The sequence below is a fragment of the Caulobacter sp. 17J80-11 genome, assembly GCF_014349105.1.
In the GTDB taxonomy this organism is placed as follows: domain Bacteria; phylum Pseudomonadota; class Alphaproteobacteria; order Caulobacterales; family Caulobacteraceae; genus 17J80-11.
This window is the reverse complement of record NZ_JACSJI010000019.1, coordinates 1-56319: the sequence shown is the minus strand read 5'-3', so window position 1 is coordinate 56319 and position 56319 is coordinate 1. Positions and strand designations below refer to the sequence as shown.

Sequence of the window (56319 nt, the reverse complement as noted above, 5' to 3'; positions counted from 1 at the left end):
GGACCGTGGCCCGCCCCGCGTCGGGCCGCGCCAGGCCGAGCAGGCTGCGGATCAGCGTGCTCTTGCCGGCCCCGTTCGGACCGGCCAGCACGTAGACCGCGCCTTCCGGGATCTGCAGATCGACGCCGTTCAGCGCCGGCTCGCGGGCGTAGCGCTTAGTCAGGCCTTGGGTGGCGACCGCGAAGGGACCCTCGCCCAGCGAGGTGGGGAGCATGCTCTGTCTCCGAGAAAGAATGGGGGCGACGATCATCAGGCGTCCGCCGTCGAGGGCTGGGCCTGGCCGGCCGCGAGCGTGCGCACCGCCTCGACCAGGTCCTCGGCGCTGAGGCCGTGCCGGTGGGCGTCGAGCAGGGCGCGCTCGGCCACGGCGCGGGCCAGACGCTGACGCTCGGCCCCCGCCGCGCCGCGCTCGCCCACGAAGGTGCCCTGGCCCCGGCGGACGTAGACCACGCCTTCACGTTCGAGCTCGCGATACGCTTGGGCGACGGTGTTGGGATTGAGCCGCAGGTCCGAAGCGAGCTGGCGCACGGACGGCAGCGGGTCCTCGGGCCGCAGCGCGCCCACCACCAGGGCGCGTCGCACCTCGTCCATGATCTGGACATAGATCGGCCGGGCGTCGGCCGGGTTGATGGAGATCCGCAAAGGTCGGGTCCGAGCTAGTGAACTAGTTGACTAGTACACCGATGCGGCATGTGGACGCGCCTGTCAAGCCGCGTCCCCTGGGGGCTAGATCTCCACCGTCTCCACGAACACGATCCGCTCGGCGATCTCCGAGGATTTCGGCGCCGAGATCGTCGGCGGGTCGTCCGGCGTGGTGCGATAGACCTCGGACTCGGTGATCAGGAGCCGCCGGCGCACGCCCGGCTGGGGCAAGGGCGCGGCGACCGTCACCTCCTCGATCAGCGGCGGGATCAGGGCGGCGATCAGCGCCGGGTTGCCGACGATGTCGTCGAACCGGCCTTGGGCCGCCAGCTTGTCGGCCTGAGCGCGGGCCGACTGGGCCGCGGCGCCGGAGACCAGCGCGCCCAGCACGGCGGCGCCGTCCAGCTTCACGCCGTCGGAACCGCCGCTGAGTGGCAGGCCGACCCCGCCGGGGATGGAGGGGGCCAGCGACTTGGAGCCCTCCGGCATCACCCAGTCGACCCAGTCCAGGTCCGGGCAGCCGTCCGGCGGCAGCACCTGCACGCGCACGTCGATCTTGCCGGCCTCCTGCCAGGCGGAGTGCTCCTTCGGCTTGGGCAGCACGCCATAGACCTGCACCTTGAAGGCCTGGGTCGGCGGCACGGTCTTGGGCGCGCCCAGCGCCTCGGTGACCACCGCCAGCCGGTCGGGGGTGAGCTGCTGGAACTCGGCCAGCATGATGTCGGACAGGTGCGCCCCGTCGACCGACACCGGATGATACCGGCCCAGCGCCAGGCGGATGAACGGCAGATAGGCCGTGGACGGCAGGTTCACGACGATGTCGGCGTACCAGAGCTTGCGCTCGTCGTCCCAGCCGACCGCGTGCGGGGCCACGTCCAGCTTCAGCGACGAGCCCTCCAGCGCCCGGTGCGACAGCCCCTGCCGGAACGGCCCCGGCGGCAGGGCCGAGCCCTCCTCGGCCGGCAGCTCGGGCAGGCCGTCGAAGGCGATCGGGGCCTGGTAGCGGGCCAGCGGGAAGGCCGACTTCGCCGGTGCGAACTGGGTCAGCGGCGCCTGCGGCCACAGCGGGTCGCGGCCCCACTGGGTCACCAGCGACTTCAGCCGTCCGTTCAGCTCGCCGGACGGCGTGCCCTCGGTCGCCAGCACCACCCCCAGCATCTCGCCGTAGCCGGAGCTGAACCACGGCCGGTCCAGATAGACCCGCAGGCCGCCGCCGAAACGCATCGACCGCTTTTCGCCGCCCGACTGGGTGCGGCTCCAGCCGAAGGTCGGCACGACGTACAGCACCGAGGGCGGCGCCGGCGGCGCGGCGTTGGGCACCCAGACCTGCTTCGGTTCGGAGCTGACCTTCAGCTCGTCCGGCTTGTCGCGCAGGCCGGCGGGCATGAACTCGCGGTGACGGGTGGTGGCGTCCAGCCGGTAGCTCACCCGGCGATAGCGGGTGTCGGCGAACTTGTGCTCCGGCGGGGCCTTGCGCGCCTCGGCCCGGAAGGTCTGCGGGGTTTCCTTGCGGGTGATGGTGCGGCCCCAGGCGTCGGCGGTCGCCCGCTTGCCCTTGGGACGGGGCTCGCCGGGCGTGTCCTCGACCTCGTTCCACTCGCCGTAGAGGTCCAGCCGGCCGGTGCTCTCGGCGTCCAGCGGCGTGTCGAAGAACAGCCGCGCGTCCAGCTCGCCGAAGCCGCGCTGGGCGGTGTCGAGGTTCTGGATGACCGGCTTGACCAGCGGCCGCTGCACGGCGTGCACCAGCTCGACCGTTCGCCAGGGCGTCAACATCCAGTGGCCGCCGCCCTCCACCAGGGCGTCCAGGGCGTGCTGCTGGGCGGCGGGGAGGCCGGCCGAGGCCACCCGGGCGCGCCACTTCATCATCGACTTGGCGCTGGCCGGCAGCACGCAGGAGACGCGCAGGCGCGCGCGCTGGGCCTTGATCAGGCGCACGCGGAACACCCGCCGGCCAGTCCCCTCGATGGTGAAACCGGCGCCCGGCCCGCCGTCGACCAGCTCGATCTCGAACGGTTTGGCCTTAGGCCAGTCCTTGGCCGCCGCGGCGGTGACCGGCACGGTGTCGCCGTACAGCGGCACGTGGTGGACGACCTTCGGGTCGATCCCGTCGACGCCCAGCACGCGGACGGCCACCGCCACCGCCATCGGATCGGGCAGGAAGGGCAGGACGAACCGCTCGCGCGCGCAGGGCCAGCGCTGGCCGTCGACCTCCAGGTCGATCAGCGGCGAGTCCTGGTTGATCAATGTCGACCACTTGCCGGCGTCGATGCGCCCGTCCGGGCCGTCCAGCACGCCGTGCTGCTCGGCGAAGCGGGCCCCGACGCGCGGCGGCACGACATGGCGGCGGGCGCGCTTGGGCTCGGCCAGGCCTGCGTCCATCGTGCGGATCGCCAGGCGGCCCATGGACTCGCCGTCGCCGGGGACCTGCAGTTCGGAGGTCTTCTCTCCGATGAGGGCCAGGCTCGGCGGCTCGACCGGCTCGTAGCGCAGGTAGGTCTGCGGGTCCGACACCGCCCCGGCCGGCGCGGCCGCGTCGGCGGCCAGCGAGTTGCCGGCCAGGTCGACCAGGCGCACGCGCACCCGGTAGCTGCGCCCGAACCGCAGCGAGGGCAGGGTGCCCGGCTGGGCGGCGAAGGCGACGTCCAGCGGCAGGCCCGAGGGCAGCGGGTCGGCGGCGCCCGAGAAGCTGTTGTCCGACTTCACCCACTTGCCGGGCTCGGGCGCGCACAGGCTCCAGCCGCGCCAGCTGAACAGGCCCTCGTGCACCTTCACCAGGTTGGGATTGGAGCCGTCGGTGGACGAGCCGGCCGCCGCGCGCACCATGCCCTCGTCGGACGGCTTGCCCGGCGCCGGCGCGTCAGGAGAACCGAACGGGATGGGGTCGTGACCGCCCTTGGTGAAGGTGTAGGCGCCGTGGCGGGCGCACAGGCTGCGCCACTGGCCCTTGGTCTCGTCCAGCACGTCGATCCGGTAGCCGCGCACGGCGTCGCCGGCGAAGACGGTCGCCGGCGGCTTGGACGGATCGGACGGCGCCGCGGCGTGGGCCAGGGCGGCCACGTTCAGGGTCTTGGCCTGCACGAAGGCGGCCTGCAGCGACAGGTCCCGCCGGCGATGCGCCAGGGTCAGGCCGCCGGTGCGGATCGACGGCGCGCCCGCCTGCGGCTCGGCCTGCGGATCGCCGGGCAGGATGTCGTCGTCGAAGTCGGCCGGCACGTCGCGCAGCATCGATTCCGCGAACTGGCTGAACTTCAGCCCCGCGCCGTCGACGTCCATCTGCACCAGCCGGTAGGGGCCGGACGCGTCCAGCCGCAGCCAGCGGTCGACGAAGGGCGAGACCTGGCCGGCCGGCAAGGGCGCGCCCTGCAGGAAGAAGCCGGTGTCGGTGTTGCGGGTCATGGACACCGGGCTGATCGGCGCCGGCGGCGCGAAGCCGTCCAGCACCACCTCGGCCACGCTCAGCTTCAGGTTCGCGCCGGCGGCGGCCAAGGCGGCGGGGTCGATCTCGACGTCGATGACGAAGCCGCAGGCCCGCGCCAGATCCGGATACTGGATCAGGGCGGCGGCGATCTGGTGGAAGTCGACCTTGCGGGCCAGGTCCGCCTTGCTCGGCAGGGGCGGGCGCGAGCCCTTGCGATAGCGGGCCGGCTCGTGGACCTCGTCGCCCGGCGGCGGCGTCCAGACCGCCAGCTCCTGCTTGTTCAGCGGCCGGTGGTAGGTGGCCAGCAGGTCCAGCGCCTGGGCCAGCTGGGCGGTCGAGGCGCCCTGTCCGTTCTGGCCGAGCGTGCGGCCGAAGCCCTGGCCCTCGGCCACCATGCGCAGCACGTCCTCGGGCCGGGTACGGCGCTTGGGATTGAAGTCCCGGCTGAACTGGGCGCCGAAGTCGCCGCGCTTGGGCAGCTCGCCCGCGTTGAGCGCCCAGCCGCCGTAGGTCTCGTCCAGCGCCGTGGCCAGATCGGCCAGCGGATAGCTCAGCACCTTCTTCTTCGACCAGTCGGAGAAGACGAAGGGGTTCACCGGCGTCGTATCGCCGAACAGCGCCTCGAACACCGCCTTGTCGGTCTTGGAGACGACCGTGGCCTTCACCGGCGCCGACAGGCCCTCGGCCTTCAGCAGGAAGCCGGCCCCGCCCATGGCGGTCGCCCAGTTTCGCCAGACCTTCCAGCCGTCGTGGCCGCCCAGCGACGGGTCGCTCGCGTCCGACCACAGGCGGGGCGACACCAGGATCGAGGCCTTCAGCTGCTTCGCCTCGCCCAGCCCGTTCGGCAGGACCGTCCAGACCGCTTCGGAGGAGTAGGTGACCATCGTCTAGGCTCCTTACGCGAAGGCGGCGCAATAGCGGGCGTAGTCGTCCGCGGTGGTCAGGTCGGTGATCAGCGGGTCCTTGGAGCCGGCGAACTGCTTCTCGACCGTCACGTCGACGGAGATGGAGAAGAACAGGATCTCGATCTCGACCGTCAGGGTGGCCTGGCCGAACAGCCGCGCCTCGTCGCCGGCCTTCTCGTAGCAAAGGCCCAGGTGGAAGGTCAGCGACACGGTGATCAGGCCCAGCACCGACAGGTGCCCGCCCATCTCGACATAGGCCTCGAGCTCGACCCGCTCCTTGCCGCTCTCGTCCACCCAGTGGAAGTAGAAGCCGCCCTTGACGTAGACCCCGCCCGAGGCGACGCCCAGGTCGACCGAGATCTGCGCCCCGAACTCCAGCGCCGCCTCGACCTCGCGCACGCCGCCGGTGTCCACCCCCAGCGCCACGAAGCCGCCGCCGCCGAACAGCGAGACGGTCAGGTTGAACGGGCTCTCCCGCTCGGCGAAGTTGAAGCGGGCGTTGGGCTTGCCGCCCATGAACGGCAGGTTGAAGGCCGCCCCGATCATCACGTTCTGCAGGGTCAGAACGCCGATGGCGATCGGCGGCAGGGTCAGGCTGTAGCCGGCGTTGATGCCGGCCGGGGTCACCGACAGGCCGACCGGATCGGCGAAGCCGTCCGAGGGGATCATCTCGCGCAGCTTGTTGACGAAGCTGAGCGGCCCGCCGAACTCGACGCCGTGATCCGGGTCGAGGTCCACGTCGACCCTGGGCTTGCGGCCCGGCTCGGCCGAGAAGGCCAGGTTGACGAAGTGGACGATCAGGCAGCCGAACAGGTTGATCCGGAAGTGGGTCAGCGCCCCGTCGACCCGCGTCTCGGCCGGCTTGCCGTTCAGCCAGATCTTGGAGCTGGAGCTCAGGCTGAAGACGTTCTTGCCCTTGATCGGCTTGAAGATCTCGTCGATCGGCGCGGGCGGGTCGAGGTCCTTCTGCTCGAACTCGAACTTGGCTTCGATTCGGTCGGGGAACTGCACCTGCGACAGGCGCGGGATCTCCGTGCCGGTCACCTCCGCCGCCAGGGCCACCAGCTTCAGCACCTTGCTGAGCGGGAAGGCGCCCAGCAGCATGACGTCGTCGGGGATGAAGTCGGCCGGGTTGAACTCGCCCTTCAGGAACTGGGCGGCCGAGCCGACCGCGTCGGCGCCGCCGCTACCGGGATCGCTCTTGCCGCCGACCGCGCCGTATTTCCGCGACAGGGCGCTGGGCGCGAAGTTGGGCGAGATCAGACCGCCCAGCTGCTCGCTGGAGCCCGCGCCCGCCTTGGCCACCAGGTCCAGGAACACCTGGCCGGCGTTCGACCCGCCGAACTGTTCGCGCAGATAGGTCGGGTTGAAGCTGACCGCGCGCGCCCCGACCGCGCCGGTCATGGCCTCGACCGCCCGCAGCTTCACCTCGGCCCCTTCCAGGCCCGGATAGAACAGCGGCGCGGTCGCCGACATGCCCTCGGTGGAGGTCGCCCCCGCGCCGCGGAAGGTGACGCTGGAGGCCGGCATGTGCACGTCCTCGGCCCCGGCCTCGCCCGGCGCCATCTGCACGGTCTGGCCGCCCAGGGTGCGCTTGCGGCGGGTCAGCTGGTTTCCCGCGTTGTAGAAGCCGGCGATCGCCGCGACCTTGGCCGCCTCGGCGTTCAGCTGGTCGGAGACGAACATCATCGGCAGGTCGAAGCCGATCCGCCGCCCGGCCGCGTCCACCGCCGAGATCTTGAAGGCCATGTCGCCGTCGGCCGTGGTCGGCCAGAAGGCCTGACGCACCAGGTCGGGGCTGCCGTAGAAGCTGACGTCCAGCGCGTTGGGCGAGGCGCCCGTCGGCTTGCCCGGCTGGTTCAGGTCGGGGGTGACCTCGGTCAGCACGTCGATCTGCTTGAACGGCAGGTCGTAGCCGCCGAACGCCTGGTTGGCCCCCGGATAGGTGCGGGTCTTCTCGCGCACGATGATGAAGCTGCGCTGGCGCAGCATCGCCACCCGCCCGCCGTCGCTCTGGGTCTCGAAGACCCGCTCGGTCTCCTTGACCAGGGAGGCGGCGTGGCCGGTCGGGAACAGGAAGCCGGCGTAGACCACCCGCACGTAGTAGTCGCGCGCCTGGGCGGTCTTGTGCTTCCAGGCCTCGATGTCGCTGCCCTTGGGCCGGACCTGCCAGGCGCCCTCCGCGTCCAGCCAGCCGCCCAGCGCCGACAGCATCAGCCGCTTGGCGCGCGACGGGCGGGGGGTGAACTTCTTCCCGTCCAGCGTCTTGGCCGTGTAGTCGGCCATGTTGAGGACCAGCATCCGGCGGTCCTGGCCGGTCAGGGCCCAGACCGAATTGATGTCGTCCAGCGGCTTGTCGTAGTCGGGCGACCACAGGGCGCGCACCGGCTGGGCCGCCCGGTCGTCGACGACATGCTGGCCGGGCAGGGGGCTGTCGCGCCGCGCGCCCAGGCGCGAGTGCCACAGCTCGATGCGCCCGCCCCTGTTCACCGGCAGGGTCTGGTGGTCGAAGCCCGCGCCCGGCAGGGGCGACTGCACCAGCCGCCAGGGCAGCTCGATCTGGGTGGTCTTCTCGGCCGGCTTGTGCGGCTTCTGGTCGATGAAGGCGAAGGCCTGGTCGCCGACCGTGGTCATGGCCGAGGCCTCGACCAGCCCGCGTACCGAGGCGGTCTGCTCCGGCGTCAGCTTTGCCCGCACGCCGGTCCCGCCGGAGGTCTTGGTGGCGGCGTCGACCTCGCGCGCGATCAGGGCGTCGATCGCCGCGTCGTCCAGCGGCTTGCCGCCGCGCGCGCCCGCCAGAATGCCCGCGGCCACTTTGGTGCTGGCGGTCTCCAGCGCGGGCTTGAGCTTGTCGCGCGCCCCCACCGGCAGCGAGCCCGCCAGCACGGCGGTGGCCGCGTCCAGCGGCACGGTGAAGCGGCCGGCGCGCACCGCCTCCGGCGGGGCCGGGCGGGCGGCCGGATCCAGCACCAGCGGCCAGGTCCGGCAGGCCTCCAGTATCCCCTCCAGCGTGCAGGGCAGGTCGATCTGCCCCGTCGGCATGCGCACCACCACGCGCGAGCGCCCGGCCAGGCGCGAGGGGGCGGGCGTGGTCGGGAGCGGGGTCTCGTCGCCGGGGGAGGCGTAGGGCGCGCCGGTCTTGTCGACCGCGGTGTTGGAGGCCTGGCCGGAGGTCTTCCAGTAGGCCTGCTCGGCTATGGCCTGGGCCGGGTGGTCGACGATCAGCAGCGCGTCGCCGCCGGAGCGCACCAGCCGCCCGGCCGAGCGCTTCAGGCCGACCGGCTCCACCTCCAGCACGACCATGTCGTCGGGGCGGACCACGAACATCCGGTCGGGCAGCTTGGGCCTGTCGTCGCGCCGGCGGCCGAGATTGCTGAGGTCGATGGTGACCTGCGGCCCGCGCCCGCCGGGAATGGGAGACGGCCGCCGCCCGCCGCCGCCCGGGGGCGTGCGCGAGGGCGTGCGGTTCTGCGCCGCCGCCGAGGTCGCCGCGCCGGCGGCCAGGATGGTCAGCACACGCCTGCGGTTCAGCCGCAACAGGCGCAGGGCTTCGGAGACCGAAGTCGGTTCTCGGGCGTCGTGTTCGTCGGCCATGCTCCCCCCCGGACGCAGACGCGAACGCGGGAGCCGACCGCCGGGCCACTACCGGCGACGAACACCAGCCGGCTCGACGAGCCGCACCGGCGAGCCCCCTACGCCGGCGACTAGAGGAGAACGCCGTTAGGCGGGGGTGTCAATTGGGGGTCTTGGTGCGCGCTGTAACAGATGACGGGTGACATCGCCTGGTTGTACGGTCTGCCTCCACAGCTTGGGGCGACGTGCATGGATACCCTCAACGATGAGGACAACGGTCCCGTTGCGGGCGGCGGCTCACTTGTGGGCCGCGTACTTGCCGATTTTATCGATACGCTCGCTCAGGAAGCAGACCTTGCTGAGGTTGCGGCCCGCTTGCGCGATGCGCTGATCGATAATGAGGAACGATCAGAAGCGGCTATCCGGTCGGCGCTGTTTGAAAGCGATACCCCGTGATCCACATTCAGCGTTTGACAATTCATGAGTTCCGAGGCGTCCGGCGCCTTCAGCTGGATCTGAAGGGTAAGAATTTCGCCGTCTGTGGTCCCAACGGGACCGGCAAAAGTGGAATCGTCGACGCCCTAGAGTTTGTTCTGACCGGGACAATCTCGCGCCTGACCGGTCAAGGACGAGGCGACTTGTCAATAAAGGACCATGCGCCTCACGTAGACAGCCGGTTCTCGCCGGACAAAGCGTACGTCGAAGCGGTGGTGTCGACACCTGCGAACAAGAAGACATTTACAATTCGTAGGACTGTTAAGAGCCCGAAAACATTAAGTGTCATCCCTGATACAAAGGAAGCGAGAGCGCTCTTCAAGAGCGTCGAAGAGCATCCCGAAATTGCACTCTCTCGTCGCGAGATTATCCGCTACGTGCTCGCGGAGCCTGGGAAGCGATCGAAGGACGTCCAAGCCTTATTAAAGCTGGATCAGCTTGAAGACCTGCGGACGAAGTTCCAGCGTATTGCGAATGCGGAACAAACTTCGTCGGCAAACGCAGATCGCGTGAAAGAAGCCTCGAAGAACGCCCTTCTTCGCGCGCTCGGACTAGCGACACTGTCTTCGACGGAAGTTCTTACGGTAGTGAACCACTTTCGAGCGGTCCTCGGCCTTGAACCGCTTACCGTGCTGAGCGCTGAAGTCTCTCTGAAAGATGGACTGGCTAGCGCTCCTGAAGGCGAAGCGGGCCACAGGCTCGTGAAGGCGGCTGCAAAAGCTGACGTCGAGGCTGCTAGGTCTGTAGCAAAACGGCTAGGGGCCGAGGAATTTGTCGCCAAGGTAGCAGCGGCCAGTCAAGCGGTGACGGGACTCCAAGCTGACGCCAGCCTGCTCGACGCGGTTGTGCGCGACGATTTTTTGCGAACCGCGCTTGACTTGTATGATGGCGAAGCTTGTCCGGCTTGCGAGACCCCGAAAGCTCCAGAGGTCTTTGCCGCTATTATTGAGGCTAAACGAGCCAAGCTAGCTGAGGTCCACCGTCTCAGAACGGCTGCAGAGACCCTGATTGCTCCGCTAATTGAGGCCCTGGAAGCGGAGACACAGGCTTTACGAACGGTATTTCCCCTTACCAAGCGCCTGTTGGACGACGCAGCGCTGAAGGCGCTCACCAATCGCGGCGCTGGCCTTAAGGCCCTGAGCGACCAGCTCGCAGCGTTCGTTCCGCTCGACGCGACGCTTGCTGCACTGGAGGCCATTCTTCGAGACGACGGCCTCAACGAGGTATTTGACCGACTGGACCACGCAATCGCCGTCTTACCCGAGCCCTCAGAACAGGAGGCCGCCCGCGACTTCCTAACAGTTGCGGACCTGCGCTTCGAAGCGTTGCGGTCCGACAACGCCGCTGCGCGATCGGCTGCTGCGCGCGCGCAGCGGGCGCGAAAGGTGCTCGATGTATACGCAGAAGCGTCGAGGCTCGCTCTTGAGAAGGTCTACCAAGACGTAGAGGGACATTTTGCCGAACTGTATCGGCACATAAACGCTGACGACGAAAGCACATTTGAAGCCAAGCTTATGCCCTCGATGGGGAAACTTGGCTTCAATGTCGACTTTTACACGCGAGGTTTCTTTCCGCCGGGTGCTTATCACAGCGAAGGCCACCAGGACAGCATGGGGCTATGTCTCTACCTAGCCCTCATGCGGCATTTACTCGGCGATGCCTTCACGTTCGCGGTCCTGGACGACGTGCTCATGTCTGTCGACGCCGGACATCGCCGGGAAGTTTCCAGAATGCTGAAAGCGGAGTTTCCGAACACACAGTTCGTACTGACGACGCACGATAAGACGTGGCTGAAGCATATGGGGACGGCCGGACTCGTTGAACCGAAGCAGGCGGTCCATTTCCGGAAATGGACGGTCGACGAGGGCCCTTCTGCATGGACAGGGGGAGACATCTGGGCCGAAATCCGTGAGTACGCGACGTTGGACGATGTCCGCGGCGCTGCGGCCTTGTTGCGCCACTACCTTGAGCATCTAGCGGGTGAGTACTGCCAGTCGCTACGGGTGCGCGTCGAATACCGCGCGGACGGACGCCACGACCTAGGCGACCTTTTGGCACCGGCTATTGGGCAAATGAAAAAGCTGCTTCTGGAGTCGCTAGCAGCTGCAGAGAGCTGGGGGGATACGGTACGTGCGGATGCTATTCGCCAACGCACAGCTGCACTTACAGAAGCTGCGGCGGCTACTTCGATCGAACAGTGGCAGGTAAACCCAGCTATTCACTTTAACGCGTGGTCCAATTTCCACAAAAACGACTTCCTCCCTCTCGTCGATTCCTTCGAAGCGCTTGTTCGGGAGTTCACCTGCCAGCTCTGCGGCGACCTACTCGAAGTGAGCCCCCACCGAGGCAGCAAGGAGCACATGCTCTGCCTGTGCGGTGGCAGCACATTCTCCTTCAAGAAAAAGACCAAAGAAAAAACAGCGGGATAGCGGGCCCTCGGGCCCCCTCACGGCCCCCCGGCCACCGCGCCGACCACGGCCATGGCGAGCTCCTCCAGGTCGACGTCGCCGCTGATCACGAGGTGGCCTTCGGGGCGTTTTTCGACCTTCAGGCGGGCGTCGGGCAGTTCGGCCTGGCGGGTGAGGTCGTAGAGGATCGCGTCGCGAACCTTGTCTTCCATGTCCATGGGCCGCTCCTCTGGCGCGGGACGCGCGTCAGAAGAAACGGCGCAGGGGCGGGGAGGTTCGCGGGCGCGGCCTCAGCCGAACACCATCCAGGCGACGGCGGCCAGCATGAGCAGGCCCAGCGCCACGATCACCCAGATCATCATGGGCGGCGGGAGCGGCCGGGGCTGGCCGGACTTGTCGACCGGGCCGGCGCGCTTGATGGCGTCGCGTTCGGGCTTCACCAGACGGGTCTCCGACGGCTTTCGCCGTCAGGAAAACGGGCCGCGGGCCGGGAGGTTCTTTACGCGCCGCCGCCGCGCATCAGCCGGCGGCACAGGTCGTCCAGCTGCTCCAGCGTGGTGTAGCGGATCTTCAGCTCGCCCTTGCCGTTGCGGTCGTCCAGCACGACGTCGAGGCCCAGCGCGTCGGCCAGGTCGCTCTCGAGGGCTGCGGTGTCGGCGCTCTTGGCGGCCGGGTTGGAGCCCGGGCGGGGTTCGCGGCGGGGGCGCTCGGCGGCTTCGCGCGACAGGGCCTCGGCCTGGCGGACGGAGAGGCCGTCCTGGATGACGCGTTCGGCCAGCGCGGCCGGGTCCGGGGCGGTGGCGATGGCGCGGGCGTGGCCAGCCGAGAGCCGGCCGGCCAGCACGTGGTCGCGCACGGCCTCGGGCAGGGCCAGCAGGCGCATGGTGTTGGCGACGTGGCTGCGGCTCTTGCCGACCACCTGGGCGACGGCGTCCTGGGTGCGGCCGAACCGCTCCATCAGGGCCTTGTAGGACAGCGCCTCTTCCATCGGGTTGAGGTCGGCGCGCTGGACGTTCTCGACGATGCCGATCTCCAGCACCTCGAGGTCGTCGAGGTCGCGCACGATGACCGGCACGGTCTTCAGCCCGGCTTTGTAAGAGGCGCGCCAGCGCCGCTCGCCGGCGACGATCTGGTATTCGCCGGGCGTGGCCGGGGAGGGGCGCACCAGGATCGGCTGCAGCACGCCCTTTTCGCGGATCGAGGCGCCCAGCTCTTCCAGCTCGGCCTCGGTGAAGATCTTGCGCGGCTGGTCCGGATTGGGGTGCAGCAGCTCGATCGGGAACTCGCTGGTCGAGCCCGGGCGGGCCGGAGCGGCGGCCTGGGCGGCCTCGTCGGCGGTCATGACGGCTTCGGCGGCCTGCTCGCCCAGCAGGGCCGACAGGCCGCGGCCCAGGCCTCGTTGACGTTCCGACATGGCGTACTCCGGTGGTCTTCTTGGTCTCAGAGCGCGGCTGGCGCTCAAACGTAATCAGGCGGCGGCCAACTCAGGCGGCCGATTGGGCGGCGGCGGCGCGGCGCTTGCGCTCGCGCGTGACCACCTCCTTGGCCAGCTTCAGGTAGGCCTGCGAGCCGGCGCACTTCAGGTCGTAGATCAGGGCCGGCTTGCCGAAGGACGGCGCCTCCGAGACCCGCACGTTCCGCGGTATGACCGAGTCATACACCTTGTCCCCGAAGTGGGCCCGGACGTCGGCTGCGACCTGGGCGGACAGGGAGTTGCGGCGGTCATACATGGTCAGCACCACGCCCTGGATCTCCAGGCGCGGATTGAGGCTGCCGCGGACCAGTTCGACCGTGCGCATCAGCTGGGAGAGGCCTTCCAGGGCGAAAAACTCGCACTGCAGCGGCACCAGCACCGCGTCGGCGGCGGTCATGGCGTTGACAGTCAACAGGTTGAGCGACGGCGGGCAATCAATCAACACATAGGTAAAACCCGGGTGTGACCGGTCTTCCCGGACCTGCTCCAGGGCGTCGCGCAGGCGGAAGCTGCGGCGGTCGGCCTGGCTGAGCTCGATCTCGATGCCCGACAGGTCGGCGTCCGACGGGATGATCGACAGGCCCGGCACCGAGGTCTCGATCGCGGTCTCGGCGATCGGGGCGCCGTCGACCACCACGTCGTAGATGGTGGTGCGCCGGGCGGTCTTGGGCACGCCCAGGCCCGTCGAGGCGTTGCCCTGCGGGTCCATGTCGACGATGAGCACGCGCTCGCCGACCGCGGCCAGGGCGGTGCCGAGGTTGATGGCGGTCGTGGTCTTGCCGACGCCGCCCTTCTGGTTGGAGACGGACAGGACGCGCGGCGCGGCGCGGGTCTCATTTCGCACGGGACAGTCTCCGGATGCGGACCACGCGGCCGCGTGGATCGCTGAGGGAGGAAAGGAGCTCGTCGTCGAAGCTCCACGATTTCCTGGCTTCGTTCAATTCGGCGGCCACGTTTTCCCCCTTCAAAAACAGGCCCTGGGCGCCGTTTCGGAAGTAGGGAAGGGCGAAGCCGAGCAGCTTGGCCATCGGGGCCATGGCCCGGGCGGTGACCACGTCGGCCTTGAGATTCAAGGCTTCGGCGCGGGCGCAGTGCACCGTGGCCGGAAGGCCCAGGGCCTCCACCACCTCGTCGAGGAAGCGGCAGCGCTTGGCCAAACTGTCCACAAGATGCACGCGCGCGCCGGGCTCGCCCTTGAGCAGGATGGCCAGCACCACGCCGGGGAAGCCCGCGCCGGCCCCGAGATCGGCCCACACGCGCGCGTCGGGGGCCAGGGCCAGCAGCTGAGCGGAGTCCAGCGCGTGGCGGGACCAGAAGTGCGCGACGGTGGCCGGGCCGACCAGGTTCATCACCTCGTTCTTCTCGGTCACCATCATGCGAAAGCGGTCGAGATCGGCCAGGCGCGCGGGCGTCGCACGTGGCCCCACGGCCCGCGCGAAGTCTTCCAGGGTGAGGGGCGCCGGCTCAGGCCGCGGCGTCGCCGGACTTGCGGTCATGCTTGCGGACGTGAGCGAGAAGGGCGGTCAGGGCGCCGGGCGTGACGCCCTCGATGCGCGCGGCCTGGCCGAGGGTGAGGGGACGCACGGCGTGGAGCTTCTCGCGGCACTCGTGCGAGAGGCCGCCGACGGCGCGGTAGTCGAGGTCGGCCGGCAGGCGCAGCTCTTCTTCCTTGCGGAAGGCTTCGGCGTCGGCGGCCTGGCGGTCGAGATAGCCGGCGTAGGCGGCGTCGATCTCCACCTGCTCGGCCACCTCGCGCGACCAGCCCGAAATCTCCGGCCAGACGGCCGCGAAGCGCTCAAGCGAGGCGCCGGGATAGGCGAGCAGCTGAAGCAAGCTGCGACGCTGGCCGTCGGCGTTGACGTTGAGGCCGACGCCGGCGGCTTCCTTGGGCGTCAACATCCAGGTCCGGGCCTGCTGGCGGGCCTCGATCAGCGCTTTCGCCTTCTGGGCATAGGCTTGCGCGCGCGCCGACTTGACCACGCCGAGCTCGACGCCGCGGGCGGTCAACCGTTGATCAGCGTTGTCGGCGCGCAGGCTCAGCCGGAACTCGGCCCGGCTGGTGAACATGCGGTATGGCTCGGTCACACCACGTGTGACCAGGTCGTCGATCATCACCCCGAGATAGGCCTCGTCGCGGGCGAAGGTGGCGGGCTCGGAGCCGGCGGCGGCGAGGGCCGCGTTCATGCCGGCGACCAGGCCTTGCGCCCCGGCCTCCTCGTAGCCGGTCGTGCCATTGATCTGGCCGGCCAGGTACAGGCCCGGCAGGCGCTTGACCTGCAGGGTCGGGTCCAGTTCGCGCGGGTCGACGTAGTCGTATTCGATGGCGTAGCCGTAGCGGCGCACCTGGACCTGTTCGAGGCCCGGGATGGTGCGCAGGAAGGCGTCCTGGGTCTCGGCCGAGACCGAGGTGGAGATGCCGTTCGGATAGACGGTGTCGTCGTCCAGGCCCTCGGGCTCCAGGAAGATCTGGTGCGAGGTCTTGTCGGCGAAGCGCACCACCTTGTCCTCGATCGAGGGGCAGTAGCGCGGGCCGCGGCCCGACAGCTTGCCGCCGTAGACGGCGCTCTCGCCCAGGCGCTCGGCGATGATCCGGTGCGTCTCTTCGGTGGTGTAGGTGATGCCGCAGGCGATCTGCGGCACGCGGATGGCGTCGGTCAGGAAGGAGAAGGGCACCGGCTCGGCGTCGGCGTCCTGCATCTCCAGCCGGTCCCAGGCGATGGTCGAGCCGATCAGGCGCGCCGGCGTGCCGGTCTTGAGCCGGCCCATCTGCAGGCCCAGGGCATAGAGCCGGTCGGACAGGCCGATCGACGGCTGGTCGCCCACGCGGCCGGCCGCGATGCGCTCTTCGCCGCGGTGGATGACGCCCTTCAGGAAGGTGCCCGTGGTCAGCACGACCCGAGGGGCGCGGTAGACGTCGCCCGCGGCGCCCACGGCGCCGGCCACCACGCCGCCCTCGACCAGCAGGTCCTCCACCGCCTCGGCGCGGACCTCCAGGCCGGGATAGTCGAGGATCTCGGCCTGCATGGCCTCGCGATAGAGCCGGCGGTCGATCTGGGCGCGCGGGCCGCGCACGGCCGGGCCCTTGGAACGGTTCAGCAGGCGGAACTGGATGCCGGAGACGTCGGCCAGCCGGCCCATCAGGCCGTCCAGGGCGTCGATCTCGCGCACCAGGTGGCCCTTGCCGAGGCCCCCGATGGCCGGGTTGCACGACATCTCGCCCAGGGTCTCGATCTTGTGGGTCAGCAGCAGGGTGCGCGCGCCCGTGCGCGCCGCCGCCGCGGCCGCCTCGCAGCCGGCGTGGCCGCCGCCGATCACGATCACATCCCAGGACGACGCCAACTCACGCTCCGGACGAAAACGCCCCCGACGGGCGGGGGCGGGCTTCAGGCTCTCTTGGGTCTCTATATAGCAAGGCGGCGCGGGTCCGGCCACCCGCGGGGGTGGTTAAGAGGGACGCAGCGGGGCTGTTTCACGTGAAACACGGCCGTGAGAGAGGCGAAATCCTCGCCCTTCGACAGGCTCAGGGTGAGGATTTCGGGTGAGCCGCGCAGTAGCCCTCATCCTGAGCCTGTCGAAGGACGAGGGCGGCTCTCTCCTCCCTGTGAAGCGCAGCTGAACGGGGGAGGGGCCTCACTTGCCGATGCAGAAGCTGGCGAACACCACGTCGAGCACGTCTTCCGCGTCGACCCGGCCGGCGACGCGGGCGAGCGCTCGGGCGGCGAGGCGCACGTCCTCAGCGGCCAGCTCCGGCCCGAGGCCCAGCGCCAGGCGCGCGCGGTCCAGATGGGTGCGTGCCTCGGTCAGGCGCGCGCGGTGGCGTTCACGGGTGACGGCCGGGAAATCGGCCCCCGACAAGGCGTCGGCGACGCGGGCGGCCAGCGCGGCCTCGAGCGCGTCCAGGCCCTCGCCGGTGTCGGCGCTCACGTGCAACAGCTCCGCCCCGCGCTCGGCGATCGCCGCGAGCACGCCCGGATCCGGCACGCCGCCGAGGTCGGCCTTGGACAGCAGGGCCAGGTCGCCGTCGCGGATCAGCTCGGCGCCCTCGCGCCACAGCTCGCCCGGGGCGGCCGGGTCGATCACCCACAAACGAAGCGCCGCGGTATCGGCCCAGGCCCGGGCCCGGCGTACACCCTCGAACTCGACCAGGTCCTCGGTCGCGCGCACGCCGGCGGTGTCGGCGAGCAGGGTCTTGAAGCCGGCCAGGTCGAAGCCGGCCTCCAGCACGTCGCGCGTGGTGCCGGCGATGGGGGTGACGATGGCCGCTTCGCGCCGGACCAACCGATTGAAAAGGCTGGATTTACCGGCATTCGGCGCGCCGATCAGGGCGATGCGGTAGCCGTCGCGCACGCGCTCGCCGCGGGCGGCGTCGGCCAGGGCGGCGTCGAGCTCGCGGATCAGAGCGTCGATGCGGGGGACGGTGCGCGAGGCGAGGCCGCCGGGCAGGTCCTCGTCCGGGAAGTCGATCTCGGCCTCGAGCAGGGCCAGGGTTTCCACGATGGACAGCCGCCACGCCTCGTAGCGCCGGCCCAAGGCCCCGTCGAGCTGGTCGAGCGCCTGGCGGCGCTGGGCCTCGGTCTCGGCGTCGACCAGGTCGGCGACGGCCTCGGCCTGGGTCAGGTCCAGCTTGCCGTTCTGGAAGGCGCGCCGGGTGAACTCGCCAGCCTCGGCCGGACGCACGCCCAGCGTCCCCAGCACGTGCGACACCGCCTCGACCACGGCGCGCCCACCGTGCAGGTGCAGCTCGGCGGAATCTTCCCCGGTGTAGCTGCCCGGCCCCGGGAACCAGAGCACCAGGGCGTCGTCGAGGCGCGCGCCGTCGGGGCCTCGAAGCGTGCGCAGCGAAGCGCGGCGCGGGGCGGGCAGGGCGCCGGCCAGCACCTTCAGGGCGCGATCGGTGGCCGGGCCGGACAGGCGCACGACGGCGACCGCCGCCCGACCCGGGGCGGTGGCGAGGGCGAAAACGGTGTCGGTCACTGGTGGTCGGTCACAGCTTGTCGGTGGAGCCCGTGGCGGCGGCGGTCATCATCCTGCGGAACTGCTCCTGCGCCTGCAGGCCGTAGCTGGTCCAGGTCTTCATCAGCTCCTCGGGCTGCAGCCGGTGCATGTTCTCGTCCATGCGGCGCTGCATCTCGGCCACCAGGTACTCGTTTAGCGGAGCCACGTCCGGCAGGCCCAGGAAGGCCCGGGCCTCCTCGGGCGAGCAGTCGATCTCGATCTTGACTTTCATCCGTCCCGCCTCGTCCATTACCGACCCGTGTTCGGGCGCTCTCCCGCCCGACGCCGATCCTCCCCAGCATACGCCGAAAGGACGACGCATGGCCGCCGACCGCATGACCCTGACCACGCCCGACGGATCCTTCTCCGCCTACGTGGCCCGCCCGGACGGGCAGGGGCCCTGGCCCGCCGTGGTGGTGATCCAGGAAATCTTCGGCGTCAACGCCGTCATGCGCGGGGTGTGCGAGCGCCTCGCCTCGCAGGGCTATCTGGCCGTCTGTCCGGACCTGTTCTGGCGGATCGAGCCCGGGATCGACATCACCGACCACTCCGAAGCGGAGTGGAAGAAGGCCTTCGCCCTCTACAACGCCTTCGACGTCGACAAGGGCGTGGAGGACATCGCCGCGACCATCGCCCAGGTTCGCGCCCTGCCGGACTGCAACGGGAAGGTGGGCGCGGTCGGCTACTGCCTGGGCGGCCTGCTCGCCTTCCTGACCGCGGCGCGCACCGACAGCGACGCCACGGTCGCCTACTACGGCGTGGGGATCGAGAACCACCTGGGGGAGGCCGAGAAGCTGGCCCATCCGCTGCTGATGCACATCGCTGAGGAAGACGGCTTCGTCCCCAAGGACGCCCAGGCGCGGATCATCGGCGCGCTCAAGAACCATCCCTGCGTGACCATCTTCAGCTATCCCGGCCGCGACCACGCCTTCACCCGCACCGGCGGCCAGAACTTCCACGCCGAGGACGCGGCGGTCGCCAACGGCCGGACCGCGGACTTCTTGGCCAAGCACCTGAAGTGAGTAGCGCCCGGTCCGACCGTCGGTGTTTCACGTGAAACAGTGACGCTGCGATCGATCCACCGAATTGTCCCCAGTCTGTTGAAAACTCGGGCTTTGCGGCGGGATTTGGGTGGGTAGGGCCGGTATGACTGGACGGAGCGGCCCCGCCCTCGTCCTTCGACAGGCTCAGGATGAGGGCTAGTGCGGACCGAATAGACCGCCTCACCCTGGGCTCGTTGCAGGGCGAGGCGTTCGGCCCGGCAAACGAAAAAAGGCGGTCCCCGCGAAGGAGCCGCCTTTTCTGTTTCCGCCTGGCCCGTCGGTCAGGTGTTCATCGACTGGAAGAACTCGCCGTTGTTCTTCGTCTGCCGCAGCTTGTCGAGCAAGAACTCGATGGCGTCCTGCGGACCCATCGGGTTGAGGATCCGGCGCAGGACGTAGGTCTTCTGCAGCTGGTCGCGCGGGGTGATGAGCTCTTCCTTGCGGGTGCCGGACTTGAGCACGTCGATCGCCGGGAAGATGCGCTTGTCGGCGACCTTGCGGTCCAGGACGATTTCCGAGTTACCGGTGCCCTTGAACTCTTCGAAGATCACTTCGTCCATGCGCGAGCCGGTGTCGATCAGCGCGGTGGCGATGATGGTCAGCGAGCCGCCTTGTTCGACGTTGCGCGCGGCGCCGAAGAAGCGCTTCGGGCGCTGCAGGGCGTTGGCGTCGACGCCGCCGGTCAGCACCTTGCCGGAGGAGGGGACGGTCGTGTTGTAGGCGCGGCCCAGGCGCGTGACCGAGTCCAGCAGGATGATCACGTCGCGCTTGTGCTCGACCAGGCGCTTGGCCTTCTCGATGACCATCTCGGCCACCTGCACGTGACGGGTCGCCGGCTCGTCGAAGGTCGAGGAGATCACCTCGCCCTTCACCGTGCGCTGCATGTCGGTGACTTCTTCCGGGCGCTCGTCGATCAGCAGGACGATCAGATAGGCCTCGGGGTGGTTGGTCTCGATCGACTTGGCGATGTTCTGCAGCATCACCGTCTTGCCGACCCGCGGCGGCGCCACGATGAGGCAGCGCTGGCCCTTGCCCAGCGGCGAGACGATGTCGATCACCCGGCCCGACCGGTCTTTCAGGGTCGGGTCCTGGATTTCCATGTTCAGCCGCTCGTCCGGATAGAGCGGGGTCAGGTTGTCGAAGTGGACCTTGTGGCGGACGTGCTCGGGGTCCTCGAAGTTGATCGCGTCGACCTTGACCAGGGCGAAGTAGCGTTCGCCCTCGCGCGGGCTGCGGACCACGCCGTCGACCGTGTCGCCGGTGCGCAGGCCGAAGCGGCGGATCTGCGAGGGGCTGACATAGATGTCGTCCGGGCCCGGCAGGTAGTTGGCTTCCGGGCTGCGCAGGAAGCCGAAGCCGTCCTGCAGCACTTCCAGAACGCCCGAGCCCGAGATCTCCGCGCCTTCGTCGGCGAGGGTCTTCAGGATCGAGAACATCATGTCCTGCTTGCGCATGGAGCTGGCGTTCTCGATGTCGAGCGCTTCAGCGAAGGCGAGCAGGTCGGTGGGGGATTTCTCCTTCAGCTCCTGCAGCGACATGCGCTGCGGCGTCTGGAGGGCGGCGGACTCCACCTCGGAGTCGAGGACGGATTCGTCGGTCATGGGGTCACTCGGGCCTTGGGTAGCCGGGCGCCGGGCCCAGCCGGTAGAACGAACGCCTTGCGGCGCGGGAGGGGAGAGGTCGACCTGGTCGAACGCGCGACACGGGTCTGAAGAGGAGGGCAGCGCAGGACGGGCCTACGCCTCAGCATCAGCGAAACCACGCAGCGCGGTCTGCGTCAAGCGGGCCTTTGGGCGGGGCCGAAATCCTCGTCCTTCGACACGCTCAGGATGAGGATTTCTACCGGACCCGCATTAGCCCTCACCCTGAGCCTGTCGAAGGGCGAGGGCGTGTCTGCCGTCAGCGCCCGAACTCGAGCGTCACGGCCAGCACCATCACGATCGCCGCCAGGAACGGCAGCTCGTTGACCATGCGCCAGTACTTTTCCGACTTGGTGTTCTCGCCGGCGGCGAAGCGCTTGCGGGCCTTGGCCAGATAGTGGTGCCAGCCGGTCAGGAACAGCACGCCGGCGAACTTGGTGATCAGCCAGGGCGCGTGCCAGAGCGACGGATCGCCGCTGATGCGGATCCAGGCCAGCGACAGGCCGAAGATCCAGGCCGCGATCATGGCCGGGTTCATGATGATCTTGAGAAGCTTGGCTTCCATGGTCTGGAAGGTCAGATCCATCTCCGAGCCGGGCGTGGCGCGGGTGTGATAGGCGAACAGCCGCGGCAGGTAGAGCAGGCCGGCCATCCAGGCGATCACAGCCAGGATGTGCAGGGCTCTGAGCAGATCGTACCAATTCATGCGGCCTTCTCCCCCGCCGGACATTTGCACAATTGCGACCCGCACCAGCGTCCGCCGGCCGCGGTCTGCGCGCCCTCGCTCAGGCAGAGCGCCGACAGCGTCACGTGCGACAGCGCCTCGATGAAGGGCGCCGCGACGCCCAGCGCTGGCGCGCGCAGATAGACGTCGACGCCAGCCGTGCGGGCCAGCTCGGCGTATTCATGGTCAAGCTCGACCAGGGTCTCGACGTGTTCGGAAACGAAGGCGATGGGGCTGATCAGCACGCCGACGCCGTCGCGCGCGGCCTGGCCGATGGCTTCGACCGTGGACGGCCCGATCCACTTCAGCGGCCCGACTCGGCTCTGGTAGCAGACCTGCCAGTCCCACGATCCGCCCAGCCGCTCGGCCACGGCCGCGGCCGTTCGCTCGACCTGGGCCTGGTAGGGATCGCCGGCGGCGATGACCTTCTCCGGCAGGCCGTGGGCCGAGAACAGCAGGCGCACCGGTTCAGGCCGGCCGGCCGTCTCCCAGGTCGCCTGGATCAGCTCGGCGTGGGCCTCGACCAGGCCGGCGGCGTCGGGATAGCAGCAGACCGTCCGCACCCGGCCGGCCCCGCGATAGGCGGCGGTCCAGGCCTTCAGCGACGAAGCTGTCGTGGTCGTGGAGAACTGCGGATAGAGCGGCAGCAGCACCACCTCGTCCGGATCGAAGGCCTCGACCGCGCGGGCGGCCTCTTCGGTGAACGGCTTCCAGTAGCGCATGGCGATGAAGGCGCGGACCTCGTCGCGGGGGAGGGCGGCCCCGAGCGACGCTTCTAGTGCACGGGCCTGAGCCTCGGTCTCGGGAAGCAGAGGCGAGCGCCCGCCCATGATGGCGTAGTTGGCCTGGGCCGCCTGCTCGCGCCGGCTGGCGATCAACCTGGCCAGCGGCGTGCGGACGAAGCCGGGCAGGGCGATGATCGCCGGGTCGTTGAACAGATTGAACAGGAACGGTCGGACGGCCTCGGGCCCGTCAGGGCCGCCGAGGTTGAACAGGACGACGGCGATGCGTCGCCCGCCGCTCATCGCGAGCCCGCTCCGGTGATCCGCTTCAGTACCTGTTCCACGTGGGGGATCGGGGTGTCGGGCAGGATGCCGTGGCCGAGGTTGAAGACGTAGGGGCCCTTACCCCAGGCTTCGATCAGCTCTTCGACCCGGGCGTCCAGCTCAGGACCGCCGGCGCGCAGCAGCAGGGGATCCAGCGCGCCCTGGATGGCGACCTTGGCCTGCACGCGCTTGCCGACCTCGAGCGGGCAGGCGGTATCCAGAGCGACGGCCTGAACCGGCACGGCGGCGGCGTACTTTTCGGCCGAGGCGGCCGCGCCCCGCGGGAAGCCGATCAGCGGCGTCTCCACGCCCAGTTCGCGCAGCCGGGCGACCAGCTTGGCGTGCGGCCTGATCACCAGCCGCTCGAAAAGCTGATCCGGCAGACCTTCCGCCCAGCTCTCGAAGATCTTCAGCGCCTGGGCGCCGGAGCGGGCCTGCATGGCCAGGTAGTGGGCGCTGGCCTCGACCAGCACGTCGAGCAAGGCGTCGACCTGCTCCGGGCGCTCATAGGCGAACCGGCGGGCCGAGGCGCGGTCCTCGCGGCCTTCGCCGTCCAGCATGTAGGTCGCCACGGTCCAGGGAGCCCCGCAGAAGCCGATCAGGGCCCGTTCCGGCTCCAGGGCCTCGCGCACCCGCGCAAGCGTCTCTCCGACCACCGCAAGCGCCGCGCCGGCGTCGGCCGTACGTTCCCGCATGCTCTCGATCGAGGGCAGGGCGCCCAGGCGCGGACCCTCGCCGGTTTCGAAGCGCACGTCCTGGCCGAGGGCCTTCGGGATCAGCAGGATGTCGGCGAACACGATGGAGGCGTCGAACGGATAGCGACGCATCGGCTGCAGCGTGGCTTCCGCGGCCATCTCCGGGTTCAGGCAGAACGACACGAAGTCCGGGGCCTTCGCCCGCAGAGCCCGATATTCGGGCAGGTGGCGGCCGGCCTGGCGCATGAACCAGACGGGCGGACGTTGGGTCGTCTCGCCGGAGAGAACCCGAAGGAGGAGGGGGGCTTGGCTCATCGCAGGCCCTTAAACCCCCGAAGGCTTCACGGCTCAAGCCTCCCTCTCTTCTCCTTCATAAGAAAAGAATCTTGAAGATTGAAAGAAGAGGTTGGGCGGGGGGTCGTGGGGAAAACCTCGGCTGTCCCGAAGCCTTCCGACCATCGAACGGGAGTCATTCACGGCGCGCGCATGTCACCGCGGCGCCCTGTGGACTCTGGGGACAATTAACGTTTCGTTAGGAATTGGAAGGGGTCGGGCCCTTGTCGACCCTTGGCACGGCCTGGGGGTCGTTTACGAAGACTTAACCATGTCCACAGGCTGGCCGTGGATGATCGGCGGTCGCTAAGAAGGGGTGGAGGATTCCGTCCCCTGGCGCCCGCTTTCCACCACGGCGCCTTGGCGCCCGCCTCGCGGTCGGGTTTTCTCCACAGCGCTCCACAGACGAAGGCCGAAAGGTCCTCAGCACTTGCCCACAGTTTCAGCGCAGAAATTCGCGACCTACTTCCACGTCCATCTCGTCTCGGACTCCACGGGCGAGACGCTGAACGCGATGGCGAAGGCGGTGATCGCCCGGTTCGACGGGGTGATCCCGATTGAGCACATCTACGCCCTGGTGCGGTCGCGCAAGCAGCTGGACCGCGTCCTGCAGGAGATCGAGGCCGCCCCCGGCGTGGTGCTGCACACCATCGTCGACAAGGAACTGCGCATGGCGCTGGAGCACGGCTGCCGCGAGATGGAGATGCCGACCATCGCGGCGCTGGATCCGCTGGTGGCCGCCCTGTCGCGCTATCTGGGGGCGTCGCTGTCCAGCCGGGTCGGGGCCCAGCACGCGCTGGACCACGAGTACTTCAACCGCATGAAGGCGCTGGACTACGCCATCAGCCACGACGACGGTCAGTCGGCCGCCGAGCTGGAGGAGGCCGACGTGGTCCTGGTCGGCGTCAGCCGCACCTCCAAGACGCCGACCAGCATCTACCTGGCCCATCGCGGCATCCGCGCCGCCAACGTGCCGCTGGTCCCCGGGGCTGAGCCGCCGGCGGTGCTGTTCCAGCTGAAGCGGCCGCTGATCGTCGGCCTGACCGTCTCGCCCGACCGGCTGGTGCAGATCCGCAAGAACCGCCTGCTCAGCCTGAACGAGGGCCGCGAGAGCGCCTATGTCGACATGGAGGCGGTGCGCGAGGAGACCGTGCGCGCCCGGCGCATGTTCGAACGCTATGGCTGGCCGGTGATCGACGTCAGCCGTCGCTCGGTGGAAGAAACCGCCGCGGCGGTGCTGAACCTGCTGACCGCCCAGCGCACCGGCAAGGTGGGGCTGCTGGCGTGACCGAGTTGATCCTGGCGTCGAAGAGCGCCGCCCGCATCGCCCTCCTCACGGGCGCGGGCCTGAGTTTCGAGACCACCGGCGCCGGCGTCGACGAGGACGCCTTTAAAGTCGAAGCCCTGGCGAGAGGGGAGGGGCCCAAGGAGGTCGCCGTCGGCCTGTCGGCGCTGAAGGCGCTGGCGGTGTCGGAGCGGCGGTCCGGTCTCGTGATCGGCGCCGACCAGACGCTCGACCTCGGCGGCGTCACCGTCGACAAGGCCGAAAGCGTCGAGGAGGCCCGTGCTCGCCTGAAGGACATGCGCGGTCGGGTCCATCACCTGCACTCCGGCGTCGCCGTGGCGGAGGAGGGGAGGGTGGTCTGGTCGACGGTGGAGACCGCGACCCTGTCCGTGCGCGACTTCTCCGACGCTTGGCTGGACGGTTACCTGGCCCGCCAGGGCCAGACCATCCTGTCCTCGGTCGGCTGCTACCAGCTGGAAGGGGAGGGCGTGCAACTGTTCGACCGGATCGAGGGCGACTACTTCACCATCCTGGGCCTGCCGATGGTTGCGTTGCTGGGCTTCCTGCGCGAACGCGGACTGGTGCAGGCATGAGCGTGCGTGCGACGGGGGCGGCCCGGGTCGCCGGCGTGGTCGGGCGGCCGATCGCCCACTCTTTGAGCCCGGTGATCCACGGCGCCTGGATCGAGGCCGCGGGCCTGGACGCGCTGTATGCGCCCTTCTCGCCCCAGGACGAGCCGGCCTTCGAACGGCTGGTGCGGGGCTTCCGTGGCGGCGTGGTCGCGGGGCTCAACGTCACCGCCCCGTTCAAGGAGCGGGCCCTGGCCCTGTCCGACGAAGCGGACCCGGTCGCCATCCGGGCCGGCTCGGCCAATCTGCTGCTGTTCCATGAGGACGGCCACGTCGAGGCGCGCAGCACCGACGGCTTCGGCATGATCGCCGCCTTCGCCGAACAGGCGCCCGAGGTCGACCTGACGGCCCGGCCGGCCGTGGTGCTGGGGGCCGGCGGCGCGGCCAAGGCGGCGGTCGCGGCCCTGCTCGACGCCGGCAGCCCGGAAGTGCGGGTGGTCAACCGCACCATCGCTCGGGCCGAGGAACTGGTATTCGCCTTCGGGGAGCGCACACGCGCCTTCGCCCTGGCCGACGCCGAACGGGCGCTGGACTATGCTGGCGTGCTGGTCAACGCCGCGGCGGCCGGACCGGTGCTGGCCCTGGACCACCTGCCCGAGGGCGCGGCGGTGATGGACATGACCTACCGGCCGCTGAAGACCGCCCTGCTCCAGGCCGCGGAAGCCCGCGGCCTGCCCACGGTCGACGGCCTGTCGATGTTGATCAACCAGGCGAAGCCGTCGTTCGAAGCCTTGTTCGGCCAGGCCCCGCCGGACATCGACGTGCGCGCCGTGGCGCTGGAGGCGCTCAAGTGATCGTGCTGGGCCTGACCGGCTCGATCGGCATGGGCAAGTCGACGACCGCGGCCATGTTCCGCGACGCCGGCGCGCCGGTATGGGACGCCGACGCCACGGTCCACAGGCTCTACGCCCCCGGCGGCGCCGCGGTCGCGCCGGTCGAGGCGGCCTTCCCGGGCGTGGTGAAGGACGGCGGAGTGGACCGCCCCGCCCTCTCCGCCCGTCTGCGCGCGGAGCCCGAGGGCTTTCGCCGGCTGGAGGCGATCGTCCACCCGCTGGTTCAGGCCGACCGCCACGCGTTTCTCACGCAGGCTGAGGCTGCGGAAGAGCCGGTCGTGGTGCTCGATATTCCCCTGCTGTTCGAAACCGGCGCCGCCGACCTGGTCGACGCCGTGGTGGTTGTCACCGCTCCGGACTACGTCCAGCGTCGGCGCGTGCTGGCCCGGCCGGACATGGACGAAGCCAAATTCGCCGCCCTGCTCGAGCGCCAGACCCCTGACGCGCACAAGGTGGCCCGCGCGGATTTCGTGATCGACACGTCATTCGGGCTAGATCACGCCCGCCACGCGGTCGACGAGGTCCTGGACACCGTGGGCGCGCCAGGATGGACCCCGCGGCGACGCGGCGCTCTTCACGGCAAGGGCGAAGCGCTTCAGTAAGAGGCCATGGCCCGCGAGATCGTCCTCGACACCGAAACCACCGGCATCGACCCGAAGGCGGGCCACCGTCTGCTGGAAATCGCCTGCGTCGAGATCGTCGACCTGCTGCCGACCGGCAAGTCGCTGCACCGCTACTGCAACCCGGAGCGCGAGATCGAGGCCGAGGCCGAGCGGGTCCACGGCATCTCCAACGCCTTCGTGGCCGACAAGCCGAAGTTCATCGAGATCTGCGACGAGTTCCTGGAATTCGTCGGCGACTCCCCGATCGTCGCTCACAATGCGGGCTTCGACCGCGGCTTCGTGAACATGGAGCTGGAGCGCATCGGCCGCCGTGTGATCCCGGCGCCGGGCTGGATCGACACCCTGCAGCTCGCCCAGAAGCGATTTCCGGGCATGCCCAACTCGCTCGACGCGCTGTGCCGTCGCTTCAAGATCTCGCTGGCCGAGCGTGAGAAGCACGGCGCCTTGATCGACGCCCAACTGCTGGCGGCGGTCTATCTGGAGCTGAAGGGCGGCAAGGAGCGCGGCCTGGACCTGACCCCGGTCGGCGTGGCGGCGGCGATCACCACGGTGAAGTCCGGCGGCTACGGCCCCCGCCCCCGCCCGCTGACCTCGCGCGTCACTGACGACGAACGGGCGGCCCATGCGGCTTTCGTCAGCGCCGTGCTGAAGGACAAGGCGATCTGGGCCCAGTTCGCCAAGAGCGACGAGAGCGAGCCGGCGTAAGCCGCCGGCCCTGCGCCCCTTACCGCCCCGGGATCGGCAGGACCGGCATCACCTCGACCCCGTCGCCGGGGAAGATGGTGAAATGGGGATGGCCCTCGAACAGGCGCGCCGCCGCCTCGTGGTCGTCGGCCTCAAGCACGACAAAGCCCGTCAGGTTGTTCTGGATGTCGGCGATCCCGGCCGAGGAGACCTTCTTGGTCTTGCCCAGCGGCCCGCCGGTTTCGACGATGCGGTCGGCGTTCTGGGCCATCCACGCGCCCCAGGCCTGGATGCCTTTGGCGATGGTGGAGTCGTCGAGATCGGGGCGACCCGCGCCCGGCTTGCCGGTGAAGACCGCCATAAACTTCGCCATCGTGTCCCTCTCCTCTGGTTGCGCGCCGGCGTCCCCGGCGACCTGGCGTAGGACGATCCAACCGCCCGCGTGCCGACAAGGGCCCCGGCGGAAATAAAAACAGCCCCGGCCGTGACGACCGGGGCTGCTGAAATCTCAGGTTTCGGGCCGGACCCGAGGCGGACGCGTGGATTACGCGTTGCCGGCGGCGCCGACGCCGCCTTCCTGGGCCTTGCGCGCGGCGTAGACCGCGGCGAAGTCCAGCGGCTCCAGCAGGAACGGCGGATAGAAGCCGCCGTCGGCGGTGCAGGCGGCGATGATCTGGCGCGCGAACGGGAACAGGTAGCGCGGGCACTCGATCAGCAGCAGCGGCTCGAGGGTCTCGTCGGTGACGTTGGCCACCTGGAACACGCCGCCGTAGACCAGCTCGACCTGGAACAGGGCGCCGTCGTTGGACGAGGCCTTCACCGACAGGCGCAGGTCGACTTCGAACAGGCCGTCGGCCCGGCCGCGGGCGTTCATCTCGACGCCCATGTCGATTTCCGGCTTGCCCTCCATGCGGAGCGATTCCGGCGCGCGGGGGTTTTCGAACGACAGGTCGCGGACGAACTGGGTCAGGACCCGCATCTGCGGGCCGGTCTGCAGTTCGCTCCCGGCGTTCGGCGCGGTCACGTCGGTCATGGACGTTCTCTCCCCCGAAGGCCTCGAGCGGCCTTCCTACAAGCAAGCCGCGCTGCTAACACGCGGGACGATATGGCGCAACGCGAGCCGTAAGGCCCGGGGTCGGGCCTGCCGCCTGCGTCCAGGCCGCCTATATGGGTGGCTGGCCCGACGTGACCAAACGGAGGGGCGAGTGCCCGGACAAATCGTACAGATCGTAATCTTCGCCGTGATCGCCGCGGTGGTGTTGTTCCAGCTTTACAACGTGCTGGGCCGCCGCGTGGGCCGTCAGCCGGAAGAGGCGGTCGCCGAACCCGGACGCTCGGCGCGCAAGCCCGCGCCGGAACGGATCGAACCCTCGCCGACCGACGCCACGGTGCCCGGCCTCCCGGCCCTGAAGGCCCGCGACGGCGGCTTCGACACCGGCAAATTCCTGGACGGCGCGCGCATCGCCTACGAGCGGATCGTGCGCGCCTTCGCCGCTGGCGACCGCGAGGCGCTGCGTCCGCTGCTGACGCCGGCGGTCTACGCCAGCTTCGACGCGGCCATCGCCGCCCGCGAGGCCGAAGGCCGCTCCGAACAGACCGAGTTCCTGCACGCCCCCCGCGCCGACCTGGACCAGGCCGAGCTGGACGGCGACACCGCCCGCGTGCGGGTGCGCTTCCTGGCCGAACTGCGGACCCGTTCGAAGGGCCCGGAGGGCGAGGCGGTGGATGACCGGCGTACGGCGGAGCTGTGGAGCTTCGAGCGCCTGGTCGGCGGGTCGGATCCGAACTGGACCCTGGCCCGGGTAGAGGCGGCCCAGGCGTGAGTTTCGCGGGAAGGCTGGGGGCGTTCGCAGGGCTTTCGCTGCTGGCGGCCTGCGCCACCGCGCCGACCGGCGGACCCGTTCCCAACTATCCGCCGGCCCAGGCCACGCGTCCCATGGGGCTGGCCGGCTGGGCCCAGGAAGACCATCTCGCGGCGCTGAAGGCCTACCAGGCCGGCTGCGGCGCCGACCGGACCGAGCCCGGCAAGCGGACCTGCGCCGCCGCCCGCGCCATGCGCGCCGCCGATCCCCAGACCGCGCGACATTTCTTCGAGACCCGGTTCGTCGCCTCGCCGGTCGAGGGCACGGGCCTGCTGACCGCCTATTTCGCGCCGGAGTATCCGGCGAAGGCCCAGCCCGACGCGGAATTCTCGGCCCCCGTGCGCGGCCGCCCGGCCGACCTGGTCAAGGGCCAGGCCTATCTGGAGCGGTCCGCCATCGAAGCCAGCCCGCCGAACGGAGCGCTCGCCTGGATGCGCCCGGAGGACCTGTTCTTCCTGCAGATCCAGGGCTCGGGCTATCTGACCTTCCCGGACGGCCGCCGCCAGCGGGCCGGCTACGCCGCCGACAACGGCCGCCAGTTCGTCGGCGTGGCCAGGGTCATGGTCGAGCGCGGCCTGCTGGCTCCCAACCAGACCTCCGGCGACGTCATCCGCGACTGGCTGGCCGCCAACCGCGGCCCTAGCGCCCAGGGCGTGATGAACGCCAACCCGCGCTATGTCTTCTTCAACCTGCTGCCCGACGACCACGGCGATCCGCCGGGCGCGGCGGGCGTGCCCCTGCCGGCCGGCCGGTCGATCGCGGTGGACCCCGGCAAGCACAGCTATGGCGAGCTGTTCTGGATCGACGCCGACAACCCGACCCTGCAGGGCGCGGCGCGCGACTATCGCCGCCTGGTGGTGGCGCTGGACACCGGCGGGGCGATCCGGGGCCCGGTCCGCGCCGACCTCTACATGGGCCGCGGCGCCGCCGCCGGGGCCGAGGCCGGCCGGGTGAAGCACCCTCTGCGCATGTGGCGGCTGACTCCGGTCGGTTGATTTCGTCCGCAGACCCCTGTTCTTTGAAGCGCCGCCGTTGAGGGCGCCGAGGGGACGGGACCATGACCGACGAGGAAGAGTTCTCGCTGCGCCGACGGGCGGAGCGGCGCGCCGACGCGAAGATCGCCTTCCGCACGCACCTGCTGACCTATGTGATGGTCAACGCCGGCCTGGCTGCGATCAACTACCTGACCTCGCCGGGCGAATGGTGGGTGGTCTGGCCGATGCTCGGCTGGGGCATCGGCCTGTTCGCCCATGGCTTCGCCACCTTCGTCGAGACCGGCGACATGCGCGAACGCCAGATCGAGAAGGAGCTGAAGCGGCTCCGGGCGCGGCGGGGCTAGCTCTACCGCCGCAACGACCCCAGAACGCCGCGGATGAGCTCGCGGCCGATCTGGCTCCCCAGGCTGCGCAGCATCGACTTGGCGAAGGCCTCGGTCGGGGTCTGGCGCGCGCGGGCCGGGGCGCGGGGCGCGGCTTTTGGCCTCGGTTCGGCGGCGCGCGGGGTTTCGGTCCGGGCGGCCAGCACCTCCTGGGCGGACGTGCGGTCCAGCGGGGTGTCGTAGGTCCCGGCCACCGGGTCGGCGGCCAGGAGCGCGCTCCGTTCGGCCGGCTGGACCGGACCCAGGCGCGAGGCTGGCGGGCGGATGCGGGTGCGCTCGACCACCGTGGGCGCCCCGTGCTCGTCCAGCACCGAGACGAGGGCCTCGCCGACGCCCAGCTGCTGGATCGCCTCGGCGGTGTCGAAGGCCGGGTTGAGCCGGAACGACTGGGCCGCGGCGCGCAGGCCCTTCTGGTCGGCCGGAGTATAGGCGCGAAGCGCGTGCTGGATGCGATTGCCGAGCTGGCCAAGCACCACGTCGGGCACATCGGCCGGGTTCTGGGTGACGAACCAGACCCCCACCCCCTTGGAGCGGATCAGGCGCACCACCTGCTCGACCTTCTCCAGCAGGGCCTTGGGCGCGTCGCGGAACAGCAGGTGGGCCTCGTCGAAGAAGAACACCAGGCGCGGCTTTTCCGGATCGCCGACCTCGGGCAGCTCCTCGAACAGCTCGGCCATCAGCCACAGCAGGAAGGTGGCGTAGAGCCGGGGCGTCTGCATCAGCCGGTCGGCGGCCAGCACGCTGACATAGCCGCGCCCCTGCGCGTCGGTGCGCATCAGGTCGGAAAGCTTCAGCGCCGGCTCGCCGAAGAACCTGTCGCCGCCCTGGCTCTCCAGGGTCAGCAGCTTGCGCTGGATCGCCGCGACCGTGGCCGGCGCGACCGCCCCGTAGGTGCGGCCGATCTCCGCCGCGTTCTCGGCCAGGTGGGCCAGAACGGCGCGCAGGTCGTCGAGGTCGAGCAGCAGCAGGCCTTCGGCGTCGGCCACCTTGAAGGCGATGGTCAGCACGCCCTCCTGTACGTCGTTCAGCTCGAACAGCCGCGCCAGCAGCACCGGACCCATCTCCGACACGGTGGCGCGGATCGGATGGCCCTTCTCGCCGAACAGGTCCCAGAAGATCGTCGGCGCGCCTTCCGGCGTCAGCGTCAGGCCCATGTCGCGCGCGCGCGCTTGCATCTTGTCGTCAGGCCTGCCCGGCTCGGCGACGCCGGACAGGTCGCCCTTCACGTCGGCGGCGAACACCGGCACGCCGGCGTCGGAGAAGGCCTGGGCCAGCACTTGCAGGGTGACGGTCTTGCCCGTGCCGGTGGCCCCCGCGACGATCCCGTGCCGGTTGACCCGGTCCAGCCGCAAGCTCACCGGCCGGTCCGACAGGCCGAGCAGCACCTCACCCCGGGGCGCGTCCATGCGGGTTCTCCTTTGCGACGAAGGACCATAGCCGAGGGTCAGGCAGAGGTCGCGTTGGATTGACGCGGACGCGCGCGGCGAAAGACAGTCCTGAGTCGAACCCGGGGACCGGCCATGACCTCTTCCACCTCGCGCAACGCGCTCGTGCTGATCGCTGTCGTGATCGGCGGCGCGGCGGTCTACTGGCTGAGCGAAATTCTCACCCCTCTGGCCCTGGCCATCTTCCTGCTATTGATGACCGACGGCCTCGCCCGCGGCCTCGTCCGGCACGCCCGGGTTTCGGAGAAGGTCGCCCTGCCGGCCGCCATCCTTTTGATCACCCTGGCCTTCATCGGCTCGGTGTGGGTGATCATCGACGGCGCCGCCGGCTTCTTCACCAAGGCCAACAACCTGAGCGCCCGGCTCGACATGGTGATCGCCGACGTCGCCGGCATGCTGCACCTGAGCGTCGCGCCCACCGCCCACGAGCTGGTGCAGCGCTTTGAGTTCGAACGCTATGTCGGCGTCGCCGCCAAGGGCCTGCAGGGCTTCGCCTCGGACGCCTTCTTCGTGCTGGTCTATCTCGGCTTCCTGATCGCCTCGCGCACCGGCTTCAAGCAGAAGGCCGACAGCCTGTTCCCCCGCGACGAGGACCGGGCCGAGGCGGCCGCGGTGTTCGAGCGCATCCGCGGCGGGGTCGAGGGCTATCTGTGGGTGCAGACCGTCACGGGGGTGATGATCGCGGTGTCCGCCTGGGTGCTGATGATGGTGGTCGGCCTCGAAAACCCCGGCTTCTGGGCCTTCGTCGTCTTCCTGGTCTGCTACATCCCGGTGATCGGCGGCGCGGTGGCGGGCCTGGCGCCGCCGCTGTTCGCCCTGGTCCAGTTCGAGACCTACACCCCCGCCCTGGTGCTGCTGATCGGCCTGCAGGTCATCCTGTTCGTGATCGGCAACTTCATCTACCCGCGCATGCAGGGCGAGAACCAGAACATCGACCCGGTGGTGATCCTGCTGTCGCTGGCCTTCTGGGGCGCGCTCTGGGGCGTGACCGGCATGTTCCTGTCGACCCCGCTGACGGTGATGGCCATCGCGATCCTGGCGGAGTTCGACGGCACCCGCTGGATCGCCGTCCTGCTGTCGGGCGACGGCGAACCCTATCCGCGTACGGAGGAAGAGCGAGCGCGAAAGGCGGAGACGGCTTAACCTTAGGTTTTGCCTTGGGAATTGTTCACAGGGGCGTGATCGGGCGCCACTACAAATCCCCCAGCGCATTCCTATCTCTGTCCTGTCCGGACATCCTCCCCTCGATACCCGGACAGGCGGCGCCGCCCTCCCCGTCCCCCTAGAAACGGCGTCGCCGAACGAAAACGTCCCTTCGTTCTCCCCCCCTCGGAGGGACGCAGCCGTCGGATGCGAAAGCATCCGGCGGCTTTTCGTTTGCGGGCCCCGGCGCCGGCGAACGCGGGTCTTCGAATGTTGCGGCGGGAAAGCGTCTTTCATTCGCCAAAATCGCGGCGAACGCGAAAACGTCCCGCGACCTTTCTCTTTCAGGGCATTCTTTTTCGGCTCCCGTTCTGGGTCCGGCTTTCGTTTTCGCGCCGTATGGCCTAGCACAGGGCTCGTTAGTTGATCGGCGACGGGAGCGGGTTAGGCTCCGGCCGAAGCTGCGAGGATCCCCCATGGACGGCGCCGGCGTGCCCACCCTCACCATCGACGCTTTGAAGAAGGCGTTTGCGAAGGCCTTGGGCCGCCCTGGTGCGACGGAGCTCGACCGCCTGGAGCACTCCTTCCTGGAGCAGGCGCTGGAGGACTACGTCGCCGACGAGACTCCGCAGCTGAGCCCCGAGGACTTCGCGGCCGTGCTGGCCGACTTCTGGAAGTTCGGCGAAGTCCGCGAAGGCGGCGCCGGTCCGATGATCCGCCTGCGCCGCGCCACCGGCGCCGAAGGCCGGCCGATGGCCTACGACGTGCTGGAGATCGTCCAGGACGACGCGCCCTTCCTGGTCGACAGCGTGATGGGCGAGCTGGCCGACCACGGCGTGTCGGTGCGCGCCATGTTCCACCCGGTGCTGACCCTGGAGCGCTTCGGCCAGGGCCTGCGCCGCGCCCACGGCGACACCCAGCGCGAGTCCACCATCCTGGTGGTGATCGATCCGGTCGCGGAAGACCGCCGCGCGGGCCTGATCGAAGGCCTGCAGGTGGCCCTGGCCGACGTGCGCGCCGCCGTGGCCGACTTCACCCCGATGCAGGAGCTGCTGGGCCGCACCGTGGCCGAGCTGGAGAAGGGCGTCGCGGGCGTCGACCCGGCCCTGGTGGCCGAGCAGGCCGCCTTCCTGAAGTGGTTGAACGCCGACCACTTCGTCTTCCTCGGCGCGCGCGTCTACGACTATCCGCGCACCGCCGACGGCGGCTATGAGGCGGAAGCGCCGCTCAGCCAGCCGCAGCAGGGCCTGGGCCTGTTGCGCGATCCGAACCGTCCGGTCCTGCGCCGCGCCAACGAGCCGGCGGTGCTGACCCGGCAGATGAAGCAGCAGCTGAACCTCGGCGAGCCGGTGACGGTGGCCAAGGCCAACCTGCGCTCGCGCGTGCACCGCCGCGGCTACATGGATTTCATCGGCATCAAGCGCTTCGGCCCGGACGGCAAGCCGACCGGCGAGGTCCGCTTCGTCGGCCTGTTCACGGCCGAGGCCTACGACCTGACCGCCAGCCAGGTGCCGCTGATCCGTCGCAAGGTCGCCAACGTCATGGCGCGCGCCGCCAAGGCGCCGGGCAGCCACAACGAAAAGCGGCTCCGCAACATCGTCGAGAACTACCCGCGCGACGAACTCTTCCAGATGACCGAGGACGACCTGCTGCGCATCGCGCTGGGCGTCCTGCACCTGTTCGACCGCCCGCGCATCCGTCTGTTCACCCGCCGCGATCCGCTGGACCGCTTCGTCTCGGTGCTGATGTACGTCCCGCGCGAGCGTTATGATCCGGGCGTGCGCGAGCGCGCCGGCGAGGTCATGGCGAAGGCCTGGGGCGGCCGGGTGTCGGCCTGGTACCCGCAGCTGTCCGACGCGCCGCTGGTGCGCATCCACTACATCATCGGCGTGCAGCCGGGCGCGCACCCCGAGCCGGATCCGGCCGAAGTCGAGGCCCGCGTGGTCGAGGTCAGCCGCGCCTGGCCGGACCGCTTCGAGCAGGCCGTGCGCGAGTCCGGCATCGCCGACGCCGAGGTCGGCGCGGTCACCAGCCGCTGGGCCGAAGGCTTCCCGGTCGCCTACCGCGACCGCTATGACGTGGCCGAGGCCCTGGTCGACATGGCCGAGGTCGATCGGCTGGGCGACGGCGAGATCGCCGTGCGCGCCTTCCGCGCGCCCACCGACTCCTCCCTGCAGTTCCGCTTCAAGCTCTACCGCCACGGCGAAGCCGTGCCGCTGGCCGACGTGTTGCCGATCCTCGAGGACATGGGCCTGAAGGCGCTCGAGGAGTACGGCAACCCGGTGCGTCCGGCTGGCGCGACCGAGCCGGTCTGGGTCCACGAGTTCCTGCTGGAAGATCCGCGCGGCGCCGACCTGGTGTTCCGCGACATCAAGAAGCCGTTCGAGGAGGCCTTTGCGGCCGTCTGGACCGGCCGGACCGAGAGCGACGGCTTCAACCGCCTGGTGCTGGAGCTCAGCATCTCCTGGCGTGAAGCGGCGCTGATCCGCGCGCTGGCCCGCTATCGACAGCAGTCGGGCCTCGACCCGAGCCAGGCCACCCAGGAAGCCGCGCTGATCGAGAACCCGGCTGTCGGCCGGCTGATCCTGAAGCTGTTCGCCGCCAAGTTCGATCCGGCCCATGCCGGCGACGCGGCCGCGCGCGCCCAGGCGGTCGAAGCCCTGACCAGCGAAATCCTGACCGCCCTGCAGGCGGTGGCCAGCCTCGACCACGACCGCGCCCTGCGCCGCATCGCCCTGCTGGTCGGCGCGGTGAAGCGGACCAACTACTACCAGGTCGGTCCGGACGGCGGCCCGAAGCCGTACATCTCGTTCAAGATCGCGTCGCGCGAGCTGGCCGACCTGCCGCTGCCCAAGCCCTATCGCGAGATCTTCGTGTGGTCGCCGCACGTCGAGGGCGTGCACCTGCGCTTCGGCCCGGTCGCCCGCGGCGGCCTGCGCTGGTCCGATCGTCGCGACGACTTCCGCACCGAAGTGCTGGGCCTGGTGAAGGCGCAGCAGGTGAAGAACGCCGTGATCGTGCCGGTCGGCTCGAAGGGCGGCTTCTATCCCAAGCAGCTGCCCCGCGGCGGCGCGCCGGACGCGATCCGCGCCGAGGGCGTGCGGGCCTACAAGACCTTCCTGTCGGGCCTGCTGGACATCACCGACAACATCGACGCGAAGAACGCGGTGATCCGTCCGGCCAACGTCATCGCCTGGGAAGGCGACGACCCGTACCTGGTGGTCGCCGCCGACAAGGGCACGGCCACCTTCTCCGACATCGCCAACGGCGTCTCGGCCGACTACGGCTTCTGGCTGGGCGACGCTTTCGCCTCGGGCGGTTCGGTCGGCTACGACCACAAGGCCATGGGCATCACCGCCCGCGGCGCCTGGGAGGCGGTGAAGCGGCACTTCCGCGAGATGGGCAAGGACATCCAGACCCAGCCCTTCACCGTGGTGGGCGTGGGCGACATGTCCGGCGACGTGTTCGGCAACGGCATGCTGCTGTCCAAGGCGATCAAGCTGGTCGCCGCCTTCGATCACCGCGACATTTTCCTCGATCCGAACCCGGATCCGGCGGTGTCGTGGAACGAGCGCAAGCGCCTGTTCGACCTGCCGCGCTCGTCCTGGCAGGACTACGACAAGAGCCTGATCTCGGCCGGCGGCGGCGTGTTCTCGCGCTCGCTGAAATCGATCCCGCTGACGCCTGAGGTGAAGGCGGTGCTGGGCGTGTCGGAAGACAGCCTGTCGCCGACCGACCTGATGCGCGCCATCCTGAAGGCCGAGGCCGAGCTGCTCTACTTCGGCGGCATCGGCACCTACGTGAAGGCGCCGAGCGAGTCCGACCTGCAGGTCGGCGACAAGGCCAACGACGCGATCCGGGTCGACGGCAACGAGCTGCGCGTCGACGTGGTCGGCGAAGGCGCCAACCTGGGCGTCACCCAGGCGGGCCGCATCGCCTTCGCTCAGAACGGCGGGCGCATCAACACCGACGCCATCGACAACTCCGCCGGCGTCGACACCTCGGACCACGAGGTCAACATCAAGATCCTGACCGGCGGCCTGGAGCGTAAGGGCGAGCTGGAGCGGGAGGCCCGCAACGCGCTGCTGGCGAGCATGACCGACGAGGTCGCCCAGCACGTGCTGCAGCACAACTACGACCAGACCCTGGCCCTGACCCTGCAGGAGGCCTCGGCCGCGGCCGACGCCGGCGCGCACGAGCGCTTCATGCGCCGCCTTGAACAAGCTGGAAAGTTGGACCGCAAGGTCGAGGGCTTGCCCTCCACCGCCGCCATGGTCGAGCTGCAGAACACCCGCCGCGGCCTGACCCGGCCGGAGCTGGCCGTGCTGACCGCCTACGCCAAGATCGAGCTGTTCGACGAGGTCGTCGCTTCGGCCGCGCCGGACGACGCCTTCTTCGAGACCACGCTGAAGGATTACTTCCCGACGCCGCTGCGCCGGTATCAGGACGAGATGGACCAGCACCGTCTGCGGCGCGAGATCATCGCCACGGTGATCTCGAACGAGATGGTCAACATGACCGGGGCGACCTTCCCCTCGCGGGTGCGGGCCACCGCCGGCTGCGACGCCCGCGAGCTGGTGGTCGCCTTCGAGGCCGCCCGCCAGGCCCTGCGCCTGGACGAGGCCTGGTCGGTGATCTCCAGCCTGGATCTGAAGATTCCGGCCGAAGCCCAGACCGCGCTCTACCGTGAGGCCGCCGGCGCCCTGCGCCGCCTGGCCTTCTGGCTGGCCCGCCGGGCCGCCCGCGGCGGCGCGACGGTGCAACAGTTGATCGACGTCTACCGCCCGGCCGTCGACGCCGTGCGGGCCGAGGGCGCGAGCTTGCTGTCCGACTTCGACCAGGCGGCCATGCGCCACCGGGTCGAAAGCCTGGTCGCGGCCGGCGCGCCCGCCGACCTCGCCGCCTCGATCGCGGTGCTGCGTCCGCTGACCGCCACGAGCGACATGGCCGAGCTGGCCGGCCGCATGCACTGGCCGGTGGCCGCCACCGCGCGGCTCTACCACCAGGTCGGCGCGGCCTTCGCCTTCGATCGGCTGCGCTCGGCGGCCGGTTCGCTGGCCCCGGCCGACCATTTCGAGCGGCTGGCCGTGCGCCGGCTGATCGAGGACCTGCTGTCCGAGCAGGCGGCCCTGACCCTGGCGATCGGCAAGGCGGCCAGCCCGGCCTCGGTCGGCAACGGCGAGGCGGCCCGCCAGGCCATCCAGGAGTGGGTGCGCGCCCGGTCCGCGACGGTGGACCACGCCCGCAAGACGATCGAGGAGATCGAACAGGCCGGCGCGGGGTGGAGCTTCGCCAAGCTCACCATCGCCAACGCCGCCATCCGGGAGCTGGCGTCGGCGGCCTGAGGCCGTCGACGCGCGCGGCCGCCGCGATGACCCGCAAGTTCCTCGTGGTGGTCGACGACAGCCTCGAGTTCGGAGCGGCGTTGCACTACGCGTGCCGCCGCGCCTGGACCACCGGCGGACGCGTGACCATGTTGCGCGTTCTGCCGCCGCCGGCCTTCGAGCACTGGGCCGGCGTGCGTGAGGAGATCGAGCGCGAGCAGCGGGCCGAGGCCGAGGCCCTGCTGCAGCGCCTGGCGGTCGGGGTCGCCGAACGCTCCGGCGTGGCCCCCGAATTCCTGATCAAGGAAGGCGACACCAAGGCCGCCATCCGCCAGGCCCTGCTCGACGACGAGGAGATCAAGATCCTGGTTCTGGCCGCCGCCGTCGGCGGCCGCGGCCCGGGCCCGCTGGTCTCCTCCATCGCCAAGGAGGGCGCCGGCTTTGGCGGCCGCCGCAAGATCCCGGTCACTGTCGTGCCTGGCGACCTGACCGACGACGAGATCGCCGAGCTGGCGTGAGCCGCCGCGGTCAGGGCTTGCCCGTCCCGCCGTTCGAGGCCATCTGAGCCGCATGTTCATCCAGACCGAACCGACCCCCAACCCGAACACCCTGAAGTTCCTGCCGGGCCGCGCCCTGGCCGAAGATGGGGCGCACGAGTTCGCCTCCATCGAAGAGGCGCAGGCCTCGCCCCTGGCAGAGGCCCTGTTCCAGGTGGAGGGCGTCGAGCGGGTCTATTTCGGGCCCGACTTCGTCAGCGTGTCGAAAGCCGACGGCGGCCTGAGCTGGTCGCAGATGAAGGCGCCGATCCTGGCGGCGGTGATGGATCACTTCACCTCCGGCCAGCCGCTGTTCCGCGACGGCGCGGCGGGCGTCAGCCACGGCGCCGACGTCTACGAGGGCGAAGCCGCCCAGATCGTGGCCGAGATCAAGGACCTGCTGGACACCCGCATCCGTCCGGCGGTGGCCCAGGACGGCGGCGACATCCTGTTCGACCGCTACGAGCCCGACACCGGCGTGGTCTATCTGCGCATGCGCGGGGCCTGCTCGGGCTGCCCGTCGTCTTCGGCCACCCTGCGGGCCGGGGTGGAGAACACGCTGCGCCACTACGTTCCCGAGGTCACCCGGGTCGAACAGACCCTCTGAGGCAGCCCTCGGCCGAGCTCCGCGTTTTCGTCGGAACCCAGACCTTTTCGAGGACCGCATGATCCGCGCCGCCCTTCCCCTGTTCGCGACCGCCGCCCTGCTGGCCGCCTGCCAGCGCTCGACCGAAACCCCCGCCGCCCCGGCCGAACCGACGGCGACGCCTGCCGCTGCGTCGGCGGCCACGGCCGGCAAGGCCGACCCCAAGGCGGTGTGGTCGCGCGGCGTCGGGGCCCTGGGCGCCCACACCCCCTTCACCGTCGAGGCGGTTCAGGCGGCCTTCCCGGACGCCAAGATCGAGAAGGCCTTCCTGCACGCGGGCGGCGCGCCCGTGCCGATCATCACCGCCTTCATGGACGGGACCACGGCGCTGGAGCTGCAGGGCGGGCCTGACGGCAAGGTCTCGCGCATCCTGGTTCAGGGCGGCGGCTTCCACGGCCCGCAAGGCGAGACCCTGCTGCAGAAATGGCCGGACGCGAAGTTCACCCCCGCCGACTGCCGCATGGGCGAAGGCCGCCAGGTCAACGCCGTGGTCTGCAAGCGCGCGCCGACCGATCCGATCGAGTACGTGTTCGGCGTGCCGGGCTGGACCTCCGTCGACATGCCGCCGGCGGACGTGTTGGCCGCCAAGGCGCAGCTGAACGAATTCGTCTGGACCCGCCCGTGATCGTTCTGGCGCTGGACACCTCGCTGGAAGCCTGCTCGGCCGCGGTGGTCGAGGACGGACGCGTGCGCGCCGCCCGCTCCGAGCCGATGGCCCGCGGCCACCAGGAGCGCCTGGCGCCTCTGGTCGAGCGCCTGATGGCCGAGGCCGGACTGGCCTTCGCCGACCTGGACCGGATCGGCGTCACCGCCGGTCCGGGCTCCTTCACCGGCCTGCGCGTCGGCCTGGCCTTCGCCAAGGGTCTGGGCCTGACCCTCGACAAGCCGGTGGTCGCGGTCGGCACGCTGGAGGCCATGGCCGCCGACCGGACCGACGGCTTCACCGCCTGCGTGATCGACGCCCGGCGCGAGCAGGTCTACGTCCAGGGCTTCCGCGACGGCGCCGCCGCGACAGTGCCCAGCGCCCTGACCGTGGCCGACGCCGTCCAGTTGTTGATCGACGTTGATCCCGAGGGACCGACCCGCCTGGTCGGCTCCGGCGCGAAGCTTCTGGCCGAGGCCTTCCCGAACGCCGTGGCGGACGATCGCGCCGGCGCGGATCCGGTCGCCCTCGCCGGCCTCGTCGCGGCCGCGGCCGAGCCGCTCGAGCCGCCGCGCCCGATCTATCTGCGCGCGCCCGACGCCAAGCTGCCGGCGTGAACCTGCGCCCCGCCACTCCCTTCGACCTCGACGCCCTGGCGCGGGTGCACGCCGAGGCCGGTTTCGCCCCGGCCTGGCCGGCGCCCGAGCTGGAAAAGCTGCTGCTGGGACCGGGCGCCTTCGGCCTGCTGGTCGAGCTCGACGGGGCTGTCGCGGGCTTCATCCTGTGCCGCAGCGTCGCCGGCGAAGCGGAGATTCTCACCGTCGCGACCACGCCTTCCGCCCGTCGGAAGGGGGTAGGCCTCGCCCTGGTCGAGGCGGCCCAGAAGCTCGCACGGGTCACCGGGGCCGAGGCCATGTTCCTGGAGGTCGCGGTCGACAACGCCCCGGCCATTGAATTGTATCGGAAAACCGGTTTCACCGAGGCCGGGCGGCGGCGGGGTTACTATCGCCGCCGCGAAGGCGCGCCGGTCGATGCGCTGGTGTTGCGACGCGAGCTTAACACCGGCTGATCTCCCGCCTATCTTCCGCGCCATGGATCGCATCGAACAGCTCTGCGTCGAAAAAGGCATGCGCATGACGGACCAGCGCCGCGTGGTCGCGCGCGTGCTGGCCCAGTCCCACGACCATCCGGACGTCGAGGAGCTGTACCGCCGCGCCTCGGCGGTGGACCCGCACATCTCGATCGCCACGGTCTATCGCACCGTGCGCCTGTTCGAAGAGGCCGGCGTCGTTGAGAAGCACGACTTCGGCGACGGCCGCTCCCGCTACGAGGAAGCGACCGAGGACCACCACGACCACCTGATCGACACCCGCACGGGCAAGGTCATCGAGTTCTTCGACGAAGAGATTGAGAAGCTGAAGGAAGCCATCGCCGAGCGGCTGGGCTACCGGCTGATCGGCCACAAGCTCGAGCTCTACGGCGTGCCGCTGGAAGAGAAGAAGTGAGGGGAAAGCTGCGGCGCCCGCGAACTTGCGCCGCTCCTGCCCTTTCCCGCATAACGGTTCCATGAGCGAGCCCGCGTCCAAGCGCCTCTACATCAAGACCTACGGCTGTCAGATGAACGTCTACGACAGCGAGCGCATGGCCGACGTCTTGCGCCCGCTGGGCTACGCCGTCTCCGACCAGCCCGAGGGCGCGGACCTGGTGGTGCTGAACACCTGCCACATCCGCGAGGCCGCGGCGGAGAAGGTCTACACCGAGCTGGGCCGCATCCGAGTGATGCGCGAGGAGAAGCAGGCGGCCGGCGACGGGCGCATGGGCGTGGTCGTGGCCGGCTGCGTGGCCCAGGCCGAGGGCGACGAGATCATCAAGCGCGCCCCGGTGGTCGACCTGGTGGTCGGGCCCCAGGCCTACCACCAGCTGCCCGAACTGATCGCCAAGGTGACCCGCGCCCGCGGCGAGCGCCTGGCCGCCGACTTCGCGCCGGACGAAAAGTTCGACGCCCTGCCGGTCGAGCGCCACGTCTCGGGTCCAACCGCCTTCCTGACCGTGCAGGAGGGCTGCGACAAGTTCTGCACCTTCTGCGTGGTGCCCTACACCCGCGGCGCCGAGTTCTCGCGCCCGGTCGAGAGCGTGCTGGCCGAGGCCCGCGGCCTCGCCGCTAAGGGCGTGCGCGAGGTCACCCTGCTGGGGCAGAACGTCAACGCCTACGACGGGGCGGAAGCTTCCGGCGACCGGGGCTCGCTGGCCAAGCTGGTGCGCGCCCTAGCGAAGATCGACGGCCTGGACCGCATCCGCTTCACCACCAGCCACCCCAACGACATGGGCGAGGACCTGATCGCGGCCTTCGGCGAGCTGAACGCCCTGATGCCCTACCTGCACCTGCCGGTGCAGGCCGGCTCAAACAAGATCCTGCGAGCCATGAACCGCAAGCACACCGCCGAGAGCTATCTGGCGGTGATCGAGAAGATCCGCGCCGCGCGGCCCGACATCGCCATCGCCGGCGACATGATCGTGGGCTTCCCCGGCGAGACCGAAAAGGACTTCGAGGACACCCTCGAGCTGGTCCGCGCGGTCGACTACGCCTCGTGCTTCTCGTTCAAGTACTCGCGCCGTCCGGGCACCCCGGCCGCGGCCATGCCGAACCAGGTGCCCGACGAGGTCGCGGTCGAGCGGCTGGCCCGCCTGAACGCCCTGCTGGACCAGCAGCGTGAAGCCTTCAACGCCTCGATGGTCGGCCGCACCCTGCCGGTGCTGTTCGAACGTCCGGGGCGTCATCCCGGCCAGGCCGTGGGCCGCTCCCCCTATCTGCAGGGCGTGCACGTGGACGCCGCGGAACAGCTGATCGGCCAGATCGTTCCGGTTCGCATCGAGGTCGCCGGCAAGAACAGCCTGACCGGCGCCCTGGCCGCCCGCGAGGCCGCGTGAGTTCACGCTCTGAAGATTTCGTGCCGCTGTCCGACGTCGCGGTCCGCGCCGTGTCCGGGCCCAACAGCCGTCACGCTGCCCTGCTGGAAGACGCCTTCCACGTGCTGATCGAAACCCCCGGCGGCGGCGTCACCATCAAGGGCGACGCGCGGGCCCGCGCCGGCGTGAAGCGGGCGATCGAGACCTTGGCCCAGCGGGCCGAGGCCGGCGCCGAGGTGACCGAGGCCGACGTGCGCGCCTCCGCCGCCGCAGCCCGGGCCGGCGAAAGCGTCGCCCACGGCGTGCTGCCGGTCGGCCGCCGCGGCCCGATCGTGCCCAAGACCTCGGCCCAGGCTCGCTATCTGGAGATGCTGGAGCAGCACGAGCTGACCTTCGGCATCGGTCCGGCCGGCACCGGCAAGACCTTCCTGGCCGCCGCCTACGGCGCGACCCTGCTGCTCAAGGGCGCGGTCGACCGGCTGGTCATCACCCGCCCGGCGGTCGAGGCCGGCGAGCGGCTGGGCTTCCTGCCCGGCGACCTGACCGAGAAGGTCGATCCCTACCTGATCCCGATCTGGGCGGCGCTGGACGAGATCCTGGGCGCCGAGGCGGTCCGCCGCCGGCGCGACAAGGGCGAGATCGAGGTGGCCCCGGTCGCCTTCATGCGCGGCCGCACGCTGAGCCACTCCTTCGTCATCGTCGACGAGGCGCAGAACCTGTCGCGTCTGCAGATGAAGATGGTGCTGACCCGTCTTGGCGAAGGCGCGCGCATGGTGGTGACCGGCGACCCCAGCCAGGTCGACCTGGTCAATCCGCGCGACAGCGGCCTGTCGCACGCGGTCGGCATACTGACGAACGTGAAGGGCGTGGCCGTGGCGCGCTTCGAGGCCGCCGACGTGGTCCGCCACAAGCTGGTGGAGCGGATCGTGCGGGCCTACGACGCCGACCTGGCCGCGAAAGCGAAACCGGAATGATCACCGTCGAAACCGAAGTCGAGGACGAGGCCTGGCTGCGCGCCGTGCCGGACGCGGAGGCCCGCGCGCGCCTCGCCGCCGAGGCCGCCCTGGAGGCCGGGGGCCACGAAGGCGAGGCCGAGGTGACCCTGCTGTTCACCGACGACGCCGAGCAGCGGGCGCTGAACGCCGAGCACCGCGGCAAGGACAAGTCGACCAACGTCCTGTCCTTCCCCTCGCCGGAATTCGCCCTCCCGCACCTGGGCGACATCTCCCTGGCCTACGGCGTCTGCGCGGCCGAAGCGCAGGCCCAGGGCAAGCCTTTGGCGAACCACCTCAGCCATCTCGTCGTGCACGGGGTCCTGCATCTGCTAGGATGGGACCATCAAAACGACACCGAGGCCGAGGAGATGGAAGCCCTGGAACGCGCTGTTCTTGCCAAGCTCGGCGTTCCGGATCCCTACGCGGCGCAAAACGAGACAGATGTCTAACCCCGACGGCCCGAGTAGTCCGAACTCTCCGCTCAAGCCCTTGCTGGGCATTTTCTCCCGGCTCGGACGCAGCGAACCGCGCGTCGAAGCGCCGACGCCGGACGGCGGCGTCGACCTCGTCGACCAGGCCGAGGCCTTCCAGAGCCTGCGCGTCGCCGACGTCATGACGCCCCGCGCCGACATCGTCGCGGTGGAGATCTCCACGACCCTGGCCGAGGTGGTGAAGGCCTTCGTCGAGGCCGAGCACTCGCGCATGCCGATCTTCCGCGAGACGCTCGACGATCCCGTCGGCGTCGTGCACATCAAGGACGTGGTCAAGCTGCTGGCCCCGGCGGAGGGCAAGGCGGGGCCAAACTGGAACGAGCCGGTCCTGCACCGCCTGAAGCGCGAGGTGCTTTACGTGCCCGCCTCCATGCGCGCCCAGGACCTGATGCTGAAAATGCAGACCGCCCGCGCCCACATGGCGCTGGTGATCGACGAGTTCGGCGGCACCGACGGCCTGCTGACCCTGGAAGACCTGGTCGAGGCGGTGGTCGGCGAGATCGAGGACGAGCACGACGTCGAGGCGGCCGCCTCCGTGGTGCAGCGTCCGGGCGGCGTGATCGAGGCCGACGCCCGCGCCCCGCTCGAGGAGCTGGAATCCATGCTGGGGGGCGAACTGACGCCGCCGGACCAGGAAGAAGAGGTCGACACCCTGGGCGGGCTGGTCACCGTGCTGGCGGGGCGCGTGCCCCAGCGCGGCGAGGTGATCCCGCACCCGGCCGGGTTCGATTTCGAGGTGATCGACGCCGATCCGCGCCGCGTGAAGCGGCTGCGCGTGCGGCGGGTGGAACGCGCCGAACCGGCGCCGGCGACGGAGGGGGCGTGAACGCACGGGGGGCGAAGGCCGCGGTGATCCTGGCTGCGCTGGGTGCCGGCTTGGCCGCAGGGTTCGCGCATCCGCCGTTCGGCTTCTGGCCGGGCCTGGCGGGCTACGCGCTCTTGATGTGGCTGGTCGACCGCACCGACGACGAGCGGAGCGGCTGGAAGGCCTTCGGCCTGGGCTGGCTGGCCGGCTTCGGCTACTTCTTCGTCGGCTGCTGGTGGGTGGCTGAAGCCTTCCTGGTCGACGCTCGCCAGGCCTGGATGGCTCCGTTCGCCGCCGCCCTGCTGCCGGCCGGCATGGGCCTGTTCTGGGGCGGGGCCTGCGCCCTCTACCGCAAGATCGCCCGCCCGGACCTGACCCGGGTCATCGCCTTCGCCGGCGTGTTCGCCCTGTTCGAATGGATCCGCGGCCACGTCCTGACCGGCTTCCCCTGGAACCTGGCCGGCGAGACCTGGACCGCGGGCTCGCCGCCGTCGCAGGTGGCCGCTTGGATCGGCGCCTACGGCCTGACCTTCCTGACCGTTCTGGCGGTGGTCTGCTTCGAGCCCCTGTTCCACCCGGGCCCCATGCGCCGGCGCGTGGGCGTGGCCCTGACCGGCGTCGCCGTCCTGGCCGGCCTGTGGATCGCCGGGTCGGTGCGGCTGGCCGGGGCGGGCCGGGTCCAGGCCACTCACGAAATCGTGCGCGTGGTCCAGGCCGACGTGCCGCAGGAAGCCAAGTGGAGCCCTGAGCAGCAGCGCAACATCGTCCAGCGCTACCTCAACCTGACGTCCCGCCCGGGCAAGCGCACGCCCGACTACGTGGTGTGGCCCGAAGGCGCCCTGCCGGCCTCAGCCAACGAACTCCTGGCTCCCGGCTCGGAAGCGGCCGAGGGCATCCAGCGCGCCCTGCAGCCCGGCCAGACCCTGCTGATGGGCACCTACCGCGGCGAGCCCGCCCCCGACGGCGGGGCGAACTGGTACAACAGCCTGATCGCCCTGCGCGACACCGGCGACGCCCTGCAGGTGACCGGGATTTACGACAAGCACCGCCTGGTGCCGTTCGGCGAATTCCTGCCGCTGGAGCCGCTGGCCGAAAAGATCGGCCTGAAGGAGCTGGTCCATGTCGGCGACGGCTTCTCGCCGGGTCCGCGTCCGGCCCCGATCCGATTGAACGGGACCAGCGTGCAGCCGCTGATCTGCTATGAGAGCCTGTTCCCGAGCCTGCCGACACAGAAGCACGGCCGCGCGTCCTGGATCGTCAACGTCTCCAACGACGCCTGGTTCGGCCAGACTTCCGGCCCGAAGCAGCACCTCAACCTGGCCAGCTATCGGGCCATCGAGCAGGGTCTGCCGATCATCCGCGCCACCCCGACCGGCGTGTCGGCCGTGATCGGCCCTTACGGGCGGGTTGTGGACGGGGCGCGGCTGGACTCCGGCGAGAGCGGCGTGATCGACGCGCCCCTGCCGGCGGCGCTCGAACCGACCTTGTATTCGCGTTTCGGCGACCTGCCGTTTTGGGTTTTAACCCTGTCTGCGCTAATTTTCGCGTTCTGGTCGCGCTTTAACGGCCTTAAATTGAGTGACAGAACGCCCATTTGAATTAAATGGGTCCCCCGTTGCGGCGTAGTTTCACCCTTTTGGGGACGACAGCGTAAATGGACGACAAAGGCGACTTCGAGCGCGGCCCCAATCCCATCGACCTTCACGTCGGTGCGCGGGTGCGGATGCGACGTAAGTTCTTGGGTGTCAGCCAGGAAAAGCTGGCCGACGCGCTAGGTCTGACTTTTCAGCAAGTTCAGAAATACGAGCGCGGCGCCAACCGCATCAGTGCATCCAAACTGTTTGAGATCGCACGTTACCTGCAGGCGCCGGTGGCCTACTTCTTTGAAGGCCTCTCGGAACAGACCGCGATGGAGGGCTTCTCGGAAAGCCAACCTGAGCAGTTCGTTCACGGTTTTCTGATGACCCCCGAAGGTATCGAGCTGGCCTCCCTGTTCCCGAAACTGCCGCCCCGTTATCGGCGCCGGGTTTTGGAGTTGGTTCGGACCATGGCCGAGGGCGACGACGCGGAGAGCTGAGCGTCGCGACCCGGTCAGGGTCACTTGCGGATATAAACATATCTTTATATGTTCGCGGGCCTCAGCTCAGCGGGGCGACAAACCGTGATCCGACCCTCCTACATCTTCACCAGCGAAAGCGTTTCCGAAGGCCATCCGGACAAGGTGGCTGACAGGATCTCCGACACTGTGGTTGACGCCTATCTGGCGGCGGAACCCGAGGCCCGCGTGGCCTGCGAGACGCTGGTGACCACCAATCGCATCGTCCTGGCCGGCGAGGTCCGCGGACCCCGCTCGGTGATCGACGGCCTCGAGGACAAGGTCCGGGCCGCGGTCAGGGACATCGGCTACGCCCAGGAAGGCTTCCACTGGGCCAAAGCCGACTACGCCTGCCACCTGCACGAACAGTCCGCCCACATCGCCCAGGGCGTCGACGCCGCCGAGGGCAAGGACGAGGGCGCCGGCGACCAGGGCATCATGTTCGGCTACGCGGTCGACGAGACCCCGGAGTTGATGCCCGCGACGCTGCAGTACTCCCACAACATCCTCAAGCGCCTGTCCGAGGTGCGCCACTCTGGCGAGCGTCCGGAGCTGGAGCCCGACGCCAAGAGCCAGGTGACCCTCCTCTACGAGAACGGCCGCCCGACCCGTGCGCTGAAGATCGTGGTCTCGACCCAGCACAAGGAGGGCCTGTCCTCCCGCGACGTCGAGGCGCTGATCCGGCCCTACGTGCTGTCGGTCTTCCCCGAAGGCCTGATCACGCCGGAGACCGAGTGGATGGTCAATCCGACCGGCGCCTTCGTGATCGGCGGCCCGGACGGCGACGCCGGCATCACCGGCCGCAAGATCATCGTCGACACCTACGGCGGCGCCGCCCCGCACGGCGGCGGCGCGTTCTCCGGCAAGGATCCGACCAAGGTCGACCGTTCGGCGGCCTATGCCTGCCGGTACCTGGCCAAGAACGTCGTGGCCGCCGGCCTGGCGTCGAAGTGCACCCTGCAGGTCAGCTACGCCATCGGCGTGTCGAAGCCGCTCAGCTTCTACGTCGACCTGCACGGCACCGGCCAGGTCGACGAGGCCCGGCTGGAGAAGGTCCTGCCCGACCTGATCGGCGGCCTGACCCCGCGCGGCATCCGCGAGCACCTGAAGCTGAACCGGCCGATCTACGCCCGCACCGCGGCCTACGGCCACTTCGGCCGCACGCCCGACAAGGAGGGCGGCTTCTCCTGGGAGAAGACCGACCTGGTCGAGGAGTTGCGCAGCCTCTTCGGCGCCAAGGTCCTGGCCCCGGCGGAGTGATCTGAGCCTCGGGCGCGCCGGCGCCGGACGAATGCAAGCGGCGCCGCGCTCGCAAGAGCCGGCGCCGCTGTCGTTTCCGGGCCTCGGCTTTCGACACGGTTTCCGCCGCGGGCGTGAGCGTCTATAGCCCCCGCCCATGTCCACGCCTCCCACCTGGGGTCCGCTGCGTTCGTTCGGGCGGATCAAGTCGCGCACGCTGAAGCCCCGTCAGGCCGCCCTGATGGAGACCCTCCTGCCGCAGATCGCCGTGCCCGATCCGGCCGCAGGCCCGATCGACCCGCGCGCGCTCATGCCCGACGCGAAGGCGGTCTGGTTCGAGGTCGGGTTCGGCGGCGGCGAGCACATGGCCGAGCAGGCCGCGCGCCACCCCGACGTGCTGATCGTCGGCTGCGAGCCGTTCCAGAACGGGGTGGGCAGCGCGCTGCGCCACGTCGAGGAGCGCGAGCTGACCAACGTGCGCCTGCACATGGGCGACGCCCGCGACGTGTTGGCGGCTTTCCCGGACGCCTCGCTGGAGCGGGTGTTCGTGCTGTTCCCCGATCCGTGGCCGAAAGCGCGCCACCACAAGCGCCGCGTCATCCAACAGGAGACCCTGACGGAACTGGCCCGCGTGCTGAAGCCGGGCGGCCGCTTCCGCTTCGTCACCGACTGGAAGGACTACGCCGCCTGGACGCTGGAGCGCGCCCTGAAGGAGCCCGCCTTCCGCTGGCCGGCTGAAAAGGCCGACCACTGGAAGGTGGCCCCGGCCGACCACGTGACCACGCGCTATCAGGAGAAGCTGCTGGGCGACACCCAGCCGATCTACCTGGAGTTCGAGCGGGTCTGAGCCGCGTCCCGCCGGGTCTTCGTCGCTGTCGGAGGCGGGTTCGTCCCAAACCGCGCGCGACGGAACGCGGACAGCCCCATGAAGGGCTGGGTCACAGGGGAGCTTCGACACCGATGAGCGACGGCCACGAGACGAGCGGTCCCCCGAACGGCGCGCCGAGGTATCGGCTGCTGACCGGCCCGGACGACGCGCAGTTTTGTCGGCGGGTGAGCGACATGCTGGCGATCGGCTATCGCCTGCACGGCTCGCCGGCGGCGGCGTTCGACGGACAGAAGGTCGTCGTCGCGCAAGCCGTCGTCTGGCCGGCCGGCTGAAGGAGCCGTCGCTCCGGGCGGCGCCCGGAGCGACGCCCTTACTCAGAACATCCAGTCGTCGCCCACGTGAACGGTCGCGGACGGCTCGTGAAGAGCTGCCGACTGGTCGTGGTCGGTCAGGCTGGTGGTCGTATAGACGATGATCCGCCGGTCGGCGGCGGCTTCGACCGGCTCCGGAACGCCGGCCAGGCTGGTGGTCGAGTACACGATGATCCGCCGATCGGCTGAGGCGCCGGGCAGGTACGGGTCGTCGATCTGCATGTCAGGACTCCGTTTCAGCGCCCGCCGCGGCGGGCCCGCCGAGCCTCGCCCAGCCGACCCGCAGCGCTGACGATCCCTGTCGCATCCGCGTCGGCCTTGATCGCAAGGGCCGTACCAGGCCCGCGTTCAGCGTCCGCCGCCTGTGCCGCGCGGGAACAGGTCGTGTGCCCGACGCCCGGCTAACGGCCGGATTCCGACAATCTATCTAGGGGCTCGAACTTTCCCGCCCGATCCCGGTTCGTCGCCGCGACGCGGCTCTCGGGCGGCGCAACCCTGGAGATCCACCTATGAAGATCGTCGTCGTCGGCGCCACCGGCCTGATCGGCTCGAAAGTCGTGACCATCCTGCGCCAGAGGGGCCACGAGGTGATCGCCGCCTCGCCCGCCTCCGGCGTCGACACCCTGACCGGCGCCGGGCTGGCCGAGGCGCTGGCCGGGGCCGAGGTGGTCGTCGAGCTGGTCAACTCGCCCTCCTTCGAAGACGAGGCGGTGATGAGATTCTTCAAGACCTCGACCGGCAACCTGCTGGAGGCCGAGAAGGCGGCCGGCGTGCGCCACCACGTGGCCTTGTCGATCGTCGGCCTGGAGCGGCTGCCGACCAACGGCTACTTCCGCGCCAAGCTGGCCCAGGAAGGCTTGATCAAGGCCTCGGGCGTGCCCTGGACCATCGTCCGCTCGACCCAGTTCTTCCAGTTCGCGCGCGGCATCATCGACGACGCGACCAAGGGCGGCGAGATCCGCCTGTCGACCGGCATGATGCAGCCGATCGCCGCCGACGACGTGGCCGCCGCGGTGGCCGACGCCGCCCTGGCTCCGCCCGCCCTGGGCACGATGGAGATCGCCGGGCCCGAGCCCATCCGCATGGACGCCTTCGCCCGCGCCTATCTGGACGCCCACGGCGACAAGCGGACCGTCACCCCCGACCCGGAGGCCAAGTACTTCGGCGCCAAGCTGGACGACACGGCCCTGCGGCCGGAGACCGACCATCCGCGGCTGGGCAAGGTCACCTACGCCGAGTGGCTGCGCCAGGACGTCGCCCACCCGCGCTGATCAGGGCTCCAGCGTCAGCGGCCGCATCCGCTCGGCCACGAAGTCCAGCAACAGGCGCACGCGCAGGGGCTGAAAGCGGCCGAAGGCGTGCAGCGCCTGCAGCGGCACGCCCCTGAGCGGCCGCTCCGGCAGGACGATCTCCAGGCGCCCGGACTGGAGGTCGTCCTCGACCCACATCTTCAGCAGGCAGGCGATCCCCAGGCCGTTCAGGGCCGCATGGCGCAGGGCCAGGCCGGAATCCGCGTCGAGCACGCCCTCGGGCGAAAACGCCTCGCCGTCGGCGAAATCGATCCCGATCGGGCGGCCGCCCAGCAGGTAGCGCAGGTGCGCGGCCGCCGGCAGGTCCTCCGCCGTCCGCGGCCGCCCGGCGCGCGCCAGGTAGGCGGGCGAGGCGGCCAGCACCATGGGCAACCGGCCCAGCGGACGCGCCACCAGCTCGGTGTCGCCGACCGGTCCGGCGCGGAGGCTCACGTCGTAGCCTTCGCGGATGACGTCGACGTGCCGGTCGGTGACGCTGAGCTCCAGCTTGATCTGCGGGTGACGGGCCAGGAACTCGCCGGTCAGGGCGTCGAGCAGGCCCGGGGCCAGCACGTTGGGCAGGCTGACCCGCAGCCGCCCGCGCCCGCCTGTGTCGGCGTGCAGGGCGTCCTCGGCGTCCTCCAGCGCGCGCAGCAACGGCCCGACCCGCTCGAAATAGGCCGCGCCGTCGTCGGTCAGGGTCAGGGTGCGGGTGGAGCGCAGGAACAGCTTGGCGCCCAGCCGCCGCTCCAGCCGGTCGATGCTCTTGGACACCGCCGAGGGCGTGGTCCCGATCAGCCGCGCGGCGGCGCTGAACGAGCCGGTCTCAACCGCCCGGACGAACTGAACCAACCCCGCGGTCTTGTCCACGCCGACCCGATCTTTGACAAAACGGCACAGCTGTCGTGCCGTACACGCACCTTCTCCGAAATTCTGACGCTGTTACCCTGCCCGGGCAACCAGGATGTGGCCTCGCGGGCGCGGGGCGCCGACGCAAAAGGCGTCCTTCACCCTCAAATCGCAGCGAGGCCTCGCATGGACTTTCCCAAGCTCCACAACAACGGCGTGCCGCCGGCCTTTCGCGGCTCGGCGCTGGACCAGACCGCGTCGGCTTCGCGCGCAGGCTCGACCGAGACATCGGGCGTGCGCGCCGAGTTCGACAAGATCGCCCCCGGAGGAGCGCGAGGCGATCGAGCAGCCGCTGCAGCAGCTGATCCAGGAGGAGGCGAAGACCTCCGCCGCTGACGGCGGTCGGCCGGGCCGGGTGAAGGACTTGACGGCCTGAGCTCCCACAGCCGTCGCCCGCGGGACGAGCCCGAGGGCGACGAAGCTATTGGGACGCGCTCGGCCGCGCTGACCGAGGGGCTGGCGCGCGGTGCGCGCCCGCGCTATATCCACCTGACATCGCTATCGCAGCGTCTTCCGACGCTTCGAGCGGCGGCCGGAAGGCCCGCCGCTTTTTTGTTGACCAGAGGACCGCCGAGTTGCGCGCCAAGACCGCCGAGGACCGCGCCATCCTGGAGCTGCTGGACCCCGTGGCCGAGAGCCAGGGGCTGGAGATCGTCCGGGTCCGCCTGATGGGCGGCACCCAGCGCCGCCGGCTGCAGATCATGGCCGAGCGTCCGGCCGACAATGAGATCAGCATCGACGAGTGCACGCGCCTGTCGCGGGCCGTCTCCGAGGTGCTGGACGCCGCCGACCCGATCGCCGGCGAATACATGCTGGAGGTCTCCTCGCCGGGCATCGACCGGCCGCTGACCCGGCTGAAGGATTTCGAGATCTGGGAAGGCTACGAGGCGCGTATCGAGCTCGACCGCCTGGTCGAGAACCGCAAGCGCTTCAAGGGAACCCTGGCCGGGGTCGAGGGCGAAAACGTCGCCGTCGACCTGGAGGGCGAGGACGAGACGGCGATGGTGCCGTTCGCCTGGATCTCCGAGGCCAAGCTCGTGCTGAACGACGAGCTGATGAAAAAAGGCGCCGCGGAACGCGCGGCGCGTTTGACCAGTCAAACCGACGAAGAAGAGGACGAAGCCTGATGGCCGTCACCGGAATCAGCGCCAACCGGCTGGAGCTCCTGCAGATCGCCGACGCGGTGGCCCGCGAGAAGCTGATCGAAAAAGAGATCGTGATCAGCGCGATCGAGGAAGCGATCCAGAAGGCGGCCCGCGCCCGCTACGGCGCCGAGCACGACATCCGCGCCGCGATCGACCACAAGACCGGCGAACTGGCCCTGACCCGCGTGGTCACCGTGGTCGAGGACGAGCTGGACATTGAGAACGACTACGCCTTCCTGCGCCTCAAGGACGCGCTGAAGCGCGACAAGGAAGCCTTCGTCGGCAAGGAGTACGTCGAAACCCTGCCGCCGTTCGAGTTCGGCCGGGTGCAGACCCAGATGGCCCGCCAGGTCGTGACCCATAAGGTCCGCGAGGCCGAGCGCGAGAAGCAGTACGAAGAGTACAAGGACCGCGCCGGCGAGATCGTCAACGGCACCGTCAAGCGCGTCGAATACGGCAACGTGATCGTCGACCTGGGCCGCGGCGAAGGCGTGATGCGCCGCGACCAGTCGATCCCGCGCGAGATGTTCAACATCGGCGACCGGATCCGCGCCTACATCTACGACGTCCGGCGCGAGACCAAGGGCCCGCAGATCATGCTGAGCCGCGCCCACCCGGGCTTCATGGCCAAGCTGTTCGCCCAGGAAGTGCCGGAAGTGTACGACGGCGTCATCGAGATCCGCGCGGTGGCCCGCGACCCGGGCTCGCGCGCCAAGATGGCGGTGCTGTCCAACGACGGCTCGATCGATCCGGTCGGCGCGTGCGTGGGCATGCGCGGCTCGCGCGTGCAGGCGGTCGTGGCCGAGCTGCAGGGCGAGAAGATCGACATCATCCAGTGGTCGCCGGACGAGCCGACCTTCATCGTCAACGGCCTGGCTCCGGCCGAAGTGTCGAAGGTGGTGCTGGACGAAGAGGACGAGCGCGTCGAGGTGGTGGTGCCGGACGAGCAGCTGTCGCTGGCGATCGGCCGGCGCGGCCAGAACGTCCGCCTGGCCTCGCAGCTGACCGGCTGGCAGATCGACATCATCACCGAGAGCCAGGACAGCGAGCGCCGTCAGCGCGAGTTCACCGAGCGCACCCAGTTGTTCCAGGAAGCCCTGGACGTCGACGAGGTCATCGCCCAGCTGCTGGCCACCGAAGGCTTCTCCTCGCTCGACGAGATCGCCTTCGTCGACGAGCACGAGATCGCCACGATCGAGGGCTTCGACGAGGACACCGCCCAGGAGCTGCAGACCCGCGCCCGCGAATTCCTCGAGCGAGAAGCCGCGGCCCTGGACGCCAAGCGCAAGGAGCTGGGCGTCGAGGACGGCGTGCTCGGCGTCGAGGGCGTCACCCTGCCGATGGCCGTGGCCCTGGGCGAAGGCGGCGTGAAGACGGTCGAGGACCTGGCCGACCTGGCCACCGACGAAATCCGCGGCGGCTACGAGATCCGCGCCGGCGAGCGCACCCGGGTTCCGGGCGTGCTGGAGAGCTTCAACCTGACCGTCGAGCAGGCCGAAAGCCTGATCCTGCGCGCCCGCGTGGCGGCCGGCTGGATCGACGCCTCGGAGCTGGAAGTTCCCGCGGAAGCGGAAGAAGCCGAGGGCGAGTTCGCCGAAGGCGAGTCTGAAGAGGCGTAACCAGGCTTGGCCGATCGAGACGACCCGTCTCCGGAAAACGAACAGGGGATGAGGGCCGAGCCCTCATCCCCTTCCGTTTCTGCAAACGACCGGGACCGCAAGGACCTGGCGAGCGGCGAGGTCATGCCCGAGGAGCGGCTGATCCGCTTCGTGGCCGGGCCTGACGGCGCGGTCGTCCCGGACCTGGCGCGCAAGCTGCCGGGCCGCGGCATGTGGGTTGAAGCCAGCCGCGAGGCGGTCGAGACCGCCGCGAAGAAGAACCTGTTCTCCCGCTCGGCGAAGGCGAAACTGACCGCCCAGCCGGACCTCGCCGACCTGGTCCAGCGACTGCTTGCGAAGCGCGTTCTGGAGCAACTGGGCCTCGCCCGTCGCGAGGGGGTCCTTGTCAACGGCTTCGAGAAGGCCCACATGGCCCTCAAGTCGGGAAAGGTCGCCTGGCTGATCGAAGCTTCGGACGGCAGCCCGGACGGGCGCAACAAGCTTCTCGCGGCGGCCGCACGCCAGACCCCGCCGGTTCCGGTTGTTGGCGCGTTTTCCGCAGAAGAATTGGGTTTGGCCTTAGGGCTGGAAAATGTGATACACGTCGTCCTCCTTGCGGGGCGACGGGCCGACCGCTGGACCGAAGAGGTCCGCAAACTGGCCGGGTTTCGCCCGCTCCTACCACCGAGTTGGCGCGAGGAAGCTCGAAACGGGCGGGGCGGCTGACGCCTCGGCCGGATTTGTTTTTGGAACGACGAGCGAAGGCCGGAGCCTGGGCTCCGGGATCGAGTAAAGCGAGCGAATGAGCGACGCGAACGACAACAACGACGGCGGCAACAAGCCAGCCTCGGGCGGACGTCCGCCCCTCACCCTGAAGCCGCGCGCGGCCGGATCGGTGAGCACGGGTACGGTGCGCCAGAGCTTCAGCCACGGCCGGTCCAAGACCGTGGTGGTCGAGACCAAGCGCCGTCGTGTGGAAGGCGGCCCCGCGGAGAAGCCGGCGCAGCAAGCCTTCGAGGTGAAGCCGCGCCCGCGTCCGGAGACGCCCGCGCCGGAAGCGCGCGAGGCCAAGCCGTCCGCCGCTGCTTCGGCCGCCGCCGGCGGCCTGTCGGCGGGCGAGATGGAAGCCCGCCGCCGCGCCATCGAAGGCGCCCGCGCCGAACAGGATCGCCGCGACGCCGAACGCGGCGCCGCCGAGGCCGCCCAGCGCGCCCAGGAAGAGGC

At 69.9% G+C, this 56319-nt stretch carries 54 protein-coding genes and 2 pseudogenes (1 of these 56 only partly in view); 34 read left to right on the top strand and 22 right to left on the bottom strand.

Features of this window, described 5'->3' with window-relative positions:
• From H8B08_RS16545 to H8B08_RS16530, 4 genes are all read right to left on the bottom strand, one after another.
• Positions 1–214, bottom strand: partial view of an ABC transporter ATP-binding protein gene (locus H8B08_RS16545; protein WP_187451296.1) — the beginning only. 707 nt of this gene lie to the left of the window's left edge; only the first 214 of its 921 coding nucleotides appear in the window; its start codon is at positions 212–214; the stop codon falls past the left edge of the window.
• A 35-nt stretch (positions 215–249) separates the two neighbouring features.
• On the bottom strand, positions 250–642 hold the full coding sequence (locus H8B08_RS16540; RefSeq protein ID WP_187451295.1) for a GntR family transcriptional regulator: 393 nt from the start codon (positions 640–642) through the stop codon (positions 250–252).
• A gap of 84 nt (positions 643–726) precedes the next feature.
• Positions 727–4944, bottom strand: a complete 4218-nt coding sequence (locus H8B08_RS16535) for a hypothetical protein (RefSeq protein WP_187451294.1) — start codon at positions 4942–4944, stop codon at positions 727–729.
• A 12-nt stretch (positions 4945–4956) separates the two neighbouring features.
• The gene (locus H8B08_RS16530; RefSeq protein WP_187451293.1) at positions 4957–8559 is read right to left on the bottom strand and encodes a hypothetical protein; all 3603 of its coding nucleotides are present in this window, start codon (positions 8557–8559) and stop codon (positions 4957–4959) included.
• 228 nt (positions 8560–8787) lie between these two features.
• On the opposite strand from H8B08_RS16530, the gene H8B08_RS16525 reads away from it, so the two are divergent.
• Together H8B08_RS16525 and H8B08_RS16520 are read left to right on the top strand one after the other, a co-directional pair.
• On the top strand, positions 8788–8994 hold the full coding sequence (locus H8B08_RS16525; protein ID WP_187451292.1) for a hypothetical protein: 207 nt from the start codon (positions 8788–8790) through the stop codon (positions 8992–8994).
• Positions 8991–11462, top strand: a complete 2472-nt coding sequence (locus H8B08_RS16520) for an AAA family ATPase (protein WP_187451291.1) — start codon at positions 8991–8993, stop codon at positions 11460–11462. Before H8B08_RS16525 ends, H8B08_RS16520 begins: the two co-directional genes overlap by 4 nt.
• Positions 11463–11479: 17 nt before the next feature.
• On the opposite strand, the gene H8B08_RS16515 is transcribed toward H8B08_RS16520, so the two are convergent.
• From H8B08_RS16515 to H8B08_RS16480, 8 genes are all read right to left on the bottom strand, one after another.
• Positions 11480–11659, bottom strand: a complete 180-nt coding sequence (locus H8B08_RS16515) for a hypothetical protein (protein WP_187451290.1) — start codon at positions 11657–11659, stop codon at positions 11480–11482.
• 72 nt (positions 11660–11731) lie between these two features.
• Positions 11732–11881: a hypothetical protein gene (locus tag H8B08_RS16510; protein WP_187451289.1), complete on the bottom strand. Its 150-nt coding sequence runs from the start codon at positions 11879–11881 to the stop codon at positions 11732–11734.
• A gap of 59 nt (positions 11882–11940) precedes the next feature.
• A complete protein-coding gene (locus tag H8B08_RS16505) occupies positions 11941–12855 on the bottom strand; it encodes a ParB/RepB/Spo0J family partition protein (protein ID WP_187451288.1) in 915 nt (304 codons plus the stop codon).
• A gap of 70 nt (positions 12856–12925) precedes the next feature.
• Positions 12926–13759: an AAA family ATPase gene (locus tag H8B08_RS16500; RefSeq protein ID WP_187451287.1), complete on the bottom strand. Its 834-nt coding sequence runs from the start codon at positions 13757–13759 to the stop codon at positions 12926–12928.
• Positions 13749–14411, bottom strand: a complete 663-nt coding sequence (rsmG, locus tag H8B08_RS16495) for a 16S rRNA (guanine(527)-N(7))-methyltransferase RsmG (RefSeq protein WP_187451286.1) — start codon at positions 14409–14411, stop codon at positions 13749–13751. Before rsmG ends, H8B08_RS16500 begins: the two co-directional genes overlap by 11 nt.
• Complete coding sequence (mnmG, locus tag H8B08_RS16490; RefSeq protein WP_187451285.1) at positions 14380–16254, bottom strand: tRNA uridine-5-carboxymethylaminomethyl(34) synthesis enzyme MnmG; 1875 nt, start codon at positions 16252–16254, stop codon at positions 14380–14382. Before mnmG ends, rsmG begins: the two co-directional genes overlap by 32 nt.
• A 291-nt stretch (positions 16255–16545) precedes the next feature.
• The gene (mnmE, locus tag H8B08_RS16485; protein WP_187451284.1) at positions 16546–17889 is read right to left on the bottom strand and encodes a tRNA uridine-5-carboxymethylaminomethyl(34) synthesis GTPase MnmE; all 1344 of its coding nucleotides are present in this window, start codon (positions 17887–17889) and stop codon (positions 16546–16548) included.
• Positions 17890–17899: 10 nt separating this feature from the next.
• A complete protein-coding gene (locus H8B08_RS16480; RefSeq protein WP_187451283.1) occupies positions 17900–18142 on the bottom strand; it encodes a DUF6489 family protein in 243 nt (80 codons plus the stop codon).
• 88 nt (positions 18143–18230) lie between these two features.
• On the opposite strand from H8B08_RS16480, the gene H8B08_RS16475 reads away from it, so the two are divergent.
• Complete coding sequence (locus H8B08_RS16475) at positions 18231–18932, top strand: dienelactone hydrolase family protein (protein WP_222934542.1); 702 nt, start codon at positions 18231–18233, stop codon at positions 18930–18932.
• A gap of 302 nt (positions 18933–19234) precedes the next feature.
• Here H8B08_RS16475 and rho read toward each other — a convergent pair.
• From rho to hemE, 5 genes and pseudogenes are all read right to left on the bottom strand, one after another.
• Positions 19235–20491 (bottom strand): annotated as a pseudogene (rho, locus tag H8B08_RS16470) (transcription termination factor Rho); the annotation flags it as partial.
• A 264-nt stretch (positions 20492–20755) separates the two neighbouring features.
• Positions 20756–20839, bottom strand: a pseudogene (locus H8B08_RS19370) (hypothetical protein); the annotation flags it as partial.
• Positions 20840–20852: 13 nt separating this feature from the next.
• Positions 20853–21299 carry a CopD family protein gene (locus H8B08_RS16465; RefSeq protein ID WP_187451281.1) on the bottom strand — a complete coding sequence of 149 codons (447 nt, stop codon included), beginning with the start codon at positions 21297–21299 and terminating at the stop codon, positions 20853–20855.
• Positions 21296–22342: a ferrochelatase gene (gene hemH, locus H8B08_RS16460; RefSeq protein WP_187451280.1), complete on the bottom strand. Its 1047-nt coding sequence runs from the start codon at positions 22340–22342 to the stop codon at positions 21296–21298. Before hemH ends, H8B08_RS16465 begins: the two co-directional genes overlap by 4 nt.
• The gene (gene hemE, locus H8B08_RS16455; protein WP_187451279.1) at positions 22339–23373 is read right to left on the bottom strand and encodes a uroporphyrinogen decarboxylase; all 1035 of its coding nucleotides are present in this window, start codon (positions 23371–23373) and stop codon (positions 22339–22341) included. The genes hemH and hemE overlap by 4 nt, the downstream gene beginning before the upstream one ends.
• Positions 23374–23821: 448 nt before the next feature.
• Between hemE and H8B08_RS16450 the strand changes: the two genes are divergently transcribed.
• Genes H8B08_RS16450 through dnaQ form a run of 5 tightly spaced genes read left to right on the top strand, consistent with a single transcriptional unit; the run spans position 23822 to position 27466 of the window.
• A complete protein-coding gene (locus tag H8B08_RS16450; RefSeq protein WP_187451278.1) occupies positions 23822–24679 on the top strand; it encodes a pyruvate, water dikinase regulatory protein in 858 nt (285 codons plus the stop codon).
• On the top strand, positions 24676–25269 hold the full coding sequence (locus tag H8B08_RS16445; RefSeq protein WP_187451277.1) for a Maf family protein: 594 nt from the start codon (positions 24676–24678) through the stop codon (positions 25267–25269). The genes H8B08_RS16450 and H8B08_RS16445 overlap by 4 nt, the downstream gene beginning before the upstream one ends.
• Complete coding sequence (locus tag H8B08_RS16440; RefSeq protein ID WP_187451276.1) at positions 25266–26099, top strand: shikimate dehydrogenase; 834 nt, start codon at positions 25266–25268, stop codon at positions 26097–26099. Before H8B08_RS16445 ends, H8B08_RS16440 begins: the two co-directional genes overlap by 4 nt.
• The gene (gene coaE, locus H8B08_RS16435; RefSeq protein ID WP_187451275.1) at positions 26096–26740 is read left to right on the top strand and encodes a dephospho-CoA kinase; all 645 of its coding nucleotides are present in this window, start codon (positions 26096–26098) and stop codon (positions 26738–26740) included. Before H8B08_RS16440 ends, coaE begins: the two co-directional genes overlap by 4 nt.
• 6 nt (positions 26741–26746) lie before the next feature.
• On the top strand, positions 26747–27466 hold the full coding sequence (dnaQ, locus tag H8B08_RS16430) for a DNA polymerase III subunit epsilon (RefSeq protein ID WP_187451274.1): 720 nt from the start codon (positions 26747–26749) through the stop codon (positions 27464–27466).
• Between the two features lie 19 nt (positions 27467–27485).
• On the opposite strand, the gene H8B08_RS16425 is transcribed toward dnaQ, so the two are convergent.
• Together H8B08_RS16425 and secB are read right to left on the bottom strand one after the other, a co-directional pair.
• On the bottom strand, positions 27486–27818 hold the full coding sequence (locus H8B08_RS16425) for a hypothetical protein (RefSeq protein ID WP_187451273.1): 333 nt from the start codon (positions 27816–27818) through the stop codon (positions 27486–27488).
• A 171-nt stretch (positions 27819–27989) separates the two neighbouring features.
• Entirely contained in the window at positions 27990–28478 is a 489-nt protein-coding gene (gene secB / locus H8B08_RS16420) for a protein-export chaperone SecB (protein ID WP_187451272.1), read from the bottom strand.
• 172 nt (positions 28479–28650) lie between these two features.
• Here secB and timA point away from each other — a divergent pair, with 172 nt between their 5' ends.
• From timA to H8B08_RS16405, 3 genes are all read left to right on the top strand, one after another.
• A complete protein-coding gene (gene timA, locus H8B08_RS16415) occupies positions 28651–29268 on the top strand; it encodes a TIM44-related membrane protein TimA (RefSeq protein WP_370545504.1) in 618 nt (205 codons plus the stop codon).
• Complete coding sequence (locus H8B08_RS16410; RefSeq protein WP_187451270.1) at positions 29265–30302, top strand: MltA domain-containing protein; 1038 nt, start codon at positions 29265–29267, stop codon at positions 30300–30302. Before timA ends, H8B08_RS16410 begins: the two co-directional genes overlap by 4 nt.
• Before the next feature lie 62 nt (positions 30303–30364).
• Positions 30365–30646, top strand: coding sequence for a 2TM domain-containing protein (locus H8B08_RS16405; RefSeq protein ID WP_187451269.1), 282 nt, complete (start codon positions 30365–30367; stop codon positions 30644–30646).
• A gap of 2 nt (positions 30647–30648) precedes the next feature.
• On the opposite strand, the gene H8B08_RS16400 is transcribed toward H8B08_RS16405, so the two are convergent.
• Positions 30649–32091 carry a helicase HerA-like domain-containing protein gene (locus H8B08_RS16400; protein ID WP_187451268.1) on the bottom strand — a complete coding sequence of 481 codons (1443 nt, stop codon included), beginning with the start codon at positions 32089–32091 and terminating at the stop codon, positions 30649–30651.
• Between the two features lie 114 nt (positions 32092–32205).
• Here H8B08_RS16400 and H8B08_RS16395 point away from each other — a divergent pair, with 114 nt between their 5' ends.
• The 17 genes from H8B08_RS16395 (at position 32206) to H8B08_RS16315 (ending at position 50115) form a co-directional block, all read left to right on the top strand.
• On the top strand, positions 32206–33273 hold the full coding sequence (locus H8B08_RS16395; RefSeq protein ID WP_187451267.1) for an AI-2E family transporter: 1068 nt from the start codon (positions 32206–32208) through the stop codon (positions 33271–33273).
• A 476-nt stretch (positions 33274–33749) separates the two neighbouring features.
• Complete coding sequence (locus H8B08_RS16390) at positions 33750–38618, top strand: NAD-glutamate dehydrogenase (protein ID WP_187451266.1); 4869 nt, start codon at positions 33750–33752, stop codon at positions 38616–38618.
• 26 nt (positions 38619–38644) lie between these two features.
• Complete coding sequence (locus tag H8B08_RS16385; protein ID WP_187451265.1) at positions 38645–39115, top strand: universal stress protein; 471 nt, start codon at positions 38645–38647, stop codon at positions 39113–39115.
• A gap of 52 nt (positions 39116–39167) precedes the next feature.
• On the top strand, positions 39168–39740 hold the full coding sequence (locus tag H8B08_RS16380) for a NifU family protein (protein WP_187451264.1): 573 nt from the start codon (positions 39168–39170) through the stop codon (positions 39738–39740).
• 58 nt (positions 39741–39798) lie between these two features.
• The gene (locus tag H8B08_RS16375; protein ID WP_187451263.1) at positions 39799–40404 is read left to right on the top strand and encodes a DUF1131 family protein; all 606 of its coding nucleotides are present in this window, start codon (positions 39799–39801) and stop codon (positions 40402–40404) included.
• Positions 40404–41039: a tRNA (adenosine(37)-N6)-threonylcarbamoyltransferase complex dimerization subunit type 1 TsaB gene (gene tsaB / locus H8B08_RS16370; protein ID WP_187451324.1), complete on the top strand. Its 636-nt coding sequence runs from the start codon at positions 40404–40406 to the stop codon at positions 41037–41039. The genes H8B08_RS16375 and tsaB overlap by 1 nt, the downstream gene beginning before the upstream one ends.
• Positions 41036–41491, top strand: coding sequence for an N-acetyltransferase (locus H8B08_RS16365; protein WP_187451262.1), 456 nt, complete (start codon positions 41036–41038; stop codon positions 41489–41491). Before tsaB ends, H8B08_RS16365 begins: the two co-directional genes overlap by 4 nt.
• 22 nt (positions 41492–41513) lie before the next feature.
• Positions 41514–41927 (top strand): Fur family transcriptional regulator, encoded by a 414-nt coding sequence (locus H8B08_RS16360; RefSeq protein ID WP_163259137.1) that lies wholly within the window; start codon positions 41514–41516, stop codon positions 41925–41927.
• Between the two features lie 61 nt (positions 41928–41988).
• The gene (gene miaB, locus H8B08_RS16355; RefSeq protein WP_187451261.1) at positions 41989–43350 is read left to right on the top strand and encodes a tRNA (N6-isopentenyl adenosine(37)-C2)-methylthiotransferase MiaB; all 1362 of its coding nucleotides are present in this window, start codon (positions 41989–41991) and stop codon (positions 43348–43350) included.
• Between the two features lie 20 nt (positions 43351–43370).
• Positions 43371–44303, top strand: a complete 933-nt coding sequence (locus H8B08_RS16350) for a PhoH family protein (RefSeq protein ID WP_187451260.1) — start codon at positions 43371–43373, stop codon at positions 44301–44303.
• Complete coding sequence (ybeY, locus tag H8B08_RS16345) at positions 44300–44773, top strand: rRNA maturation RNase YbeY (protein ID WP_187451259.1); 474 nt, start codon at positions 44300–44302, stop codon at positions 44771–44773. The genes H8B08_RS16350 and ybeY overlap by 4 nt, the downstream gene beginning before the upstream one ends.
• Positions 44766–45641 (top strand): hemolysin family protein, encoded by an 876-nt coding sequence (locus tag H8B08_RS16340; RefSeq protein WP_187451258.1) that lies wholly within the window; start codon positions 44766–44768, stop codon positions 45639–45641. Before ybeY ends, H8B08_RS16340 begins: the two co-directional genes overlap by 8 nt.
• Positions 45638–47218, top strand: coding sequence for an apolipoprotein N-acyltransferase (lnt, locus tag H8B08_RS16335; protein WP_370545503.1), 1581 nt, complete (start codon positions 45638–45640; stop codon positions 47216–47218). The genes H8B08_RS16340 and lnt overlap by 4 nt, the downstream gene beginning before the upstream one ends.
• Before the next feature lie 56 nt (positions 47219–47274).
• Positions 47275–47697: a helix-turn-helix domain-containing protein gene (locus H8B08_RS16330; RefSeq protein WP_187451257.1), complete on the top strand. Its 423-nt coding sequence runs from the start codon at positions 47275–47277 to the stop codon at positions 47695–47697.
• Between the two features lie 84 nt (positions 47698–47781).
• Complete coding sequence (gene metK / locus H8B08_RS16325; RefSeq protein WP_187451256.1) at positions 47782–48975, top strand: methionine adenosyltransferase; 1194 nt, start codon at positions 47782–47784, stop codon at positions 48973–48975.
• A gap of 136 nt (positions 48976–49111) precedes the next feature.
• Positions 49112–49801, top strand: coding sequence for a tRNA (guanosine(46)-N7)-methyltransferase TrmB (trmB, locus tag H8B08_RS16320; RefSeq protein ID WP_187451255.1), 690 nt, complete (start codon positions 49112–49114; stop codon positions 49799–49801).
• A gap of 113 nt (positions 49802–49914) precedes the next feature.
• Positions 49915–50115: a DUF1737 domain-containing protein gene (locus tag H8B08_RS16315; protein WP_187451254.1), complete on the top strand. Its 201-nt coding sequence runs from the start codon at positions 49915–49917 to the stop codon at positions 50113–50115.
• A 42-nt stretch (positions 50116–50157) separates the two neighbouring features.
• On the opposite strand, the gene H8B08_RS16310 is transcribed toward H8B08_RS16315, so the two are convergent.
• Positions 50158–50376 carry a hypothetical protein gene (locus H8B08_RS16310; RefSeq protein ID WP_187451253.1) on the bottom strand — a complete coding sequence of 73 codons (219 nt, stop codon included), beginning with the start codon at positions 50374–50376 and terminating at the stop codon, positions 50158–50160.
• A gap of 287 nt (positions 50377–50663) precedes the next feature.
• On the opposite strand from H8B08_RS16310, the gene H8B08_RS16305 reads away from it, so the two are divergent.
• Entirely contained in the window at positions 50664–51425 is a 762-nt protein-coding gene (locus tag H8B08_RS16305) for an SDR family oxidoreductase (RefSeq protein WP_187451252.1), read from the top strand.
• On the opposite strand, the gene H8B08_RS16300 is transcribed toward H8B08_RS16305, so the two are convergent.
• Positions 51426–52313: a LysR family transcriptional regulator gene (locus H8B08_RS16300; protein WP_187451251.1), complete on the bottom strand. Its 888-nt coding sequence runs from the start codon at positions 52311–52313 to the stop codon at positions 51426–51428.
• A 165-nt stretch (positions 52314–52478) separates the two neighbouring features.
• Between H8B08_RS16300 and H8B08_RS16295 the strand changes: the two genes are divergently transcribed.
• From H8B08_RS16295 to H8B08_RS16275, 5 genes are all read left to right on the top strand, one after another.
• Positions 52479–52688, top strand: coding sequence for a hypothetical protein (locus H8B08_RS16295; RefSeq protein WP_187451250.1), 210 nt, complete (start codon positions 52479–52481; stop codon positions 52686–52688).
• Positions 52689–52846: 158 nt separating this feature from the next.
• Positions 52847–53479, top strand: a complete 633-nt coding sequence (gene rimP / locus H8B08_RS16290) for a ribosome maturation factor RimP (protein WP_370545505.1) — start codon at positions 52847–52849, stop codon at positions 53477–53479.
• The gene (nusA, locus tag H8B08_RS16285) at positions 53479–55116 is read left to right on the top strand and encodes a transcription termination factor NusA (RefSeq protein ID WP_187451248.1); all 1638 of its coding nucleotides are present in this window, start codon (positions 53479–53481) and stop codon (positions 55114–55116) included. The genes rimP and nusA overlap by 1 nt, the downstream gene beginning before the upstream one ends.
• A gap of 48 nt (positions 55117–55164) precedes the next feature.
• On the top strand, positions 55165–55821 hold the full coding sequence (locus tag H8B08_RS16280) for an RNA-binding protein (RefSeq protein WP_187451322.1): 657 nt from the start codon (positions 55165–55167) through the stop codon (positions 55819–55821).
• Between the two features lie 76 nt (positions 55822–55897).
• A partial coding sequence (locus H8B08_RS16275) for a translation initiation factor IF-2 associated domain-containing protein (RefSeq protein ID WP_187451247.1) occupies positions 55898–56319 on the top strand: 422 nt, incomplete at its 3' end.

Bases quoted from the DNA above. Each gene is read 5' to 3' on its own strand.
- secB (WP_187451272.1), bottom strand. From the start codon at position 28,478: ATGACCGACGTGACCGCGCCGAACGCCGGGAGCGAACTGCAGACCGGC.
- H8B08_RS16440 (WP_187451276.1), top strand. From the start codon at position 25,266: ATGAGCGTGCGTGCGACGGGGGCGGCCCGGGTCGCCGGCGTGGTCGGG.
- H8B08_RS16295 (WP_187451250.1), top strand. From the start codon at position 52,479: ATGGACTTTCCCAAGCTCCACAACAACGGCGTGCCGCCGGCCTTTCGC.
- H8B08_RS16315 (WP_187451254.1), top strand. From the start codon at position 49,915: ATGAGCGACGGCCACGAGACGAGCGGTCCCCCGAACGGCGCGCCGAGG.
- H8B08_RS16330 (WP_187451257.1), top strand. From the start codon at position 47,275: ATGGACGACAAAGGCGACTTCGAGCGCGGCCCCAATCCCATCGACCTT.
- hemE (WP_187451279.1), bottom strand. From the start codon at position 23,373: ATGAGCCAAGCCCCCCTCCTCCTTCGGGTTCTCTCCGGCGAGACGACC.
- ybeY (WP_187451259.1), top strand. From the start codon at position 44,300: ATGATCACCGTCGAAACCGAAGTCGAGGACGAGGCCTGGCTGCGCGCC.
- H8B08_RS16375 (WP_187451263.1), top strand. From the start codon at position 39,799: ATGATCCGCGCCGCCCTTCCCCTGTTCGCGACCGCCGCCCTGCTGGCC.
- miaB (WP_187451261.1), top strand. From the start codon at position 41,989: ATGAGCGAGCCCGCGTCCAAGCGCCTCTACATCAAGACCTACGGCTGT.
- H8B08_RS16465 (WP_187451281.1), bottom strand. From the start codon at position 21,299: ATGAATTGGTACGATCTGCTCAGAGCCCTGCACATCCTGGCTGTGATC.
- H8B08_RS16280 (WP_187451322.1), top strand. From the start codon at position 55,165: ATGAGGGCCGAGCCCTCATCCCCTTCCGTTTCTGCAAACGACCGGGAC.
- H8B08_RS16525 (WP_187451292.1), top strand. From the start codon at position 8,788: ATGGATACCCTCAACGATGAGGACAACGGTCCCGTTGCGGGCGGCGGC.
- H8B08_RS16395 (WP_187451267.1), top strand. From the start codon at position 32,206: ATGACCTCTTCCACCTCGCGCAACGCGCTCGTGCTGATCGCTGTCGTG.
- H8B08_RS16385 (WP_187451265.1), top strand. From the start codon at position 38,645: ATGACCCGCAAGTTCCTCGTGGTGGTCGACGACAGCCTCGAGTTCGGA.
- rsmG (WP_187451286.1), bottom strand. From the start codon at position 14,411: ATGACCGCAAGTCCGGCGACGCCGCGGCCTGAGCCGGCGCCCCTCACC.
- H8B08_RS16340 (WP_187451258.1), top strand. From the start codon at position 44,766: ATGTCTAACCCCGACGGCCCGAGTAGTCCGAACTCTCCGCTCAAGCCC.
- H8B08_RS16405 (WP_187451269.1), top strand. From the start codon at position 30,365: ATGACCGACGAGGAAGAGTTCTCGCTGCGCCGACGGGCGGAGCGGCGC.
- hemH (WP_187451280.1), bottom strand. From the start codon at position 22,342: ATGAGCGGCGGGCGACGCATCGCCGTCGTCCTGTTCAACCTCGGCGGC.
- nusA (WP_187451248.1), top strand. From the start codon at position 53,479: ATGGCCGTCACCGGAATCAGCGCCAACCGGCTGGAGCTCCTGCAGATC.
- H8B08_RS16505 (WP_187451288.1), bottom strand. From the start codon at position 12,855: ATGTCGGAACGTCAACGAGGCCTGGGCCGCGGCCTGTCGGCCCTGCTG.
- H8B08_RS16360 (WP_163259137.1), top strand. From the start codon at position 41,514: ATGGATCGCATCGAACAGCTCTGCGTCGAAAAAGGCATGCGCATGACG.
- H8B08_RS16380 (WP_187451264.1), top strand. From the start codon at position 39,168: ATGTTCATCCAGACCGAACCGACCCCCAACCCGAACACCCTGAAGTTC.
- H8B08_RS16515 (WP_187451290.1), bottom strand. From the start codon at position 11,659: ATGGACATGGAAGACAAGGTTCGCGACGCGATCCTCTACGACCTCACC.
- H8B08_RS16535 (WP_187451294.1), bottom strand. From the start codon at position 4,944: ATGGTCACCTACTCCTCCGAAGCGGTCTGGACGGTCCTGCCGAACGGG.
- H8B08_RS16475 (WP_222934542.1), top strand. From the start codon at position 18,231: ATGGCCGCCGACCGCATGACCCTGACCACGCCCGACGGATCCTTCTCC.
- trmB (WP_187451255.1), top strand. From the start codon at position 49,112: ATGTCCACGCCTCCCACCTGGGGTCCGCTGCGTTCGTTCGGGCGGATC.
- H8B08_RS16530 (WP_187451293.1), bottom strand. From the start codon at position 8,559: ATGGCCGACGAACACGACGCCCGAGAACCGACTTCGGTCTCCGAAGCC.
- H8B08_RS16425 (WP_187451273.1), bottom strand. From the start codon at position 27,818: ATGGCGAAGTTTATGGCGGTCTTCACCGGCAAGCCGGGCGCGGGTCGC.
- H8B08_RS16480 (WP_187451283.1), bottom strand. From the start codon at position 18,142: ATGAAAGTCAAGATCGAGATCGACTGCTCGCCCGAGGAGGCCCGGGCC.
- H8B08_RS16305 (WP_187451252.1), top strand. From the start codon at position 50,664: ATGAAGATCGTCGTCGTCGGCGCCACCGGCCTGATCGGCTCGAAAGTC.
- dnaQ (WP_187451274.1), top strand. From the start codon at position 26,747: ATGGCCCGCGAGATCGTCCTCGACACCGAAACCACCGGCATCGACCCG.
- H8B08_RS16310 (WP_187451253.1), bottom strand. From the start codon at position 50,376: ATGCAGATCGACGACCCGTACCTGCCCGGCGCCTCAGCCGATCGGCGG.
- H8B08_RS16400 (WP_187451268.1), bottom strand. From the start codon at position 32,091: ATGGACGCGCCCCGGGGTGAGGTGCTGCTCGGCCTGTCGGACCGGCCG.
- H8B08_RS16390 (WP_187451266.1), top strand. From the start codon at position 33,750: ATGGACGGCGCCGGCGTGCCCACCCTCACCATCGACGCTTTGAAGAAG.